Here is a 57,671-nt window from a genome sequence, read left to right as displayed (position 1 = left end):
CAATCTAAACAAATAGAAGTGATAACTGTATATGGCAAGTAAAAGGACAATTTTAATGTGCAACCATCCCGACATTTTAAACCAGGTGGCGCCATAGCTAACAATCAGTGCAATACCAAAGGCAAGGGTGAGAAAGGCAAACGGCGTGACAAAATACCAAAGTCGACGTTCCATAACCTTAAATTCGTCTTTCACCACTTGAGACGTTGCCCCAGCGTGATAGACAAAAAGTCGAGGCAGGTAAAATAACCCCGCCATCCACGCCAGCATAAAAAAGATATGAAGTGCTTTAAACCATAAAATATACATGAATTAGTACTGTGCCTTCTGTAAAAAGCTTTGCAAGGTATTCCAAGTAATTACGCCGACAATATCGTTAAGCTCAAGATCGTAAATATACACGGCGCCTGAGCGAGCATTTTTCAAGTGTTCATAAACTTCATGCAGCGTACATTGTACGCTTAAGCCTTCCATTTCGTAATAACTTAACGCATTAGCATCATGCTCTAAACTCACATTATATTGGACCAGCCGATACTGCACATCTATTTCAAATTTTGACTGCTGAATAACAATTTTCGTCGGATTACTCGAAAGATAATCTAATAGGGCTTTATCAGGTGCGTCTACAAAGAGTTTATAGTCTGTGCTCATTGCGGCCAAAACGCCTGTTTTCTCTAACGATTCACGTATTGACGATATGGCATAGGGTAAATTCTGATACTCCAATTGGCGAATAAAAATAGACCGGTTACCGAAAAATTGGGTAGAAGTGACATATGCCGGCACAATGACAAGCATTGCAGGGAGAATGATTTGCGGGCTATAGGATAATTCCATTACCGCCGATAACGCCGCAAGGGGGGCGTGAAGTACCGCGGTAAGCATACCGGCGATCCCCAGTAGAGCAAAGCTACTGGTGAATTCTGGGATCTCAATAAAATAAGAAAGCGGCACGAGTAAAACCGCCCCCGCTAACATACCAATGACCATTACGGGGCCGATAATACCCCCGGGTACACCTAAACCAATGGCACATACCGCCAATATTACCTTAGCTATCAAAATAGCGCAGAGTAATAAGGTGCCTGGATCACGTTCAAATAGTTGTTCTACATCGATAAAATTAGCGCCTAAGGCTTCCGGTAAGAACATACCTACGCTACCGGTAATAAGTGCCGCTAAAACTAAGCGCCAAACCATAGAAACGGGTCTGAAAAAAGTCATAACCCGCATAAGCTGGTTATTAAAAAAGGTGGCAAGCATACCTAGCAATACGCCCAATACGATAAGATAGATATACATCCATTGACTGAACGCGGTAAATGACAAGAAGGACAATTCGTTTATCTCGCCAAATACAATACGGGTAAGTACAGAACCACAGGCAGCGGCAAGCATAACAGGTACGAAAATATGAATACGATATTCTCGCAGCACTACTTCCATTACAAAAATAACTGCGGCGAAAGGGGTATTAAATGACGCTGAAATTCCAGCGGCGATACCACAGCCAGCCATAATTCTTACACTATTATCTGGCAACCGTAGCCATCGACCTAAAAACGTACTGCTTGAAGCACCTAAATGGACAGATGGACCTTCTCGGCCCACAACAAAGCCGCCAGCCAGTGCTAACATGCCGCCGAAGAATTGGTTTATGGTGGTACGAAAAGGAATATGGCCGTAGTAATATTTTACCCGATGGATAACGAATGGAATGCCCATTCGATAATGTTTGAACCCGGTAATATAGGCAATAAGTAGGATAAGACCCACACTGATTAGCGGCATAAGTAAGAATACCGGCCACTCGTGGTTAAACCAGCTTTTAAGACTGCCGAACCCTGAGGTTTGTATCCATTCCACACACAGTCGAAATAGAATGATAAGCATGGCTGCACACCCGCCACCTATAATGCCTAATAAGCAAAGTTGAATTGAGGTACGTGGATGAGCGACTTCTTGTCGTAAGGCCTGCAAGCGCATGATGTGTTATGGTAAAGACAACATAACATCAAGCTTACCACAAACACTTTCAATTCATAATGTTAAGAAAGACAACAGAGTACTGATAAGTTAGCAGTAAAAATAACAATGACGACAGACGAATTAAAAAAACAACTCGGTGATCACAAATGGTCGCTGCTTATTGGCCTTGCTATGCTCGCCATGGTTGCCCTTGGCTACAATATCGCACGCAAGATTGACGAAGGTGACGGTAGAAAGGTCGCTGCCCAAAGAGCCACTATTGCCTTGTTAACTGATGAAAATAATCAGCTGACCACACGCGTAAATCAGTTGGAGATTGCACTCGAGTTGGCGAAAATGGAAAAGCAGGATATTACCGCAGCGTTAGCGCAAGAGCGTAGCGACACGGTTAAGCTAATGGAAAAAGTGGCGTTTTATGAGCGGGTGATGGCGCCGGAAAAAACGCAAGAAGGCTTTGTAGTAGAGGGGGTTAAAGTAACCCCCGGCAATAGCCAACAGCTATACCATGTAAGTATGGTGCTGCTGCAGCAAAGTACCAGCAAGCGCGTACTACGAGGAAAGCTTAATATCGCTTTTGTGGGAGAACAAAATGGAGAAACTGTTACCTTAAGTACGTCGGATGATAAGTTGACTTCTGATGATATAGCGTATCGCTTCAAATTTTTCCAAGCCGTTAATACCAGCGTAACTTTGCCTGAAGGCTTTACTCCACAGGAAATAGTGTTAACTACCACGGTCTATCAATACAATACGCGAAAAGGAAATTATACCCTTAGTGTTCCCTGGAACGTGGCAGTAGATGACCAAAATGAAGAAGAAAAGGAGATGCAGGGCCACCAATGATGGGAGAATTACACATGAGTGGTGAGGCTTAAGGGCGACTTCATAAACAGAAACGGCGAGCGCCGTTTCTGTTATATAATAAAGCGCAATGTAAGGTTAGCTACCGAAAGTAACCGTTCCTTTCATAAGGCTTATATGGCCAGGGAAGGAGCAGAAAAACATATATTCGCCTTCTTTATCTAGTTCGGCTACCGAGAAGGTCGTTGACGTTTCTTGACCACCGCCAATCACCTCGGTTGCGCCGATAACTCTCTCGTCGTTGGGCTTAAGATAATTGTTATCAAGACCCGCACTTACCCCATCTGATGCCACCGCTTGCGCATCTGCTTTCTTTGTCATTACCCAATTATGTCCCATAGACTGCTTAGGCAGGGCCCCGGTATGTTTCAAGGTTACAGTGAACTCATCACAGGAAGCGGGAATAGTTACCTTGCTAGTGTTAAATTGCATAGCATCATTACTTTCTACCGTAGTGGCACATTCATTAGCAAACGCAAACGTTGATGCAAATAACGCGGTAAAGCCGATGATATATTTCTTCATCATAAACGTATCCCTTATGGTTAACCATATCGATAGTGACATGGTCTTAGGTTTGAACTCTTCGCTCGTGATTACGCGATAGACGTTAAGCTGGATCACGTAGGTTATGTAGGTAGGAGGGGCATGACGTTGCGCGGAGGATGTGGTGTGTACACCCAGCGGCTTGTGTAGGAAAAGCAGTTGGCAGAGTGGGCCCTGCAAGCATACGAATATTAGCAGAAACGATGAATGACTGGATCCAACTTCAGCCATACTTAGTAGTGTCTAGTAGACTCGAATTTCATACGCTATAACGCGCTTACTATTTATAAGCCGGCAATGCGCTAACCATATTAAAGGATAAGGTTATGACAAAGACACGCACTGAAAAAGACAGTCTTGGGGAGTTGGAAGTCCCGATGAATGCACGCTACGGCGCCCAAACACAACGCGCTATTGAGAACTTTCCGATAAGTGGCGATAGAATGCCTGAGGCATTTTTACGCGCACTTGTGATGTTGAAAAAGGCAGCGGCGCAGGCGAATATGAAGTTGGAGGCCCTAGATAAATCGCAGGGCGATGCGATTGTTAGCGCATGCAACCTGCTATTAGATGAGCAAGACATTCGTAGTCATTTTCCCGTGGATATTTTTCAAACGGGTTCTGGCACCAGTACCAATATGAACGCTAATGAGGTGATTGCAACTATCGCCAAAGAAAAAGCTAATTGCGATATTCACGCCAATGATCATGTTAATTATGGACAAAGCTCCAACGACGTTATACCTACCACTATTCATGTAAGTGCCAGTATTGAAATAACCCAGAAACTCATTCCAGCACTGGAAGGCTTAATTGCTACCATTGAACGCAAGGCGAAGGAAGTCTCAAAATATTGTAAGACGGGGCGAACCCATCTTATGGATGCAATGCCAATAAGGATGGATCAGAGTCTTTCTGGATGGGCGTCACAGCTAAAACACCAAGTAAACGGGTTAAAGGTGTTGCTTCCTCAGTTACAAAAATTAGCGCAAGGGGGAACCGCGGTAGGCACCGGGGTAAATGCCCATCCGAAGTTTGCCGAGACCATAGCCGAAGAGCTTACGTTGTTAACGGGTATTGAATTTTCAAAAGCAGACAATTTTTTTGCAGTAATAGGCTCGCAAGATGTAGCGGTATCTGTGTCAGGAAGTTTGAAATCGTTGGCCGTTAGCATGATGAAAATTGCCAATGATTTGCGGTGGATGAACTCGGGCCCGTTGGCTGGATTAGCTGAAATCTCGTTACCCACGTTACAGCCAGGCTCATCCATTATGCCTGGCAAAGTAAACCCGGTTATCCCTGAAGCCGTGGCGATGGCGAGTGCACAGGTTATTGGCAACGATACAGCCATCACCGTAGGCGGCCAAGCCGGTAACTTCGAATTAAATGTGATGCTACCAATGATAGCCAGTAACCTGCTTAGTAGTATTAAGTTAATGACAAATTGTGCTGTGCAACTTGGCGATAAAGCTATTGCAGGCTTTACCGTAAACCAAGATAAGTTAACCGAAGCATTAGATAGAAACCCCATCTTAGTTACCGCACTTAACCCTATTATTGGCTACAGCCGTGCAGCCGAGATTGCCAAAGTCGCTTATAAAGAGAAGAAGCCCGTGATAGAAGTCGCTGAGGCCATGACAGATTTGTCTAAGGACGAACTCGCTCGCTTACTTGACCCAATGAAACTTACCAACAATCAAGACTAACCGATGGTGAGTGGTTAGGGGCGTTAATTGCCCGTTTAATGGCGAAACGCCCCTAATTTTGACATTCAAATTCTCAGCTGATAAATAATAGCTAAATACAGGTTGTTTATTGAGCACTTGGCCGATTCCTAGGCACTTGGCTATTGCCGTTAAGGGGGAATTTGATAGAGTGCTTATTCGCTTTAAGCCCCTTTACATGGGCGCTTGCGCAATAAGAATACTCAGGAAGAATTAATGACAGATACCTGCTTTCGAATGAAAGGCACTACGCTTACCAGTATAGTGTTGGAAGTCATCGGGTTTGAACCGGATAAGTTTGAATCTCAACTGGCTGACAAAGTGGCCAGCGCTCCACAATTTTTTACGCGTTCATCACTGATTTTACATTTAGCAACCGGCCTGTCTGCAACCGAATTTGAGTTGCTGGTGGCGTTGTGTCGGAAATTCAACTTACAGCCTATGGCGGTAAGAGGGGAAACCGAAGGGTTAAAAAACACGATAAACGATTTAGGGTTGGCCGATGTCAGCCAAAGCAAATTTACCGAAAGTACACTTAAATCGCCGAGTTCTTCAGAAACTGAAGAGGCAGTCGCCGCGCAGAAAACGCCAGTAAGTAAGCCGCCCAGCGCAGCGCAATTAAAGCCTGCGAAAGTGGTTAGCCGACCTGTACGCTCAGGACAACAAGTGTATGCTGAGGGCAGCGATCTGGTGATAACCGCAGCGGTGAGTGAGGGCGCAGAAGTGCTCGCCGATGGCAATATTCATATTTACGGTACACTGCGAGGAAGAGCGTTAGCGGGGGTAAAAGGGAATGCGCAAGCACGGGTTTTCTGTCAGTCGTTAGATGCTGAACTCGTTTCAATTGCTGGGCAATTTATTATGCATGACAAAGTAAAAGCCGCATGCTGGAAACAGCCCGCACAAATCTATTTGGAAGAGGACACGTTACGTATTGAGCCTATTGCTTAGCGATAACGTTTTCATCGAGGAATAAAAATGGCAAAAATAATAGTAGTAACATCAGGCAAGGGCGGTGTTGGTAAAACTACATCAAGCGCAGCAATTAGTACCGGGCTTGCGCTAAGCGGGCATAAAACCGTGGTTATCGATTTCGATGTGGGCCTTCGAAATCTCGATCTAATTATGGGCTGCGAGCGTCGCGTAGTTTACGATTTTGTTAACGTTATCAATAAAGAAGCTTCACTTACGCAGGCACTAATAAAAGATAAGCGTACCAAAAACCTATTTATCTTACCGGCCTCGCAAACCCGCGACAAAGATGCACTTACCATTGATGGGGTGCAGGCTGTACTTGATGAGCTGAAAAAAGAATTTGAATTTATTATATGTGACTCGCCAGCGGGTATTGAGCAAGGAGCTCAAATGGCCCTTTATTTTGCTGATGAGGCAATTGTAGTTACCAACCCTGAAGTGTCTTCGGTACGCGACTCAGACCGTATTTTAGGTATCCTACAAAGTAAGTCTATGCGCGCTGAGCAGGGTAAGTCAGTTAAAGAACACTTGCTTCTAACCCGCTACAATCCAACGCGCGTAGAAAGCGCCGAGATGCTAAGTGTGGCAGACGTGGAAGAAATACTGGCCATTCCATTGCTTGGTGTAATTCCAGAGTCAGAGTCTGTGTTAAAAGCGTCAAACCAAGGTCAGCCAGTTATTCTCGATGAAGAAGCGAATGCGGGCCAAGCATATGCAGATGCAGTAAAGAGATTATTAGGAGAAACGGTAGAGCATCGTTTTCTTGAAGCGGAGAAAAAGGGATTCTTCCAACGTCTACTAGGAGGGAAGTAATGGGTATTTTCGATTTGCTTAAAAAGAAGCAAAAACCGAGTACTGCCGCCGTTGCTAAAGAGCGGCTACAGATTATTGTAGCCCACGAGCGTAAAAAGCGAACAGAGCCGGATTATCTTCCAATGATGCAACAGGAAATTATTCAGGTGATCCGCAAGTACGTCACCATCGCAGATGATCAGGTGTCGGTGCAACTTGATAACAATGATGATTGCAGTATTTTAGAACTCAACGTTACGTTGCCAGACAGTTAATAATTATCATCGTATGGCACCTTCGTCGATATCCAATTGTGAAGCGGCCATTTTTATAAGTGATTCATCAAGCGGGGGCGGGGCTATCTCCACCCCTTCACTAAGCATAGATGTGATGTATTCAAGTGTATCTACTCGCGCTTGCCATTTATGTTCACCCTCAATCACTTTCCAAGGTGCAATAGCTGTGTGCGTGTTGTGCAGCATATCGTTTATTGCAGTCATATATTCACGTCGCTTTGCCCTATTATGTAGGTCTTCCTTTGCGAGCTTCCAGCGTTTATAGGGGTTGTGTAATCGCTCTTCAAATCGACGGCGCTGTTCCTCTTTTGATATATGCATAAATATTTTGATGATGCGCACGCCATCATCAGTTAACGTACGCTCGAATTCATTAATTTCTTGGTATGCTCTTTGCCATTCTTTTTGTGTGGCTAAGTTATCGATACGCTCGACTAAAACCCGTCCGTAGTGTGAACGGTCAAAGATTGCAAACGTGCCAGGGGAAGGTATTTTACGCCAAAACCGATATAAGAAATGCTTACTTTGTTCCTCGTGAGAAGGCGCTGCAATTGGATAGACAGTGACGCCCCGCGGGTCTAACCGTTCAGTAAGCCGACGAATTGCTCCTCCTTTCCCGCCCGCATCCCATCCTTCAAATACAATGAGAGCCCGCCTATTTTGATGATAATAAGCTTGTTGAACATGAAATAATGCCTGCTGACACTGCTTGAGCGCGTCTTTATATTGATCTTTTTGGTCAAAACGCGAGGGCGGAAATACGTCTGTTAACTGGGGGAAGGTAGGGGAAGACGCTCGTTTATCCATAAAATCCTCACTATTGTTATCGTCTTTGACGCAAAATTACGAAAAATGAAATCGCCATATCTATTTTGTATGTGGGTACTTCCCAACGTTGGGTAATATTCCGCCTTAAAACTATACCACTGCCGTGTGTTTATTGTTATTACGCGGGTTACCTATTACGCATTTAACCCATTGCTTGTTAAATTAAGTTTCACCCCAATAGTTGATAGCACTACGCAAGTATAAGATAATTGTGGTCAACAAATGCGTGCATGGGCACGATGTGAATTAAGAGGTGGGTATGACTGTACAAACGGCATTGCCAATTGAGTTTTCTGATGCAGCGGCTCATAAAGTAAAAGCACTTATTACAGAAGAAGAAAATCCGGATTTAAAACTTCGTGTGTATGTAACAGGAGGCGGCTGTTCAGGTTTCCAATATGGCTTTACTTTCGATGAGAAAGTAAATGAAGGGGATATGACCATTGAAAAAGACAATGTGACATTGGTGGTTGATCCTATGAGCTTACAGTACTTAGTTGGTGGGGTAGTTGATTATGTTGATGGCTTAGAAGGTTCACGCTTCTTAGTTGAAAATCCTAACGCCACCACAACCTGTGGGTGTGGTGCAAGTTTTAGCGTTTAGCGCATCACCTCGCTTTATGGCATACGTCGCAATTTAACGTATGCCTGTCTTTCCTTTCCCGTAATTTGCTTTTCTTACAGGCTGAAAGTTGTCTACACTAAATGATAGACAAATCACAAGCCTAGAGTAATAAATCATGAAATTATACGGTTCAACAACGTCGCCTTATGTTAGACGTATTCGAGTTATCTTATCGTCTGTTTCCCATGAGTTTATTGACTTGCAAATTTTCTCTGGAGAAGACCGAGAACTTCTCGCTTCCCGCAATCCTACGCTGAAAGTTCCCTGCCTTGAAGATGACGGCGAAATGATCTTCGATTCGCGCGCAATATATGGTTATTTGGCGGAAAAACTAAATTATGAGCCGTTAACGTGGGAAGAGGAAAACCAACTTACGCTTGTTGATGCGGCAAACGACTCATTTGTTCAGCTTATGTTACTTAAACGCTCCGACATAGATATTAGCGAGAACAAACTCTATTTCAGGTTACAGAAAGAACGTATTGAAGCGGTACTCTACTCGCTAAGTCAACAGTTAGAAGAGGGGGGCTTCAAAGGGTGGTCTTACCCTGAGATTTGCCTATATACAATGGTCGACTGGGTGCTATTTCGTCAACTACATGACATGAAAGACTACCCTCAACTTCTCGATTTTCACGAAAAACACAGAGATAAAATTGAACTCACTGCTACCGACCCTCGTGGGTAACGCCTCTACAGGCTAAGTACAGGGTGTTTAACCCTAGGGGCATCTGTTTGCTTTAGTACCCTTTGCTAAAATCAAACTGGTAGCGCAAAGGCAGCCCGTTTTTTAAACGTATAAAATTATCGACAAACACTTGCGCTACGTCATAAGGGGTAGATTCAGCGGCGGTATGAGACGTAACGGCGATATTTGGGTGATGCCAAAAAGGATGATTACTCGGTAGCGGCTCTTGCCTAAAAACGTCAAGTACCGCGAAAGCCGGTCTGCCATCATTCATACTTGTAAGTAGGTCATCATCTTTTACCGCATTACCTCGCCCAGCGTTAATAAACACACTATGGCGGGGGAGAGCGGCAAAAAAATCTCTGTCGAGAAGGCCTGTAGTTTCTTCTGTGTCTGGCATTAGATTAACGATGTGGTCGCAGCGTTTAGCGAACGTAATACGTTGTTCAGGCGTAAAAACGTGCTCTACGCCTTCAATCGCTTGCCCGCTTCGTGATAACCCAATTACGCGCATACCAAAACTAAGCGCTACAGGGATCAAAGCCTGGCCAATTGAACCTATGCCAGCGATGCCTAATACCTTGCCATTTAACGGTAAGCGTGGACTCGCTTCCCAAATAGGGGGCTGACTTGCTTGATGTTTAGCGAAAGTTTGAACGTTGCGGGCATATTGAAGTAAGTAAGCAAATACATATTCACGCATTAAGCTGCCAAATATGCCTTTTACGCCTGTTAAGAGGTAATCCTGTTTGTTCAGGGCGAGCAACCGGCGGTTTCCTGCCCACGTAGACTGGCACCATTTAAGCTGGCGACACTCAGGCACAACACGGGCAGCAAGATCGGGGGCGGCGAGCAGTAATGAAATATCCTCAGTACACACTTCATCGACGTGGCTTGCTACCTGTACTATGCGTAAGTCATCCCGTACCTCGCTGGCGTTTAACTGCGCGTCTATTTCATTCGTAAGTGCTGTCGCATCTTGGCTTAGAATTGTTAGTTCATATGTAGAGTTAGCCATCGTTTTTACTGTCATACATATACCTGAGTAAAGTTTTCTTTCCTTAATTTTGCCAGTTATCTTTCTGACTTGTGTTTTAAATTTGTTATTTAAGTTTTACATTTTTGTAAAAATAAACATTGAGCGAATTATGCAATCATCTTCACAGCACAATAAACCTAACCATGTAGATTCGACCACCTTACAACACGCTAAGGTTCTATCGCCTCGGCGTAATAGTACCGAAGCAGGCTCAATTGACGCCTTAGTGAATGAACAATTAGCTCACTTCGGTATTGATCCCCACTCGAATTACGGACAGGCTTTGTCAGAGACTGCGCGTCATCTTTATCATGCACAAGCCAATGTAATGCAGCTTTGGGATATTACCAGTTCCACACTGAGCTCATTGAACAAAGAAGACAGAGTGGCGTATTTTAATGCTAAAAAGTTTCTCTCGTTCCAGATCGCTAAAATTCTAGATACCTTGCAAAATCCGTTTCGAGCTACCTACCAAAGCTTAGCGGGCGGGGAGGGGGCACAAAGCCACTATCCCTTGTTTGATAATGTAACCGCACTTTTCTCCGCGACCCCGGTAGTTGTTCGCACAGCCACTTATGTATATGCATGCACCGAATGGGTGGACGACGCCTTTCAAGGAAAAGAGTTTACCCACCAAATCTATTCTCGTTTGCTAAACCCTACGAATATATCGTTGGCGAATGCCATAGTAGATTTAGAGGCAGGACCACATGCATCACACTATCTTGCGTGGAACTTCAATTCCGGTATGGCGGCAATCGATGCGGTGCTTTCTAACGTATTATCTCACGGTGATGTGCTTATAGTATCTCGCAATGTGTATGGCGGTGTGTACCAATTACTGCATGACTATTTTGCCCGTGCTAACCGTATGGATATTCAAATCGCGTGGTTTGACGGGTATGACAAAGAGAGTTTTGCAGAATTTTTAGCGACAACCCAGAATAAATATAGGGGGCGTTTAGATAAGGGGGCCAACTTGCACGTGTACCTTGAATCGCCTTGCAACCCGCACGGCTATGTTCTCGATGTACCTGAAATTTGTAAGCAGGCTCATGCAAATAACGCATTGGTGATGTTAGATTCGACCTTAGCAACGCCTGTATTGCACCAACCCTTGCAACACAAGGAAGAAAACGCTCGCCCCGATTACGTAATTCACAGTTACACTAAAGATCTGTGTGGCAGCGGCGCCACCACAGCGGGGGTGGTAATTGGCGCCGCACATAGAATGTTTCAACCGAAAGGAAGTAGCATAAATGGGGTGGATTGGTCACAAACCTTGTTCTGGGATGTTTACTACATTAAAGGGGCATTTTTAGATTCTGAAAAAGCCTTCGACGTACTAAATGGAATGAAGACGTTAGAACAAAGAATGCTTACAAAGGTGATTAATACCAAGGTATTTACCGCGTTTCTTAACGTCCACCCCAAAATACGCGTGAATTGTCATGGGTTACCTACCCATGCAAACGCTGGTTTACGAGAAAAGCAGCATAAAAATGGATGGCCATGTACGCTGTTCACTGTTGATATGGCCCCTGCAAACCTTCCTAAAGACGTATTTACCCGCTTTTTTGACGCACTAGAGCCAGCCTTCAGTCATCAGGTATCTATCGGTCAAAGCAATACCATTATTCTTTGCCCCGCCTTAACCTCTCATTCAGAACTTAGCAGTGACGAACAAAAAAAAGCGGGTATCGATTTAACGACTATGCGTATTGCAATGGGCACCGATAACGTCAAACAACAGATCGCGCATTTTATGCTGGCAGCCAAGCATTTCATTGCCCCCCATACCCCCGATTTTTGTGAGCACTTTATGAGCTATGCTGATATTGATGCACTGTATACGGCTATAAGTGCTGAGGTATGCGCTCAGCATTTTGCTAATACTCCTTCTATGGCTAAGCTCATGGGGGGGCTTGACTAACTTTGTTACTCTTAAAAATATAGAGCGGCCTTTTGCAGGGCAAATAACGATCCTAAAGAATCGGTAACTAGTAGCTAATAATACTCTTGAAAGCCTGTGCTAACAGGCTTTGGTATTTGATAGGCGCTACTTATGCATCAATTTACACTTGAAACAACCATCCACGCTCCGCTGCCACTGGTATTTACATGCTTTTATGAACCCGAATATCTTAGTGAATGGTTTGCGCCTGGCGATAGCGTGGTTTCGCAAGTTATGAGTGACTTTAAAGAAGGCGGAAAATACCGGATTAAAATACAAACCCCTAGCGGAGAAGAAACCACCTTAGAGGGCGAGTACATTCAGATACTGACAAATGAAAGACTCGTGTATTCCTGGGCGCAGGAAAATAGTACCGAGTCGGCTTTAATGAGCACAGTTACTGTTATATTTGAAGGGCTTACGAGTAAAGACGTAGAGATCACTCTTGAGCAAATAGGTTTTACTAACCAAGATTCCTGTCGACACCACCAACAGGCTTGGCTGTCTTGCTTTGAAAAGCTAGCGATTTTCGCCCAACGTTATAGCAATACACATTCCCGTTAGCAGGATAAAACACAGGCGCTAAATACCAACAATAAAATGGGCGCGTAAAAACGCGCCGATTAGATTGGTTAGGTTAGGGAAGAAAGGGCGTCTTTACCTGTTTTTTCACGATAAGTCGGGAAGTCGGTATATCCTTCTTCGCCACCCCCGTACCATTGCGAAGGATCGTCAAACGCGGCTAGTGGGTAATCGTGTTTGAACCGCGTGGGCAAGTCGGGGTTTGTGATCCAAGGGCGACCAAACGCAATCATATCGGCGTCACCATCCTCAATTCGTTTCTCTGCGTCTGTTTTGGTGTAACCACAATTGCCTATTAGCATGCCGTCATAAAGGGCACGGAACTCCGCTAATGTCATAGGCTCTCCCCGCTCGTGAAAACCAAAGGCAAGGCCATCCATCACGTGCAAGTAGCCCAATTTTAACTTATTAAGCTGCTGAGCTACGTAGGTAAAGGTTGCTCGAAAATCATCAGCACCCATATCATTGAATGCACCGTTTGGCGATAAACGGACACCCACATTTTCAGCAGGCCATACTTCTAATACAGCCTCCATTATTTGATCTAAAAATCGATAGCGGTTTTCAAGGCTACCGCCGTAAGTATCATCTCGCTGATTGCTGCGGCTGTCTAAAAATTGATTGATCAAATACCCATTTGCAGCGTGAACTTCAACGCCATCAAACCCCGCAGCCTTCGCGTTAACCGCAGCCTTTTGATAGTCACTAATGGTGCGCTGAATATCATCAACGGTCATGGCTTTGGGGACTTCGTAAGCTTTCTTTCCTTTTGGCGTGTGTATTTCGTCCCCTTGTATAGCGATAGCCGAGGCCGACAGTGGAAGTGCTCCGTCATGAAAATCACTGTGAGAGGCACGCCCCGTGTGCCATAGTTGAAGGACAATTTTGCCCCCAGCTTCATGCACTCGTTCGACAATAGAACGCCAACCTTCAACCATTTGCTCAGTATAAATACCTGGCGAGTCTACCCATCCGTTGCCTTCTTCAGAAATGGCAGTGGCCTCGGTAATAATTAAACCGGCGTCTGCGCGCTGCACATAGTGATCGCCCATTATTTTATTAGGAACGCGATCACTACCCGCTCGGCCTCGGGTCATTGGCGCTAACACCATTCTATTGTCGAGAGATTTTTGTGCCCATGTTAGGGGCTTAAAAAGCGCTGAGTCTGTCATTATGTAATCCTGTTGAATTGATTTTATTTATCTAGTAGTGATTACATAAATGGTTGTTATATGGATTGATTCAAGCGGGTGGTTGAGTGCAAAAAATTCTTTTATAGTGTCAAAGCGAATAATACAAGAGGATATCGCGGGGGAGAAAAATATAATTAAAAGCACCGCGATGTCGCCGCAAATAGAGTCTAGATGGGAAAAGCTACCCATTCGTTAGCGCCCTATTGTGCCTATTGTAGGCGTAGGGTGAGTACTTAACTGGCTATTAGGCTACCCCCTGCAGTGAGTATAGCCGCGCTCTCTTAAGTGCATATTGCATATAACTGATTTTTTCCCTCTTATAGCGCAGAACGCCTGCTATCGACGTGGTATCAAACGTATAATTCGCTCCCTTACAATTTGGGAGTAATAAAACGTATGTTGGACTATGTGCTCATTGGCATAGCAATAATGGCCTTATTATGTGTGGTATTTGAAGAAGTACTACATGTCAATAAAGCCAAAACCACACTTTTTTTTGGCACATTCGCATGGATCCTTCTTTTCATAGATGCGAACAGGGGCCCTCATTTAGCCGAACTCAATGAACACTTAATTGAAAATATAAGTGAAATATCCACCCTCTGGCTGTTTCTTGTCGCAGCAATGACCTTTGTTGCCTACTTAAACCGCAAAGGCATGATTGAAAATATGTTAAATATCATCATGCCGCAAAAAATAACCCTTAAAAAACTGATCTTCTTTACCGCTATTTTTAGTTTTTGTTTCTCATCATTAGCCGACAACATCACCGCGACATTAGTATCTATAGCAATGGTACTATCGCTGGGACTGCCTTTTAACCAAACTATGCGATTCGCCGTGCTGGTGGTTTTTGCCGTGAACTCGGGAGGCGTCTCGTTAATTACAGGCGATGTCACCACTTTAATGATTTTCTTAGACGGCAAAGTCACCATTACCCAACTGCTCTTGCTCATAGTTCCTTCGCTTCTCGCAGTTTTACTTTTGGCATCCCTGTTGAGTATCGGCATGAAGGGAGCGGTGAAAATTAATAAGCATCGTCACGAACTACGCCATGTAGATTATGTTATAGCAGGGATTTTTCTTGCGACAATTATTCTCACGTTGGTTGCTAATGTGTTGTTTGCCATTCCGCCGATGCTGTCATTTTTAGCAGGTATGGCGGTAATGTTTTTGGTGGCTACCTTTATGGGTGAAGAGAAGTACGATGATCCTATTTTAGATTATATCCGCCTCATAGAATTCGATACCTTATTGTTCTTCCTTGGTGTATTGCTATTGGTAGGTATGCTCGATCACATCGACGCACTCGGTGCGTTGCTACTTGTATACAGCGTACTTCCTTCTACAGGCGCAAATTTTGTCATGGGGGTGCTATCCTCAATGATTGATAATGTTCCGCTAACAGCAGCGTTATTAAAGGCTGACATTGAAATGACTACCGCGCAGTGGATGGCGTTTACTTATGCCGTAGGTGTGGGAGGTTCGTTACTAATTATTGGCTCTTCTGCTGGTATTGTGACTATGAGCAAAGTGAAAGGGCTTACGTTTGCCAAATACGGTAAGTTTATATTACTGCTTTTAGCTGCATACAGTGCAGGTTACGCCATGGTATTGGTAATGGCAGAGTTGTTTTTAGGGGTTGGGTCTTAAGCCAGGACATAGGCACTTAACGCTCAGGAAAGGGCGGTACCCTATAGCAAAGGTATCGCCGTATTAGGCGCTTTTATACAAGGCGCCTAAAACTGCGGGTTTTGAGGCGCCGGTAACGGCGGGGACATTACCAGGTATATCGTTGATGTAAGCATAAGCTAACCAAGCAAACGCTGCGCCTTCAACCTGTTGGGGATGTATTCCAAGGGTGTGGCTATCAGATACATGATATCCCTCCAGCGCCTCCGATATATATGACATCAAGGTGTTATTTAACGCTCCTCCACCACAAGTAATAACTTCACTTATCTGATTATGGTTGTTTTTAATAGGTACATGACGTTGTATCTCATTGGCAATGGTACTGCCGGTTAACGCTAATAAGGTGGCTTGCACATCTTCTGGTGCTAGGTTGTTTTCGGTCTCCTTATCAAGGAGATGCGCACTACACTCGAAGCGATCCGCAAGGGTATTGCTTAACCAATCAATATTAAAATATTCCCGTCCAGAACTCTTTGGTGCGGGTAAGTGAAAATATTCATCCAGCATCAACTGTTGTAGAAGCCCTTGGTCAGGATGCCCTTTCTTTGCCCAGGCCCCGTTGTTATCGAAAGCGTGGTTTAAATGAAGGTTAATCCACTGATCCATTAATGTATTGCCAGGTCCTATATCAAACCCTTGGGGCGGCAATTGCTCGCATTTTGGGTAAAGGATAGAAATATTTGCAATACCACCAATATTAACAAGTGCGCGATAGTGTTGCTCTGACGCAAACACCGCATTGTGAAAAGCGGGAACCAATGGAGCACCTTGCCCTCCAAGCGCTATATCCTTGCGCCTGAAATCGGCAATAACGTTAATGCCAGTTAACGCTGCAATGGTATTGGGATCGCCAATTTGACACGTAAACCCGCGAATGGATGAGGCGGCAAAGTAGGCGGATAAAACATCTCGATTTGGATGGTGTCGCACAGTTTGCCCGTGGGAACCAATAGCGGTGATCTCGCAAGGGGAAAGGGAGGTTTTTTCAAGAAGTCCCAGTGTGGCTTGAGCAAAGGTTTCTGCCACCAGTCTATCGGCAATGCCTACACTGTTTAATTCGTCGGGCCCTTCGCTACAAAGCGAATTAAGGGCCCCGAGCAATTCACCGCTATAAGCAACAGAATGCGCAGCGAGCGTAGTGCATTCACAGGGCGAAATTTCACATAGGACGGCGTCTACGCCATCCATGCTAGTGCCTGACATTAGGCCAATGTATTTCGCCATAGGAGGTTGAGTTACTTATTTCATTGCTAACATTATGCGTTTATTATTTTCCAGTTGTGCCTTACGCACACTGGCAATTTCTAAAAACCTTTCACGTTCGTCTTCGGCAATAGGCTGCGACTTTGGTAATTCCACCGTGCGCGGGTTTCTATGTACTCCATCAACTAAGAATTCATAGTGTAGGTGCGCCCCAGTAACCATGCCTGTGCTGCCTAGATAACCCACTGTCTGGCCTTGTTTAACAGTGTCACCCACTTTTACCGCACGCTTTTTAAAGTGCAAATACTTAGTTGTATACTTTTCGCCATGCTGGATAAAAACGTGGTGCCCATTGTATTTGTCGTAGCCCGACTTTATTACTTTACCGTCGCCCGCGGCCATTATGGGGGTGCCAACCGCAGCGACATAGTCGGTGCCTCGGTGGGCTTTCCAACGTTTTTGGACGGGATGAAAGCGCGCTTTAGTGAAATTAGAGCTTACATACCTAAAGTTAACTGGCGCGCGTAAGAAGCTCTTACGCATGCTGCGCCCTTCGGGGGTATAGTAGTTGCCATCTTCATGCAAAATCGCACTAAAATGCTCACCTTGGTTGGTAAATTCGGCTGCCACTATATCGCCATACCCTACGAACTCGCCGTTTACATATTGCTCTTCAAACACCACATTAAAGGTATCGCCTGACCGGATTTCCATTGCAAAATCGATATCCCAACCAAAAATGCCGGCTAGGTTCATTATTTGATTGCTTGTAAGCCCTGAGCGAGATGCCGCATTCCAGAAGCTAGAGTGAATCTCACCTTGGGCGAAGTTATAGCGAATATCTACTGCCCGCTTTTCAAGCGCAGCAGTGAGTAGCCCTTCTTCATCACCCTGCGACGGACGAACAACCAGGGTTTCAGTGGCAGATAATTTATATTTAAGTTCACCAAAGCTACCGTCACTTTTTGCCTTAAAGGAAAGCTCATCCCCTGGAAGTAGGGTAACTAAGGTTTTAGTAAGCTCACCCGCTTGCGTAACGTTATAAACATCCCGTGCGGTAAAGCCGGCGCGTTTAAAGAGTTTAGCGAGTGTATCACCACTTCTAACTTTATATGTTTGCCAGCTAGACTCGTCTTCGTTAGTAAACACGTTTGTTGAGGGTGTTACGTGTAAATCTACCGGGTAGCGAACGCCCGTATCAAGCACGAAGGCTTCTTGGTGACGGCTAGCTTCTACCGGTTCGGAAGGCAAAAGGATTAATGCGCCAAGGAACATCGTCGCCACGGCTAGGCCGGTGCGATGTTGCTTAGGCAATTTATTGTAAAATTTTAGCGCCTTTGAAGAGGCTATTTTCTTTCTCATACTACGGTCCACCTGAGAAATGTTATGTGCACGACTCTATTTCACATACGTTGCTTAAAAATGCAACTTTTCTCATTATATTGTTAGCGCAAATTCTTAGTGGCTGTTTCAGCCTATTCTTCTCTATCGCTTAACCTAGGTACCTACCAAGGTAAGATAGGGTAAGTTTCTCAAGTAGATAACTGAAAATATGGATTTCATTATGCAACTTGACTGTTTGTAATTCGTTTTTTGACGCGCAAAGCTTTTAATGGTTCCCTTGTACGCGTAAAATGCCGCCAAACATTGAATTACTGTTATCAAAGAGTGTGATTAACTAATGAAAGATTGGCAAACAGCGCTAGCTGAGATTAAACGGGGCGTAGATGAAATTCTCCCCGAAGAGGATTTAATCGAGAAATTAAAATCCGGCAAAACCCTAACAATAAAAGCGGGTTTTGATCCAACTGCGCCTGACTTGCACCTTGGTCACACTGTTTTGATCAATAAGCTGCGTACATTTCAGCAGCTAGGCCATAATGTTGTTTTTCTTATTGGTGATTTTACTGGCCTTATTGGCGATCCTACAGGTAAAAATGTCACACGCAAGCCCTTAAGTAAAGAACAGGTATTAGAAAACGCAGAAACGTATCAGCAACAGGTGTTTAAAATTCTCGACGAAGACAAAACGGAGATTCGTTTTAACTCTGAGTGGATGGATAAGCTTGGTGCCGCAGGTATGATAAAATTGGCGGCGAGCCAAACGGTTGCTCGCATGCTAGAACGTGACGATTTTAAAAAGCGTTACAACAATGGTCAACCTATAGCCATCCACGAGTTTTTGTATCCGCTGGTACAAGGATGGGACTCTGTAGCGCTAAAAGCCGACGTTGAGCTTGGCGGGACCGATCAGCGTTTTAATCTGCTCATGGGGCGTGAACTACAAAAAGAACAAGGGTTGCAACAGCAATCTATTGTAATGGTTCCTTTGCTTGAAGGCCTTGATGGCGTTCAAAAAATGTCTAAGTCGCTGAACAACTATATCGGGATAACCGACGCGCCAAACGAAATGTTCGGAAAAGTTATGTCGATATCTGACGACCTTATGTGGCGTTATTACGACTTACTTAGTTTCCGTCCATTAGAAGAGATTGCGGAACTGAAAACACGGGTTGCTAATGGGGAAAACCCCCGCGATATTAAGATTTTGTTAGCAAAAGAAATTATTGCCCGTTTCCATGATGAAGCGGCGGCAGAAGGTGCGCATCAAGACTTTATCCAGCGTTTCCAAAAAAATGCCATTCCTGATGATATGCCCGAATTTGAAATTGCCCTAGGCGATGAAGGTATTGCCATTGGAAACCTGTTAAAGCAGGCCAGTTTGGTAGGGTCAACATCCGATGCCATTCGGATGATTAAACAAGGCGCGGTGAAAATTAACGGCGATAAAGTTGAAGATACCCGTCTCATTCTTAGCGAACCAGGCGAAAATGTTTATCAAGTAGGCAAGCGTAAGTTTGCCCGGATTACATTGGCGTAAGTAAACGGATTGGTTTTGCCACTTTATAAGCCCGCGAATATGACCTTCGCGGGCTTTTTTATTGCTGTGGCTATAGCTCAAGGATGGGAACAAACCCGCCGTAAATAAGTCTTTTCCCATCAAATGGCATAGGGTTTTCATCAGGATGCATACGCGGGTCTTCCATTACGTTACGCCATGCTTCGTCCCGCACCTCTTTTGAGGGCCAAAACGCGATAGAAAACACCACGGTTTCATCCGCACTTGCTTTCACCGCCATAGGAAAGGAAGTTACTTCACCGTCAGGCACATCATCTCCCCATGCTTCAATAACTTTCAATGCACCATATTCTTTGAATATTTCACCCGCTATTTTGGCATGTTTAAGATAATTTTCTTTGTTGCTATTGGCAACAGCAACCACAAACCCATCGATATATGACATGGCGTGACTCTCCGGTTCTCTAAAATACTAACCATAGACTATATTGGCGGCGGTTGATGGAAAATTACTGACTAAGCTTGCGCTATTTTCGCCCATTTATACAAGCCGCGTAACGCAAGCCGTCGACATGCGGCAAAGGGGTAACGGGGCAACGGCGATTGGTACAAGGGAAGCGAGGTATCTACACTATCACTATCAAGCATGCGTTTGACGAGTTGTTGTCCAGCATAGGCGGCGAAGGCGACGCCCGAACCACAATAGCCCATTGCGTAACCTAATCGGCCTTCATCATGGGTAAAAATACGTGGCATACTGTCTAGTGACACACTCACCCAACCACTCCAAAAATAGTCTATGCCAAGGGGTTTAAGGGCAGGGAACATGGTAGCCATTGCGTGATACAGGCGCTGTTGGTTCGTCTTACTATTGGCATTCTCTCCCCTCACCGCCCCGCGTCCTCCAAATAGCAACCAGCCATCGGGTAAAACACGGTAATAGTACTTCATCATTCTGGTATCCATAAAGCTCATGGGGGAGGTTAGCCCGGTAAGCTTTTGTTGCTCAGGCGTGAGGGGAGGGGTAACCAGAATACTTGATTGAACGGGAAACTGCCTATTATCTACGGCTTTGTGAAAGATTTTTGGGGTATAGGCATTAGACGCGATAATTACATTTTGCGCAAAAACAGTACCCTTAGTTGTCGCTATTTTATAGCCATCGTGGTGTTTAACAATGGCACTTACCGGTGTGTTGCAATAGAGCGAGGCGCCTAATTGAGTGCTTATTCGCGCGTATTCATCGGCGAGCTTAAGAGGATGGAGACAGGCACCTTGCGTTTCTACTGCGCCAAATATGCCCCGTATATCTAGGCGGGCGTCTATATCGCTTTTAGATAACAACTGAATTGAAGAGCCAAAGTGAAGATTCTGCCTGATGGCGTTTTGACGCAAATTATTTGCTTGCGCTTTATTATGGGCAAGTTTTATATAGGGGCCCTTGGTGAGATCTACATTCATCGCATATTGGCTAATACGTTGATGTAGCAAGGCTACGCTATCGTCAAACTCTCGCTGCATACCTAGCGCTATACGCTTGGAGAAGTTTTTTTCAATGGCGGCTAGCGACAGCCGTCCACTGCCAGATAAAACAAAGCCGGCATTTCGCCCAGCACAACCAAAACCTATATTGTTGGCATCAAGTAAAGTAACGTTTTTTTTTGCTTCAGCTAGTGCTATGGCCGCGGATAACCCAGTATACCCGCCGCCGATAATAAGGTATTCAGTGTCAATATTTAAGGACAATGAAGGGAAGCTTTCGCTTTGATGGGTTGCATGCCAATAACTGGCAGGTGATTTATCGGTGGGCGTTACTGAAGTGGAAATAAGAGGGGCGTACATGAAAACCTTATTATAAATCACTTATGTGTCGAAGGTTAGTATCATTTCGGCACCCTCACATTCGCAGTATGTGGGGCATACAGGGCAATCATAGCCCTCATAAAGAGACGCATGGCGCCATTTATTGGGGTGTTTTTGAACTAACACTCCCCCATTTTTGGTAAAGTATTTAAACGCACTATTGCCTGGGCTTGCTAACCAAATGTGGGCAAGGCCTGCTTTCGCACCTTGCTTTTTCGCTTGTGCTACTGAGCGTGCGAGTAAGGCACTCCCGATACCTGAACCTTGCATATCTGGTGACACGGTATTGCATTTAAAGTAGCAAACTTTATCTTCAGATACTGGCCATAAATTAGGTGTACACCATTGATCACGCTGCCATTTGTCATGCGCGTAGGTAAGTCTGAAACCTACGATAGTGCTTTTGTAGATAGCCACTAAACTTGCATTAATACCCTTGTGCCAGCTTTTATCGTAAATGGCTTGCAACGAGGTGGCACTAAGGTAATTGTCGCCCTGCACGTTATTCCCTAACCTAATCACTTGGTCGAAGTGCTGGGGGGCTAAGGTTTGATAAATTATCTGATCAGGATACATCTTTGTCTTTGGGTTGGTTTATTCCTTCAAGATGAACGTCTAACGCTTCCACCGAGATGAGGATTTCGCGTACTGACATCCACAGTGAATAAAGTAGCGACACTAGGCTGGCGGCGAACACCCAATTACCTGCTTGCTGGTAGGTTAGATAGATGGCAAGCATAGATACCACACATAAGAAGAAGCTGCCTACGCCGGCTATTTGCATACGTTTGATTAGCTGAATGCGAAGACGAAGATTTTTTATCTGAGCCTGCGTATTATCGTCTCGTTCCTCTTTTGAAAAGTTGCGAATAATGGTCGCTAGCGTAAGAAAGCGATTCGTATAGGCAAGAAGCAATAGGGATATAGCCGGAAACAACATGGCTGGTGTTGCAATATCTATTTTCATGGATGTCTGATTACGTGAGTGAATGATGCCAGTGTAGCAAAAATATAACGCATGTGTTGTGATACCCACTACCTTCAATTAACCGTGGGTTTTATTCACATTCTATCGATAGGCATAGCGGCTTCGCTCCAACCTAGCATGTCTCCCTCTAGATGCAATACCTCGGAAAAATCGTGTTCTTCCAATATTTTCATGGCCATTTTTGCTCTGCGCCCCGAACGACAGTAAATAATAATAGGCTTTTCTTTATAATCGTCGAGTTCGTTTAAGTAACTACCAATACTTTCATGAGGAACGTTTACAGCACCTGGGATATGTCCGTCACTAAATTCTTCTGGCGAGCGTACATCGATAAGTAGCCAATCGTTATTTTTAACCCGCTCCATGAGAAAAGGTGACGCCGCAACACTCTCACTTTTAGGGCGCGCTTTTGCCGTACATTGCAGTGATGCAAATAACGTTACAAATACCAATGTGGTTACAACAAAGACAACAATTCGCATGAGCTACCTTCTTTCATCCTGTTAGCCGAAAGTATAACTATTACGTTGGTTATTTTATACCCTTACATAGACTTTTAAGTTCAGTTAATAGGCGTAAAGAGAATCGGCTCGTAACATCAGGGTCTACTTGAATGAGTGGCGCCGTTAAATACGCCCTATGGGGGCGCCAAAATTTTTCTAATTGCGCCAACGACTGTTGGCTTGCTGCAACTAAACGTTGTGGCTGGCGGGTTAGTACTTCTTGCACGGAAACTTGGGGGTAGTCTACAGGGCTATCGGCAAATAAGGTGGTTGCCCCACATACATTGAGAAGTTTATTAGGCCAAGCGTCTTCACCTATCGTCATTAACGGCGCCGTCCATGAGTAGTAAAACACCGGCTTATAGGGCGGGTTTTGGTATTGTTGCTTTAGTGCGTTTAACTCAAGCAGAAAGGTTTTGGTTAGCTGCCTTGCTTTTTCCTCGGTATCGGTAAGTGCCCCGAGGGCTTGGATATTTTTAGCAATATCCTCTATCTCTGTTACTTTCGCTTTAAATACGCGAAAGCCTAGGCCTTCAAGGCGCTGTATATCTTGAGGTTTGTTACCGCCGTCCCATGCGAGTATTAATGTTGGGTCTAGGGCCACTATGGCAGCAAGATCGGCGCCTTGAAAATCGGCCACTTGAGGCAAACTTTTTGCCTGATTGGGGTAGTTACTATACGCGCTTACCGCCACTAAATTATCGCCTAACCCTAAGCTATATACCCATTCGGTGAGATGAGGCGCTAGGGTTATGATACGTAGTGCTTTAGACGCTGCCGAAGGTGGTAACTCTGTAGTGTCAGCATGGTTAGAGGTAGGAAAGAAGCACAGCAACAGTATTATCAATAAGGAAAATAGGCGCATACTAGATAAACTCGTTTATGTTTTGGGTAGAAACTGCAACCAATAACAAGCCTATGCTGGCTAACGCTACCACGATACACATGGCACTTATAATGGTGCGTCTGGCACGGATAATATCTGAGTATTTCACTTGTTTGGTCGTTCCTACTCGGGGATAACGGTATTTTTTATGATGGTAAATGGCGGGGCCGCCTAGCTGAATATCGTTTACACCGCCTAATAAAGCCAATAGTAATGAGGTTTTATCTTTCGCTGAGCTTTTCTTCATCGCATTTACCCCTCTTATTGGGTGAGATACCATTAACGTCGCGAGTGCGCCAACGATGGCTGGAGGAAGTACAAGAAGACTCACCAGTTTTCTTATTGGCGCGGCAAAATGGCGCATGGCAGGGGTGCGATAATGCCATTGCCAGCTCATCAGTAGCAAAAGCCGATAAATAAGCGCGCCCACAGGCCCGGTAATAACAAAGTAGAAAATAACCCCGCAATACAGGTAGAGAAATTTAAGCCATAAACTTTCAATTGCCGCCTTGGCCACACCCACGTCGGTTAACCTCGAGCAGTCTCGTGCAACTATGGTGGATAGCGTTTCTCTGGTTCGTACTTTTTTGTTTTTACCTATAATGGTTAGGAGTTTTGAAAACTGCCTGCGCTGAAAACCAAAGTCTATTACCACTATCATGATAACGGCTTCAAAAAAGACTGGGTATTCTGCCATGTAAACCAAAATGGCTACGCAGGTGACAATAGGTGAAAGCAATACCACGGCAGCGAGGGTGCCAGAAATATAATGTTGACCTTTTGGGTAATGCATTTCTGGCAATACTTTTTCGCCCATTTGTTTAACAATGTAACGCATTAAGGTAAGTGGGTGGCTACTTATAGGCCATTGCCACAACGCGTCAGCCGCTACCGCCAACCACAACACCAGAAGTGTTTGATAAGCGGAGTCGGTAAAGAAAGCTTCCATAGTTAACCGAGCGCTTTAACCATCGCCATAACAAGTTGCGCTGAATTTTTAGCCGCGGTGTCTAGGTACTCTTTGAAGCTTACCGACGACGTTTTTCCGGCAATATCTGACAACGAGCGAATAACTAAGAAAGGCACGTCCAGCATATAACACGTTTGGCCAATAGCGGCGCCTTCCATTTCTACAGCCTTCATAGCCGGAAAGCTTTTTCTTAATTCTGCTACAGCTTCGTCGCTACCGATAAACGCATCACCAGTACAGATAAGGCCTTGCGTAAACTGTATGCCTGAGAGAGTGGCAGCAGCCTGTTGAGCCGCTTCAATAAGTCGCTTGTCACTCACGTAATCCTCAGGCATCTGCGCACATTGGCCTAGCGCGTAGCCAAAATGCGTGAGATCGACATCGTGATGGATCACGTTTTGTGCAATTACCACATCGCCAATATTTAGTTTGGTATCAAAACCACCGGCCGATCCTGTGTTAACTACAGCGTCAGGGGAAAACTTCTCTATTAGGATTGTCGTCGCAAGGGCGGCTGCCACTTTACCGATGCCGCACTTTACTAACACAACTTGCATGTTATGTAGCTGGCCTTGGTAAAAGGTTAAGTGCTTCCATTTAGTTTCTGTAACGTCAGATAAAGATGCTTTAAGTAACGCAACTTCTTCATCCATTGCGCCTAAAATACCGATTTTTTTCATAGCCATACCAATTAATCAATAAACCTAATGCGCGTTCGCGCAGACAATGCCAGCAATTGTATAAGGAAAGAGAAAGAACTGATAGGAAAAAGCCTTTGTCACCCTTATAGAGAGCAACAAAGGCTAGGGGAAAAGTTGGTGCTATGCAGCAGCCCGGCTAGAACGCAATGGGCGGGTGGGGCGCTTGTTGGGTTCAGGGTTGTGGGCTGGTGTTTGGGCCATTTTCTTTTGAATGCGACGGTAAGGGAGCAATTTATTCTCTAGACACTCACGAATATCTTCGACTTTATAGCCAGATTTAACTTTAATTCTCGCTAAGGGGACACCGGCAGCGTCTAATGCGCCTGAAACAAACCAGTCTTTTTGCGTTTTATAGCCTTCTTTGCCCTGATTGTGTACAAGGTCGATGGCAAGTACAGGTGACATGCTTTGCTTGTCTACCAATACAAAATCAAGTTGTCGTGATGAGGCGCGAGATATAGCCTGACTGGCAACTTTTTTATTGGTCGATTGATGCACAGCAAGTACGTCACTTAGTTTTACGCGACACATAATTCTAAATTCACGGCCTACGGCTTGCTCAATTAAATTTAAAAATGAGTGTTCGACAGGGGTAAAAAGTTGTGGCTTACGTTTAAATGGGAAGGCAACGCCGCCATCCGACAATTTAATGGCACCTAATGCCACCACAATAAGTAACATCATCAATATAATTGCCAGTTCCATTGTAATCCTCGCATATCAATCTATCAGTGGCGTCAGAAAAATGACGATTTGTTGTGCCCCTAGTGGGGTTACTGATAGAAATTGCAAAGGCAGTGCCACAATGAACAAGGATGGTTTTTAGCGGAAAATTAATTCTAGGGTAGGCTATGTGGTTTATTAACAATAAGCACATCAACCTGCGTGCCCGTCTTATCGGGGGATACCACAATACGCACCGAATCATTTGTTGCTACAAGCATAGTGCGTTGGTTAACCGTAGATTGTGTTACTAATTGCGGATAGGCATTTTGATAGAAGGTAATAACCTCTTTGGGCGTGTGCTTAGTGAAATATACCAAGCTGGCAGGCAAGCTATCGTCGAATTGCTGGCATTGACGAGCGTTGGCAACCAGCGAGACCTCAAAAAAGGAAGCTGGGCAAGATTGGGTTACAGGAGCATTCAGTGCATGGTTTGCCGCCACGGTATCGGCGAGCGCGTGGCTTACCATTACGAGTCCGGTGAGTAAAAATATATTGGTGCTTTTACGCAAACCGCTTGTCATTATTTTCGCTAATCTGTCATCACTCTTTGAATTGATAATAGGGGGCTGACTATGTAAGTGCAATAGATAAATAGTGGCACAAAGTATGTTCGTAACATGATGGGTATAGGCGGGAAAACTATTTATCGTTCGGGGGCTTTGCTCCTTTATGGGAATACTGAAAAGCCGCATTGAAGGGCTTTCAAATACCAAAGCGATTTTGAAGGCGGCGTCAGGAGAAGGGGAACACTTACCTTGCACGTTCCGCGGTGTAATTTCACCACAATGAATGCCTGCCACAAAAAAGCTCGCCTAAGCGAGCTTTTAAATAGATTAGGTGCAATCAGGTATGGCTAACGTATGGTCATTCCACGTCGATTAAACGCCAATGTAATCCAAAATACCTTCAGCGGCTTTTCGGCCTTCATCGATAGCGGTGACCACAAGATCACTACCGCGAACCATATCGCCCCCAGCAAAAATTTGCGGGTTTGATGTTTGGTAAGCAAACTTACCGGCTGAAGGTGCACGTACCCGGCCTTTCTCATCTAGCATAATACCGAATTCGGCAAACCAAGGTGATGGACTAGGCTGGAAGCCAAACGCAATAATTACCGCATCGGCTTCAAGTACGTGTTCAGAACCTTCAACTTCAACAGGGCGACGACGACCATTAATATCTGGTGGGCCCATTTCAGTTTTTACCAACTTAACGCCACATGCTTTACCATTTTCATCCACGGCAATGTCTAAGGGTTGTAGGTTAAATTTAAATTCAACCCCTTCCTCTTTGGCATTTACCACTTCTTTACGTGAACCTGGCATGCTTTCTTCATCGCGGCGATAGGCACAGATAACACTGTCAGCCCCCTGACGGATTGATGTGCGTACACAGTCCATGGTGGTATCACCACCGCCCAGTACAACAACCCGTTTGCCTTTCATATCAATGAAATCAGCTTCGTCTCTTTCTAACCCCATAACCCGATTGGTATTGGCAATCAAGAAAGGCAGAGCTTCGTGAACACCTTCAACGTGTTCATTTTCAAAGCCGCCTTGCATAGATTTATAGGTACCCATACCAAGGAAAACAGCATCATAATCATCAAGCAGTTTTTGAAATTCTACGTCTTTACCTATTTCGGTATTCAGTACAAATTCAACACCCATTTCAGTAAATATTTGACGACGCAATTTAATGACATCTTTTTCCAACTTGAATGAAGGAATACCAAAAGTGAGCAAGCCGCCAATTTCTTCGTACTTGTCGTAAACCACGGGTTTCACGCCATTACGTACTAAGATGTCTGCGCACGCAAGACCCGCAGGCCCCGCGCCGACAATTGCTACTTTTTTGTCTGTCCACACTACGTCAGACATATCAGGGCGCCAGCCCATTTGAAAGGCTGTGTCTGTGATGTACTTCTCAATACTACCAATGGTAACTGCGCCAAAGTCATCATTAAGCGTACAGGCGCCTTCGCATAGCCTATCTTGTGGGCACACGCGACCGCATACTTCAGGTAAGCTGTTGGTCTTATGCGACAACTCGGCCGCTTCAATAATGCGTCCTTGGTTAGCGAGATCTAGCCATTGTGGGATGTAGTTATGTACTGGACATTTCCACTCACAGTATGGGTTACCACAATCTAAACAGCGGTCAGCCTGACCTTCTGTCTGTGACTGACTAAGCGGTTGGTAAATTTCTGCGAACTCGTGTTTACGCACTAAAATCGGCTTTTTAGGCGGATCGATACGTTCAACATCGACAAACTGGTATACGTTCTTTGCCATAAACTTTATATCCTCCTATTGAGCCTGAATGCGTAGTTCTTCACTTGAGCGGCTGATGTGGCCGAGCAAGTTTTTCACGTCGCTGGTTTTTGGCTTAATCAGCTTGAAGCGTTTCAGCGTTGCCGCGAAATCAGTCAGTAACGATAATGAATGGTCGCTACCCGTTTCTTCATAGTGCTGGTTAATAAGCCCGCGTAAATGTTCAACCAAAATAGCTTTGTCTTCTACAGGCATTACATCAACTAAGTCACCGTTAACACGATTATCTAAGTCTTCGTTATCATCCATAAGGTAGGCAAAACCACCGGTCATACCGGCCCCGAAATTGACACCTACAGGGCCAAGCACTGCGATGATACCGCCGGTCATGTATTCGCAACCATTGTCGCCAATACCTTCAACCACTGCGATAGCACCAGAGTTACGTACACCGAAGCGTTCCCCCGCACGACCAGCAGCAAATAATTTTCCGCCAGTAGCACCATACAAGCAAGTGTTACCCATAATGGCGCTTTCGTGTGCTGTGTAGGCAATGCCGCGAGGCGGATGAATAACCAATTTACCGCCGGTCATTCCTTTACCTACATAGTCATTTGCATCGCCTTCTAAGTGCATATGAAGGCCACCTGCGTTCCATACACCGAAGCTTTGACCGGCAGTACCGGTAAGCTCTACGCGAATAGGCGTATCTTCAAAGTCGTGGTTGCCGTGGTGTTTAGCAATTTCACCTGACAATAATGCGCCCACGGAGCGGTCGGTGTTTCTCACTGCATATTTCAAGGTCATAGACTGGCTGTTCGCCACAGCGTCTCTAGCATCACTAAGCATCTGTGCATTCAATTCGCCCTTATCCACCGGTGCGTTGGTGGTTTGCGAACAGAAAAGACGGGTATGTTCACCTTCTTTAGGTTGTGCTAATAGTGGCGATAAATCTAACCGGTTTTGTTTAGCAGTTATGCCGTCGATCACTTTAAGTAACTCAGTACGACCTACTAAGTCATCAAATCGCTTAACCCCTAGCGCGGCCATAATTTCGCGTACTTCTTGAGCGATGAACTTAAAGTAGTTCATTACCATTTCTGGAAGCCCAATAAAGTGGTCGTCGCGCAGTTTTTGGTCTTGGGTTGCTACACCTGTGGCGCAGTTATTCAAATGGCAGATTCGAAGGTATTTACAACCGAGTGCCACCATAGGACCAGTACCAAAACCAAAGCTTTCAGCACCAAGGATCCCGGCTTTTACCACGTCAAGACCGGTTTTTAAGCCGCCATCAGTTTGCACTCTTACCTTATGACGAAGGCCGTTTTCGATAAGCGCTTGCTGGGTTTCAGATAGCCCTAGTTCAAATGGACTACCGGCATATTTTACTGACGTTAACGGGCTTGCCCCAGTACCGCCGTCATAACCCGATATTGTGATAAGGTCGGCATACGCTTTCGCCACGCCCGTTGCAATTGTACCTACGCCCGGCTCAGAGACTAATTTCACTGAAATAAGCGCGGTAGGGTTCACCTGCTTCAAGTCGAATATTAGCTGCGCCAAATCTTCGATAGAGTAGATATCGTGATGCGGCGGTGGCGAAATAAGGGTTACACCAGGTACAGAGAAACGTAGCTGTGCAATATATTTATTCACTTTGTCGCCAGGTAACTGACCACCTTCACCGGGTTTCGCACCCTGTGCAACTTTAATTTGAATAACATTGGCATTAACGAGGTAATGCGGTGTTACACCAAAGCGGCCAGAAGCAACTTGCTTAATTTTCGAGTTCTTTTCAGTACCGAAGCGAGATGGGTGTTCACCACCTTCACCTGAGTTAGACTGTCCGCCCAGTCGGTTCATGGCAATAGCTAATGCTTCATGAGCCTCAGGGCTTAGTGCACCTATCGACATAGCGGCAGTATCAAAACGAGGGAATAAGTTTTCCGGCGCTTCTACTTCGCTTATATCGATTGCCTCGCTATCTGGGTTAAGAGCAAGCAAATCGCGAATATGCGCTGGCGAACGTTCGTTAACCAATTTTGCATACTGTTGATAATCACTGTACTCACCCGACATAACGGCTTTTTGTAGTGTACTAACTACATCGGGGTTATATGCATGGTATTCGCCACCGTGTACGTATTTAAGTAAACCACCGTGTTTTATCGACTTACGCTTAAGCCAAGCCACACGATTAAGGTTAATAATGTCTTGATGAAAGTCGTCAAATCCCGCACCTTGAATACGTGAGGTTACGCCTTTAAAGCACAGCTGCATCACTTCATTGTTAATGCCCACAGCTTCAAATAGTTTCGAACTGCGGTAGCTCGCTACTGTACTTATGCCCATTTTCGACATAATTTTGTACAGGCCTTTATTAATACCTTTACGGTAATTCAAAGTTGCCTGCATAGGGCTAATATTCAGCTCGCCCTTATCACACAGCTGCTCGATGGTTTCGTATGCTAAGAACGGATAAACCGCAGTAGCACCTAAACCAATCAGAACGGCGAAATGATGGGGATCACGAGCACTGGCTGTTTCAACAACCACATTAGCGTCACAGCGAAGCGATTTTTCTACTAAGCGACGTTGTACCGCACCTACTGCCATCGCAGCAGGAATAACTAAACGGTTTTGCTTAATATTGCGATCAGAAAGAATAACGAACGCGGCGCGCTTGTTTTTCACTAGCATTTCAACTTCGTTACATACTCGCTCAATGGCTTTCTTCAACCCTTCTTGCGGCGTGTACTGAAGTTCTACCACCTCTGAATAGTAATATTCAGGGTTGAACTCGCGAAGTTGTTTAAGATCGGTATACACCAAGATAGGAGAGTCGAATAAAACGCGGTTGGCGTAACCAGAAGTTTCGCTAAATACGTTTTGTTCGCGACCGATACAGGTTGCTAGCGACATTACATGGTTTTCACGCAATGGATCGATAGGAGGGTTCGTTACCTGAGCAAACTGCTGACGGAAGTAGTCGTACAGTGTACGTTGGTTTGACGACATAACGGCCATAGGTGTGTCATCACCCATAGAGCCTACCGCCTCTTGGCCGTCCTTCGCCAGAACTTTAATAACTTGCTGAATTTCTTCATAACTGTAGTTATACAGTTTGTGATACACCGCCATGGTGTCGTCGTCAAACACGCGTTTACCAATTAGCGAAGCATCAAGTTGCTCTATAGGCGTTAAATGACTAATGTGCTTGTCGAGCCACTCTTTGTAAGGGTGGCGAGTCTTCAGCTCTTCGTCTATTTCTGTAGAGCGCCAGATTTTACCCGTGTAGGTATCTACTGCCAGCATCTCACCTGGGCCAACACGTCCTTTTTCAACCACATCGGTTTCTTTGTAATCCCAAATGCCAATTTCTGACGCGAGAGTAATAAACCCGTTTTTAGTGATAACGTAACGAGCAGGACGAAGACCGTTACGGTCTAAGTTACAGGCTACATGGCGACCGTTAGTTAGTACGATACCCGCAGGGCCATCCCAGGGCTCCATATGCATGGAATTAAACTCATAGAATGAACGTAAATCGTCATCCATGGTTTTGTTATTTTGATACGCAGGTGGCACTAAAAGGCGCATAGCACGGAATAAATCCATACCGCCGGCAAGGAACAACTCAAGCATATTATCCAACGACGATGAATCAGAACCTTCAGTATTTACAAAAGGTGCTGCATCTTTTAAGTCGGGGATAAGCGGGGTTGAGAATTTAGCTGCTCGCGCCATCGCCCAGTCACGGTTTCCTTTAATGGTGTTAATTTCACCATTGTGAGCAAGGAAGCGAAACGGTTGAGCGAGTGGCCAACGTGGCAACGTATTTGTTGAGAAGCGCTGGTGGAAAACGCAGATTGCGCTTTGCATGCGCTCATCGGCTAAGTCATGATAAAAAGCAGGTAAGTCTTTTGGCATTACCAAGCCTTTATATATGGTGACCAAACCAGATAAACAGGCAACGTAGAAGTCTGGATCGTCTTCGAGACGTTTTTCAACACGTCGACGCACCATATATAGGCGGCGTTCTAAATCGCGTTTACGCCAACCCGCAGGAGCATTCACAAACACTTGTTCTATTTGTGGTACGCCCGTGGCGGCTAATTCACCTAGTACAGAGTGATCTACTGGCACTTCGCGCCAGCCCACTACAGCTAGGGTTTCTTTTTCGAGTTCTTCATTCAATACCTCGCGCGCGGCTTGCGCAAGGTCAGTGTCCTGACTTAAGAAAATCATGCCCACGCCGTATTTTTTGCTGAGTTTCCAGCCATTTTCTGCGGCGATTGCATGGAAGAACGCATCCGGTTTTTGCAGTAGAAGACCACAGCCGTCACCGGTTTTCCCGTCGGCGGCTATACCGCCTCTATGCTGCATACGATCAAGACCGTGTATTGCAGTGGTTACCAATTCATGACTGGCTTCCCCGTGAGTGTGGGCGATTAGACCGAACCCACAGTTATCCCGGGAATCATTGGGATTATATAAACTCATCTCTTAACTCCTTCAACCTTTGACTGGGTAAGGTATGCGTTGCGTGTAGATGCGCCTAGGTTTTGCGTATCACAACAGTGTTCAGACGTCTTCTAGTAGCCGGCAGTATTACCCGCTGTTTGCGCCTTTCTAGTCGTTATTTATTATTAGAGGATTACCAGTCGAATTCCGCATTTTTATGCATTATTGCTGTGCGGGCCGTACAAAATACCCATATTGAAAAATAAAATCAAACGTAAAAAGCAATGGCAGCATAAAGAATTCGTGGTTTGTATTTAATTTACTTCAAAAACAGATGTTTGCATAACTTACATTTGCTTTGTAACAAAAATGTTATAACGCTGTTTAAGAGGTAAAACGCATACTATTTAATGATAATAAGTCTCATTTGCCTTATGTAAATGAATAAAAATTCATCCATTGTCGAGTTTTATGTTTTTAGCGGGCGTTATTTTAAATTTTTATTTAACCGCGCATAAAACCGTCTAAATATTATCTTACTGCTATACTGATTGAAAATTGTACAGCGGTAAAGCGTCAGAGTCAGATATTTTCATTATAAGTAGAAATACTTACTCGCAGTAGGGGCTGATTAACTTCGATAGGGAAAAGCACTATGACGTTTCAACACCATCATGGATCATCGCAACATTTGGCTATCGCCGATCATCTTCTTAAAGGTGAAGATGTCTCCTTCATTCCATCCCCTAACACCTCGGGTGCTTTCCCGTCAGGCCTTCCCGATACAATTGTTATTCATTTTACCGCAGGAAGCAGTCTGTCATCGTCAGTTAATGTGATGACAAATGCTGACAATAAGGTGTCTGCGCACATGGCGATAGGACGTAGTGGTGAAATGGTTCAGATGCTACCGTTTAATAAAATTGCCTGGCATGCTGGGAAAAGCTTTTGGAAAGGGAGAACAGGGTTGAATAAGTACGCCATTGGCATCGAATTGGATAATGCTGGCCAACTAACCGCCAATGATGAAGGCGAGTATATGAGCTGGTTTGGCGGTGTGTATAAAAGTAAGAACGTCTTTAAAGGCGTTCATCGTAACCAACCGAGTCCAAGTTACTGGCACCGTTATACAGAAGCGCAAATAATGCGCACCTTTGCACTATGCCAATTGTTGTGTCAGCACTACAATATTCACACTATTGTGGGCCACGAAGAAATTGCCCCAGAAAGAAAAGTAGACCCTGGCCCAGCGTTTCCCCTCGATAAGCTACGTATGCGTCTACTCGGTAATACAACCTCAGCCAGCGACTTGGCCATGGAAATGGGAAGTGAAAGCACTGCCATGACACACGGTAATCAGAGAAGCGACACGGCCGCTGAAGATATAAGCTTGCAAGAGGAGCAAGAGCAGGGGGCGGTGCAAGCTGTGGTTAGTGCCAATAAATTGAACGTGCGAAGCGGGCCGGGTACACACTTTGCGAAGCAAGGTGCCGCGCTTTACGCGGGCGAAAAGGTAACAGTATTATCGGTGCGAGACGGCTGGGCAAACGTTGCGCGAACCAGCACAGGGTGGGTAAGTGAAAGTTATCTGGCTATGGTAGAAGATGCTAAGGAAAGTAAGTAGCGGTTTCAATGCGTTTCAGATTTCGCCAAACCCTGATAGGATAGGCGAAAATAATCCTGATAATAGACGTTCATGCATTCAGATTCTTCCAATGACTCTTGGGCTATTCGCTTTGCCCAATTTGTGCAGCGTTTTGGCACACTTAAACTAAGTATTCTCTTTGTTGTACTGTCCCTGGTTTTTACACTTGCTGGCTCCTATGTAATTCGAGTGAGTATGGGGAGCGGGGTGCAGCCAGATGACTTTATAAGCGCAGTAATATTAACCATGCTTTCTGCGCCTTGGGTACTGTACTTTTTTAGCGAATTAATTAAACAGTTAGAAAACTCGCGGGCAAACCTTAAAGAGGTAGTTAGTCAGTTAGAGCACTTACGAGAAGAGGATGTTTTCCTCAATCGCGAATTACAAACGAATATTAGGCAACTTAATCATGAAATAGAGCAGCGTAAGCTGGCACAAGATGAGCGAGAAGCTGTATTTAAAGACTTAGAGCGAGAAATACAAGATAAGTCTGAACAAGAAGCTCAGGCCAGACGCCTGTCTACACTACTTCGCTCCATCATCGATGCGTCCCCTGATCTTATCTATTACCGCAATGAAGAAGGGCGTTTCGCCGGCTGTAATCGTATCGCTGAGTTAATGACAGGTAAAACTGAGCAAGAGCTATTAGGGTTAACGCCTACCGATGTCTATGAAGAAGAGCTCGCCCGCCAGATCGTGGCCAGTGATCATGAAGTTTTAGAAACTAACGCAAGCATTACTGAAGAGTTATGGTTGCGCTTTGCTGATGGGCGCAGACGCTACTTTGAAATGAAGCGGGTACCTTTCTTCGATAAAGAAGGGAATCGTTTAGGCTTGCTATCATTTGGTCGTGATATGACCGAACGTAAACAAGCAGAAAATGCAGCGGCTAAAGCCAGTACTGATAAAACCCGTTTCATCGCTACTATTAGTCATGAGTTACGAACGCCACTAAACGGTATTGTGGGGTTAAGTCGTATGTTGCGTGATACCGAGCTAACCGAAGAACAATTCAGTTGGGTAAGCACTATTTATGCGAGTGCCATTACCTTGGGCAACATTTTTAACGATATTATCGATTTAGATAAGCTAGACCGAGATAAGTTAGAGCTTAGTTTGAAAACTATTTCGTTGAAAGATTTCACCGAAGAGCTCAGCAGTATCATTCGATTATTGGCAGCGGATAAGCAGTTAGAGCTTAAAACTAAGCTCCATGAGCCTTTACCTAGATTGGTAGAGATTGATGGCACCCGTTTACGCCAAATATTGTGGAATATTCTGTTTAATGCTGTGAAGTTCACGCAAAAAGGCTATGTAAGCTTATCCGTTTCCTCTACTAAACCTGACAACGACAGAGCCTACGTAACCTTTGTTATTGAAGATACCGGCGTGGGTATTCCAGACAGTGAAATTGATAAAATCTTCGCTATGTACTATCAGGTCGATCATCCTGATCATCAATCGGCTACCGGTACGGGAATAGGTTTGGCCATATGTAAGCAAATGGTCGACTTAATGAAAGGGGAAATACACGTTTCTAGCCGAGTAGGAAAAGGCACGCGCTTTGAAATTGTGCTACCTGTGCAAATATCTAACAGCCCCATGAAAGTGGCCCAACTGCAAGTAACAGGGTTACATATATTACTGGTTGAAGATATTGAACTCAATGTGATGGTAGCCAAAGCCCTCCTTGAAAAACTGGGCCAAAAGGTTGATGTTGCCATGACGGGACAAGAAGCAATCGATAAGGCTCGCGAAACGCAATACGACCTAATCTTATTAGATATTCAGCTACCAGATATGACAGGTTTTGATGTAGCCAATACGCTGCATGAAGAAGACTTAGTTATGCAAACCCCGATAGTGGCGCTGACGGCTAATGTTATTAAAAAACGCGATGAATATTTGGAAAACGGCATGGACGATGTCATTGCTAAACCCATTAAAAAGTCGCGTGTGGTTGAAGTGTTTAATGACCTATTTCATGCCCCCCCTGCGCCGCTAGAGATTGACGGTGAAGTTGAACGTCCTGAGCCAAGTAAAAAACTAAGTAACATCTTGGATATGGATTTACTGCAAATGTTGGTAGATACGATTGGCGATGAAATGGTGCGTGCAAGTGTTAAAGTATTCCAAGAAAAGATGCCTGAGTATATGGAAATTCTGCAACTGAGTTTAAGTGCTGATGAGAAATCTGAAGTTTGTTCTCAGGCCCATAAAATTAAAGGGGCGGCGGGCTCTGTTGGCTTAGCACGCGTTCAGCGAATTGCCAACCAAATACAGCAAGGCGACCACCCAACGTGGTGGGAGAATGTGCATGATTGGGTAGAAGAGCTGCAAATGGCTGTTCAACATGACATGAACGCTCTGCACGATTGGTTAAGCAAACAGCGCGTTGATGATTAACGGCCATGGTAATGTGTGACATTCACCCTTGCTCTGTCATGCTTCAACCAATAACAATAATACGTTGCAAAGGAAGCTAGCTGCTATGGTTGATACAGATACACAAACTGAGCCTTTTTCTAATAGGGTTATTGCACTTGATACACTACCTACGTTTGAGGGGGGAGCGCTTGAAGCAATATCGCCGCGCTACCGGGTTATCAATGTTTCGTTGTCGGTGGCAATAACCCTAATACTTGTTGCTATATTTACCCTAATACGTTGGCAGCCCCTCGTCGATGTGCCCTCGCCATTACTGCTTAGCTATCCGTATGCATGTATGGTTGTGGCAGTGCTCGGCGGGCTGGGGGCGTTGTATCATGTGTTTGCTGACGTGAAAATTAAGTACGCGCTAAGGGAGCAAGACCTTTGTTTGCAAAAAGGGCTTATTTTTAGACAGTTAGCGTGCCAGCCTATTTTGCGGGTTCAACATGTTGAAACTAAGCGAGGCCCATTAACGCGCCTAGCGGGTTTAGCGTCGTTACAGGTGTTCTCTGCGGGAGGTGAATACCATACGTTTGAAATTCCTGGCTTGCCGGTGGCCCGCGCAGAACAGTTGCGACAGTTTATTTTGAACCATAAAGATGTGAGTGCCAAGTAATGAGCATCTCACCCTCTTCAGGTGACAGGTCTGCGCAAGTTCCTCATCAAGACTCGCACTTAGAGCCAAACGACGAAGGTAATCAAAAGCCAAGTGATATTAAGATAGACACAGGAGACAGTTGGCAACGGCTTGCTACCATCGCTATTTTCTATTTTACCGTGCGTAACATAAAAAATATGGCGCAAGGGTTAATTTACGCAGTGCCCGCTTTAGCCATCTCGTTTAATCAAGCCAGCTCAAGTTTCAATACCTACCTGTATGCGGGGGGCGCCGGGTTGGTTATATTGATGGCAGTTTCAGGCCTCATCAGCTTTTTTATGTATCGATTCCGGGTGCATAACCAACACGTTGAAATTCATAGTGGTGTATTTTCCCGAAAGTATACCAATTTGCCTTTTTGGCGTATCCAAAATGTAAAAATTGAATCTCCGTTTTACTACCGACCTTTTGGCTACACGTTGGTCGTCCTTGATACCGCAGGTAGTGCCTCAGAAGAAGCCAATATTGTGGCTGTACCTAAGCAATACGCCCAAGAACTGCGCCGACAAGTGCTAGAGCAGTACAAGAGCGCAGACACTACCGCCTTTGCAGATACCGAAGATGAAGCTTTATGTGAAGAGCATCTAGAAAGTACCAACGATGAAGTTGTACTAAATCGACGCAGTGTGGGAGATATTGTCATACACGGAATTACGAATAACCGGGTATGGATTATATTAGGCGCCGCAGCACCGTTTTATGACGACGTATTTGCTTTCATTTCAGATTGGCTCGCCGATAAAGGCTTACAACTAAATCAGTTGGTTGGTGAGCAAACAGTACTGTGGTGGCAAATGGGGCTGTATGCCTTCGTGATGCTAATGATACTTATGTCGCTGGTTGCGCTACTTAGTGTAGGCGGTGCCTTGCTTACATTTTATGGCTATACCCTGTCACGGCATCAGGATAGGTATATTCGGCGCAGTGGATTACTGAACAAGCAAGAGGTCAGTATGCGCGCCTCGCGTATTCAAATGATTAGCGCCAAGCAAGACTGGCTTGATAAAGTGTTAAAGCGTGTAAATCTGTATTTTGAGCAAAACACCTCTGCGGGTAAACAAGTTCAAGAACTCATGTCCCCTAATAGAATGATCGTTCCTTCGGTGACAGAAGATGAGGCGTTATTATTAAGCCGTGAAGTCATGCCAGGCAGTAACTTAAAACGCAGCGATTATATACCCATTAATAAACGTTTCATGCTGCATTGGACAGCCTTAATTGCAGTATTGCCTTTTATAGTGGTATGTAGTTTGGCTGCGTGGGTGAACGACCCTATGTTAGCACTGATTGCTGGGGGTGTGGCATGCCTGTCTATAGCGTTAGTGACGTTACGTTGGTGGCGTTGGGGCATGGCCTACGATGGGCAGTATTTGTATGTTCGTCGCGGCCGTATTGGCGTAGATTATCTTTGCTTTGAACCCTATAAGCTACAGCAGGTGGTAAAAAAGCAAAGTTGGTTTATGCGTCGAAGGAAACTCGCCAGCGTTAAGTTTGTACTTGCTTCTGGCTCGGTGACCGTGCCATTTCTACCCGAAGCATACGTTAATTCATTGGTCAATAAGGTACTATTTGACGTGGAATCCACACGAAAATCGTGGATGTAGGTAAAGCCGGCATAGCGCTCTTGCTTCCCTCATTGCGATGCAATGGCTTACCAACATAACTTCACCTAACCCGTCTATACCACTTTCATCTTCCTATTTAAGCCTCGATTAACGAGGCTTGAAGTGACAAGCATAAAACACGTGCTTTACCTGGCATGAAAGCAGCCAAGCAATCTAAGGGCTATATTTGTGAAGGTGGCACCCGCACAAAACCCTCCATTAAAATACGCGCGCTGCGGCTCATAATTGCTTTGTCTATTTGCCATTGATTATCAATAAATGAGGCTTTAGCACCTACCCGTAAGATGCCGGATGGGTGGCCAAATATTACGGCCTCACGCTCTTCGCCTCCGGCTGCTATGTTAACTAAAGTACCAGGGATAGCCGCCGCGGCCGCTATCGCCACGGCGGCAGTCCCCATCATGGCATGATGCAGTTTGCCCATTGACATTGCCCGTACCAGCACATCGGTATCACAGGCTAATATATTTTTCCCACTTGATGATATGTATTCCTGCGGTGGGGCAACCATAGCAACTTTTGGGGTATGTTGACGCAGAGCAGCTTCTCCCACTTCCTTAATCAAACCCATTTTTACCGCTCCGTGAGCGCGAATGGCTTCAAACTTCGCGAGGGCGTCAGTATCACTATTAATATCGTCTTGTAATTCTGTACCTGTATAGCCAATATCTTCTGCATTGATAAAAATGGTAGGAATACCGGCGTTTATCATGGTGGCTTGAAGCGAGCCCACGCCTGGAACTTCTATGGTATCAATTAAGCGGCCAGTGGGGAAAATGGCGCCTTCACCATCGGCAGGGTCGACAAATGCGACCTCGACTTCTGCGGCAGGAAAGGTCACCCCATCAAGCTCAAAGTCGCCAGTCTCCTGCACGTCGCCATCAGTAATAGGCACCTTCGCAATAATCGCTTTATTAATATTGGCCTGCCAAATCTTCACCGTGGCAATACCGTTTTGTGGTATTTTGCCGGCATCAACCAGACCATTGCTAATGGCAAAAGCGCCAACGGCCGCGGTTAGGTTACCGCAGTTACCGCTCCAATCTACAAAAGGCTTGTCGATGGCAACTTGGCCAAACAAGTAGTCTACATCGTAACCTTCACGCTCGCTTTTACTTAAAATCACGGTTTTACTGGTGCTAGATGTCGCGCCGCCCATGCCGTCAGTATGCTTACAATAGGGATCGGGGCTGCCTATAACACGCAATAACAATGCATCCCGGGCGGGCCCCGGCTTTTGTGCGGCTTCTGGCAAATCTATAAGGTTAAAAAACACACCTTTACTGGTACCGCCACGCATGTAGGTAGCCGGTACTCGAAGTTGTGGCGCATACTTTGTCATGTTTTTTCCTTGTTGTGGTGAGCGGAAGTTGGTTGCGATTTGAAACACGCTGTGAACACGTCCGTGTGCGCTCCCCAGCCGCATCCATGCGGCTGGAAGGTTTCAAATCGCAACCAACCTCCTGCCCAAAAGTAACAAATCCTGCCAACAGAAGTTAGCTTGTTTAGGGAAAACTGAGTTGGGTGTGGGACCCTCAATTCGCATGGATGCGAATTGGGAGCCTACATGGATGTATTCACGGCGTGTCCTGCAACCGGCTCAGTTCTTCCCAGCTGAATCAGCTAGCTTCTGCTTCTAAGAAGTCTTTGGCGAAGCGTTGTAATACACCGCCTGCGCTGTAAATTGAGACTTCCTCACCTGTATCTAAACGACAGGTTACGGGCACTTCTAGTTGCTCGCCGTTTTTACGGTTTACTACCAGCGTCAGTGTTGCGCCCGGCGAAGGTTCTCCGCTTACGTCGTAGGTTTCTGTACCGTCTAGCTCAAGGGTTTTACGGGTTGTGCCAGGTTTAAACTCAAGCGGCAACACGCCCATACCGATAAGGTTAGTACGGTGGATACGCTCGAAACCCTCTGCGACAATGACTTCAACGCCCGCAAGACGCACGCCTTTTGCTGCCCAGTCTCGCGATGAGCCCTGACCGTAATCAGCGCCCGCTACAATGATCAGCGGCTGTTTGCGGTTCATGTAGGTTTCAATGGCTTCCCACATGCGCACAACTTTGCCTTCGGGCTCAACCCGGGCCAGTGACCCCTGTTTTACTTCACCGTTTTCTAGCGCCATTTCGTTGAACACTTTCGGGTTAGCGAGTGTGGCGCGCTGGGCCGTTAAGTGATCGCCTCTGTGTGTGGCGTAGGAGTTAAAGTCTTCTTCGGGTAGCCCCATTTTCGACAAGTATTCCCCAGCAGCACTGTTTGCCATAATGGCGTTAGAAGGCGATAGGTGATCGGTGGTGATGTTGTCGCCCAAAATGGCCAGTGGACGCATACCTTTCATGGTGCGCTCGGCATCCATTGCGCCTTCCCAATAAGGTGGGCGGCGAATGTAGGTGCTCATTTCTCGCCAATTGTACAAAGGGTTAATATCCTTACCGTAATTCACGCTTAGGTCGAACATTGGTTCGTAAACCTTGCGAAAATGTTCAGGTTTCACACTACTTGCTACAATTGCATCGATTTCTTCATCACTTGGCCAAATATCTTTCAGCGTAACCGGATTACCCTTGGCATCTATACCTAATACATCCTTTTCAATATCAAACCGCACTGTACCGGCAATAGCATAAGCGACTACTAGCGGCGGGGACGCCAGAAACGCTTGCTTCGCATAGGGGTGAATTCGCCCGTCGAAGTTACGGTTACCCGATAACACAGCGGTGGAATACAAATCGCGGTCGATAATTTCCTGTTGAATTTTGGGGTCTAGTGCGCCGCTCATACCATTACATGTGGTGCATGCGAAGGCCACGACACCAAAGCCAAGTTGCTCTAGCTCGCTCATTAAATTGGCTTCTTCAAGGTATAATTTCACTGCCTTAGAGCCCGGAGCTAGCGAGCTTTTCACCCAAGGTTTGCGAGTTAGCCCTCGCGCATTGGCGTTTCTTGCTAATAAACCTGCGGCAATAACGTTGCGCGGGTTAGAGGTATTGGTACAGCTGGTGATTGCAGCGATAATCACCGCGCCATCCGGCATTTTACCGTCTTCCTCTTCCCATTTCGCGGCAATACCGCGGCTTTTTAAATCTGTGGTAGCTAAACGTGCATGCGGGTTAGACGGCCCGGCCATGTTTCTACCTACGGCAGACAAATCAAACGTAAGAACGCGTTCGTATTCGGCGGTTTCTAAGTCATCAGCCCAAAGCCCAGTGTGTTTAGCGTACTGTTCCACTAGCGCAATTTGCTTTTCTTCACGACCGGTTAAACGCAAGTAATCAATGGTTTGTTGGTCAATGGAGAACATGGCTGCTGTGGCGCCATATTCTGGGGTCATGTTCGAGATAGTCGCCCGATCGCCAAGAGTCAAGTGGGTTGCACCTTCGCCATAAAATTCCAGATAGGCCGATACCACACGCTCTTTACGCAAAAACTCAGTAAGGGCTAATACAATGTCGGTAGCGGTAATACCTGGTTGTGGTTTGCCTGTCAGTTCAACACCTACAATGTCGGGCAACCGCATGTATGAAGCGCGCCCGAGCATCACGCTTTCCGCTTCAAGACCGCCTACACCCACGGCAATAACACCGAGTGCATCAACATGCGGGGTATGGCTGTCTGTACCGACCAAGGTATCAGGGAATGCTACGCCGTCGCGGTTTTGAATAACTGGCGACATACGCTCCAAGTTGATTTGATGCATAATGCCGTTACCAGGCGGAATAACATCTACGTTTTTAAACGCGGTTTTTGTCCAGTTGATAAAGTGGAAACGGTCGTCGTTGCGTCTATCTTCAATAGCGCGGTTTTTTTCAAAGGCGTCTTTTTCAAAACCCGCATGCTCAACAGCAAGTGAGTGGTCGACAATTAGCGATGTAGGAACTACAGGGTTAACTTTAGCTGGGTCTCCGCCTTTCGCTGCAATGGCGTCGCGAAGGCCTGCTAAATCAACTAATGCGGTTTGGCCAAGAATATCATGACATACCACACGGGCCGGGAACCACGGAAAATCGAGGTCGCGCTTGCGGTATATAAGCTGTTTGAGTGAATCCTTTAACATGGCTGGGTCGCATTTGCGCACCAAGTTTTCAGCTAACACACGTGACGTGTATGGCAGTTTGGCGTATGCACCTGGCTCTATGGTATCTACCGCTTCACGGGTATCGAAAAAGTCGATACCCGCATTTGGAAGCGGTTTGCGGTAATCAATGTTCATAAATCACCTGTCCTATTTACGTTCGCTGATTGTAGGAACAGGGCGCAATTCTTCACCTGTGTATTCCGCTGATGGGCGAATAATACGGTTGTCAGCGCGCTGTTCCATTACATGCGCAGCCCAGCCGGTAAGGCGAGACATAACGAATATTGGGGTAAATAGCGGCGTCGGAATTCCCATGAAGTTATAGGCTGATGCATGGAAAAAGTCCGCATTACAAAATAGCTTCTTCTCGCGCCACATCACTTCTTCACAGCGCACAGAAACAGGGTAAAGCACCTCATCGCCCACATCGGCCGCGAGCTTTTCAGACCACTTTTTAATAATTTCGTTACGCGGGTCGCATTCGGAATAAATTGCATGACCAAAGCCCATGATTTTCTCTTTGCGCTCTAGCATGCCCATCATTTTTTCTTCTGCGTCATCGGCTGAGGTGAAGCCTTCTATCATTTCCATGGCGGCTTCGTTTGCACCGCCGTGAAGCGGGCCGCGAAGAGAGCCAATCGCGCCGGTCACACATGAATGCATATCAGAAAGGGTAGAGGCACATACGCGGGCTGTGAATGTAGACGCATTGAACTCGTGCTCGGCATAAAGAATGAGGGACACGTGCATCACTTGTTCGTGAAGCTCCCGTGGCTTTTCGCCGTGAAGCATGTGAAGGAAATGACCGCCAATGGAGTCATCATCGGTTTCCACATCAATGCGCACACCATCGTGTGAGAAGCGATACCAGTAACAAATAATGCTTGGGAAGCAGGCTAACATGCGATCCGTTACATCTTGCTGTTGATCAAAGCTGGTTTCCGTTTCAAGGTTGCCTAGCATTGAACAGCCAGTGCGAAGCACATCCATAGGGTGGGCATTTTTAGGAATGCGTTCTAGCACGTTTTTCAGTGCGTCAGGAAGACCGCGCATACCGCGAAGTTTGGTTTTATAGTCATCAAGCTCAGCTTGATTTGGCAAGTGACCTTTTAAGATAAGATAAGCGACTTCTTCAAACTGACACTTTTCTGCTAAATCTTTAACGTCGTAGCCGCGATAGGTTAAACCTGAACCTGATTTACCTACCGTTGATAACGCCGTTTTACCTGCAACTTGGCCGCGTAAACCCGCGCCACTTAACTGTTTAGCCATTTTGTTGTCTCCGGTCTTGTATAATATGTAAGGTACTTATTAAAAATATTTCTGATTAAAACTGTTAAAACTCAACTTAAATTGGGTGCCAGGCTCCGAAATAGCGGGGGCGGGGTACAGGGCGTTACCCCTTTGAGGCATGGATGCCGAAACGGAGCCCCCATGGATGGGTTCACGGCGTGGTAACGCCCTGTGTGCCGCCCCCGTTCCAAGGAGCTTCACCCCTGCATCCTCGTGCTCGCCAACTTCAAGCTGCAATCGTTTATTTATTTAGTTTTTGCCGTTGGCAAATAGCGCATCTAGCTTTTGCTCGTATTCGTGGTAGCCAAGGTAATCGTATAGCTCCATGCGTGTTTGCATGGTGTCGACAACGGCTTTTTGATCGCCATTTTCTAGTATAGATTTGTACACCATTTCTGCTGCTTTATTCATGGCGCGGAACGCACTTAGCGGGTAAAGCACCATGTCTGCGCCCCATTCGCCCAACTCTTCTTTATTCCAAAGCTCGGTTTTGCCGAACTCAGTAATATTGGCGAGAATCGGTACATCTAAGGCTTCAGCAAATGCACGGTAATGTTCTTCAGTTTGAACTGCTTCGGCAAAAATGCCGTCTGCGCCTGCTGCAACGTAAGCTTTAGCGCGCTCAATGGCTTTTTCTAAGCCTTCTTGCGCGAAGGCGTCGGTGCGCGCCATAATGAAAAAGTCGGGGTCGGTTCTGGCATCAATGGCGGCTTTAATGCGATCTGCCATTTCTGCCGTACTCACAATTTCTTTATTAGGGCGGTGACCACAGCGCTTTTGTGCGACTTGGTCTTCCATATGTAAAGCGGCTGCGCCAGCTTTTTCCATGTCGCGAATGGTTTTGGCGATGTTAAAAGCCCCGCCCCAGCCTGTGTCAATATCCACCATAAGTGGTAGGTCACACGCACTGGTGATGCGCTGAACATCGGCAATCACGTCATTAAGTGAGGTCATGCCTAAATCTGGCAAGCCATACGATGCATTCGCTACGCCGCCACCTGAAAGATAAATAGCTTGATGGCCAATGGCCTTCGCCATCATGGCCGTGTAGGCATTAATAGTGCCCACGATTTGAAGAGGTTTGTTGTTTTCTAGGGCGGTTCTAAATTTCTTTCCTGCACTCATGATAATCACTCGCTTAATTGAAAGTAGGGTAGAGGTGTAATAGGTAAGGAGAAGCCTTGTAGGTATTAGTCATTGCTGAGCTTCTTTTCGATATTATTTTTTGAATAAAGAATGTGGCGACGCATTAACATTTCTGCCAATTCTTCGTCGCGATTAGCAATGGCGTTAACAATGTGCTGGTGTTCGTCAAAGGCGGTTGTTACTCGAGGGCCGGCCATGCCTAACTGAACACGGTACATACGTACTAAATGGTAGAGGCCGTTTATTAACACACTAATAAGGTGCTCGTTTTTACTGCCGGTTACGATGCGGTAGTGAAAGTCAACATCGCCCGCTTCTTGATAATAGCGTTCGTCGTCTTTAACTTCGTTAAAATGGCTGTCTAATAACGCCTGCATTCCCGCTATTTCTTCATCACTCATATTGCGCGCCGCTAACCTGGCCGCCATACCTTCAAGTGCTTCACGTACTTGATAAAGTTGAACAAGACCTTTTGCGGATAAAGCGACCACGCGGGCACCTACATTCGCCTTGCGCTCAACAAGATGACACGTGGCCAAGCGATTTATGGCTTCACGAATAACCGCGCGGCTGACATCGTATTTTGTCGACAACTCCATTTCACTAAGCTTGCTCGCGGCAGGAATAACACCTTCTACAATATCGTCTCTTAGCTTAATAAAGGTTTTATCTGCTGTGGTTACAGCGGCTACTTGGTTCATTCACATCGTTTCACTTTTGCAATAATTGTCGACAATATAGGTGGTTTGGTTGGTTTTATCAAGGGTGTCTTGTTATTTTGTCGACAATGTTTGAGATGTAACGCGATGGCTTCTGGAACCACACAACCATGGTTGCGGATATGGCAGTGCAATCAGGTGAAAAAACGCGGCTAAGGTACAGTTTAATTTAAGGCCCTAAATTGATTGAATAATGAACGTTGTAACCATGATTTGTAATTTTTTAAGAGGAAAAATATATGCAAACCTTGACGTTAAACGAAATTACAAAGGTAAGTGGCGGCGAACTTGATAGAGAGACACAGCAATCGATTGTAGGCACCCTTGTAGGAGGGATAAGTGGGGGAAATATTTTTGCAGTTGCGTTATCGCAATGGGCGATGGGGCAATATTATGACTTCCAGCATCATATAAATATTAGCGCCTCAGGCCCTGCGACAAATTATTTGGCCACGCGTCAGCTCCGGACCATGCGTAGGGAGTAGCCGATGGATAAATTATTCACTCGCATCAATATTGATATTGTTTGTACAGTGACAATGTGCTTCATCTTGATTTATCTTTATTTTTACCCCTCTTGGTTTGTTGAATCATCTGGGCTGAGATTAATACTGGTATTCGGTGGTGGTGTTGCACCGTTAAGGTATTTACACGAGTTGAAAAAAGTAGCGAAAGCAAATTGAGATGATTAAAAAGTGAACGACCGCTCAAGGGAAAGAAGGAGGGGGTTTAATTTTTCTTAAAATAATTTCCTTATATTTTAACCAATTAGTCTAGTTTTTGTGCAAAATGTGACGGTTTCGTAATAAATATCTATGCTAATTAGTACCTTGTCAGTATTATAGCTTTCCAGTCTTCAGGCTCAAAGATTACTTAAGAGTAGATGAAGGCTGGTATTTTTGTTCATAAAGCAGGGACGTGGTGATATTTAGCTTTAAGAACATGGAGTATTTGTCAGCCTCTTAGCCAGTTCGGCAAGCCATTAGTCGTAATGGCGTTCTATTCTTGAGTTTATTGGGTTTTAAGGTTCCATAGAAGAATCTGAAGCAGCCTAAAAATACAATAATTTTACACCTAACACTCACGTAAAGAGGTTATACATGATCACCAATACTGATGTGTCTAAGACACTTGCCAGTAGGCTCTCCCCTGTGGCACTAGCAGTAGCCCTCACTGTTCCCGTTTTCTCAAACCCTGTTATTGCTCAAGACGCTGACGCAGCTGAAGAACAAAAGTTTGAAGCTATTACCGTTACTGCGACTAAACGCCCGCAAGTTATCTATGAAGTTCCCATTGCTATTAGTGCATTTGATGGCGATAAACTTGCTGAACAAGGCATTAGCGACCTTACCGATGTAGGTAAATTTGTACCTAACTTGAATGTAACAGGCTTTTCTGCCGGTCATACTTCTTCTGTTAACCCGTTTATTCGTGGTATTGGTCTGCAAGACCACCTTATCACCACAGACCCAGGTGTAAGCGTGTATGTTGATGGCGTTTACCTAGGCCGCCAAGTTGGCCAAAACTGGAGTTTAAATAATATAGAGCGTATTGAAGTGCTTCGTGGTCCCCAGGGGACTTTGTACGGACGTAACTCTATTGGTGGTGCTATCAACATTATTACCAAAGAGCCAGATCAAGGTGATTTAACGAAAGTTAACATTGAATTTGGTACGCGAGGCCGCGTTAAAGCAGATTTGTTTGTTAATCATGGTTTAACAGACACGCTGTCTTTCAATATGAATATGGCGTTTAATAAACGTGATGGCTTAGGCGAGTTTATTAATGTGCCTGACGCTGAGTATGATGTGGGCGAAACCGAAGATGTGTCGGGTCGTTTATCCGTTAAATGGGAACCATCGAATGACTTTCGTATGGTACTGACTGCCGATGGCAATAATGGTGACGGTGGCCTGCGCCCTTACACTGTGCTAATTGATGAATTGCAATCTGAGCGTTATTACGGCGGGGATAACCCGTTAGGTGTTGCGCTGCAAAATACGGATGTGACGCCAGAAGGCTACGACATTTACGACAACGCAACCAGTGAAGAAGCCGTTACCGGCGTGTCTAACGAAGCTCGCGGTTTAGCACTTACCACAGAATGGGACATGAACGATGACTATACGCTGAAGTTAGTTGCAAGCACCCGTTCTTCAAAATATAAAGCGGGTTTAGATGACGATGGCACTATTTACAGCCTGGATCACTATCCTGAGCGTGGTGAAGCAGATCAAACCTCTATAGAGCTTCAGTTAAATGGTTACATTAATGAATACACCGACTTTGTTGCCGGTTTGTATTATTTTAATGAAGAAGGCAAAAATCGTCAGGGCGAGGATTCTAGCTACAATACATGGTCCAATTTATTGGAACTTGACCAGGAAACGACATCAAAAGCGGTGTATGTGAATGTGCGCCGAGACTTGACTGACGAGCTTAGCCTATCTGGTGGCCTGCGTTATACCGAAGATGAGAAAGATGCGTCAGCCAGTGTTTCAGAAGCAATAGGTACGGTTTATTCAAGCGATAACTGGGATGAAGTTACGTGGGAAATTGCCTCTAATTACACCTTTGAAAATGGCATGACAGGTTACGCGACAATTCAGTCAGGCTACCAGTCTGGTCAGTATCCTGCGAGACCTTACTGTTTGTTTGGTGACATTGAATGTTTCGTTGCCTCAGACAATATCACTGCGGTTAACTACGAAGTCGGGATTAAAGGACGAGTAAATGAATATTTTGACGTCAGCGTAGCAGTATTCAATACAGACTTTGATGACTTACCGTATCAGGTGAGTAAAGTGACCGAAAATGGGTTTGAAACCGATAACCAAATTGTTACGCAAACCTCTCGTGGTATTGAGCTAGACACTACCTTTAACTACGGTAACTTTAGCATGATGGCGAGTATTGGCTATATGGATGTGGATGTAGAGGAGCAGGAAGGCTACAAGCCAGTGGCGCCTCTAACGCCTGACCTAACGCTTGCTATCGGTCCATCTTACACCTTCGACCTTGAAGGCGGCGATTCTATCCGCGTACGCGCGGATTACTCTTACCGTTCAGACATGTATGGTGAGCCATCATCGTTGTCAAGCCGTCAGACAGAGCTAGATAGTCGTGAGCTAGTGAATGTAGATATTGCCTACACGCCGGCAGATGACGCTTATACGGTGGCACTCTATGGCCGCAATATTTTTGACGAGCGTTATGATAATGCCCGCTTAAATACCGGTGACTACATTATTCAAGTGCTTAGCAATGATGCTAGCGAATTTGGCGTGAGATTTACCACTGAATTTTAGATAGAGATGGCGCTACGTTAATTCAATTACCTATAAGCCGGTCACATTGACCGGCTTTTTTACAAACGTAAATAGCAAACAGGAAATCAAACGCTTTAGCTTTTACGTGCAATAACGAGTTTACGGTTTGAGAACGCAACCCCTAATAACGCAAGTGCAAATAAACTTACCGTTGTTGGTGTCGAAACCGCCACACTATTGTCGACTGCGGCCAACTGTGAGTAAGAGTGACCTAAGGTAATATCGCCTGCTAACGTCCCAGATAGTAACCCATTTGTTGGTAAGCCAAAGCTACTAATATCTACAGCATCAAAGCTTAGTCTAAGCGCATTTACCGTTAAGTCACATAGCGTGTTAGTACAACTCCCTGTTTGCTCGTTAAGGATTAGGTTTAAGCCTACAATACCACCCACGTTGAGGGCTTCAAAATTGGGTGACGTGCTTAGTCCACCGTTAACATCGGTTATAAGACCAAAGTCACTAGGGCCAAGTATAATTAACGGTGTGCCAAATAAAGTAATGGCCAAATCTGCGATATAGGAGCTTCCAGTACTAGATAGGCTGCCGTAGTCTCCAGAGACTGTTGAGGTTGAGTTTAGCGCAGAGGCAGAAATGCTTACAGCGGTACCTGGCATAGCAATGCCTATAGGCGGTGCTAGCAACGTATTAAGTATATCTAACGTGAGTCCGGTAGCGGTGCTGTTACCCGATGCGTCGCGAGACCCTGTTGTGCCATCAACATTGCTAGAGGCGGTTGCTTCCAGTACCGCTGCGTCTGACGGGGAAGCGAGACTTACCGATAATGTCGGCGCCACGGTGACTTGAGTACCTAGCCCAAGATCACTGCCTAGTATTGAGTTTGTGTTGTTAAACGGGGAAGGCGCTATACCAGAGGCACCGGTAGGTGCTAAAACATCTACAGATAGGTTAACTCCAGGTATATCTAAACTTAGGTCAATACCCAAAGCATAGGCATCTGCTTCGCTAGAGACTACAGTGGCATTCGCTGTAGTCGCCGTAAGTAGTATTGAGGTGAGTAACACACTCGCGAAAGGGCGAGCACTAAATAAATTGGCGTTGGCTTGTTTTTTATTCATACAAATAACCTAATAATAATTTTCCGCCCTCAGTGCTACTTAGCGTGGCAGAAGTGGGGTTTTGTTTTTTCTTTGGTGTAATACCATCACTGAAATAGCACCTACCATGCCAAAATTGTTAAATTATTGTTTATAGAGAGGATAGTTGGAGCGGTGAAAAAGCATTTATTGGGAGATGTAAAAGGCGTAGACAGAGAAGGGCGTTATTTTTAAACCCTTCGGATAATATACTTTAGTGAAGTTAGTGTTTACTATCAATGTTGTCCATATACTAAAGGATATTGGACTAAAGTTTATATTTTTAAAACAAGGTAATGGTGAACGCGTAACGGTGGTGAAGCATTAACGTACAGCGTTGAAATAACCAAGCTAGGCTTCTTTTTTTGCCTGTTTTCTAAGGCGCTTATTAAGCACTGCATCACCATCTTTTTTTGACAACATAAGACTATCGGCAATACTCACCAGCGCTAATAAAGCCATAAATAGCAAGGCAATAGTGAAGGTGTTTAGCGATGGCGATTCAGCCGGCGTGCCCAATATAAGTGAGGCGCCGGCTATAGCTAGTGCTGATAGGGTAATACCAAGGCCTCTGTTCATTTGCATTAATATGGCGCTTAACGTATTGGCATCGCGCATTTTATGGGTAGGGACATCGGCGAATGCGATAGTGTTTAAGAGAGTAAGGTGCATTGAGCGAGTAACGCCGTTTATAAACAAAAGGCTAGCTACTGCGACTCTTGAAGTATCAGGGTTAACAAAGGCTAATGCTACAAAGCCCAAAGAAATTAATATGCCGTTAACTACCAGTACCCGCTTGAACCCAAATGCGTTCATTATCCACGTGGTAGCGGGTTTTATGGCTAAGTTACCTGCAAATAGCCACAACAACAACGACCCTGCTTCTACCGGAGTGTATCCCATACCCAGTTGTAACATTAGCGGCACGAGAAATGGTGCGCTACCTAGGGCAATACGTACTACAGAGCCACCGTAAACGCCTAACCGAAAGGTGCGGTGCTGCATCGCGTCGAAGGAAAATAGCGGGTTTGGCGCTTTGAGTACATGAAGAACGGCAAAAATCATTAATAATAGCCCGAGACCAATGATCCCTAAGCTGGTGGCCACGGCATCGGTGTTACCGGCTAAATATTCAATACCTGCCATAAAGCTGGCAAAGCCAATGCCGGTAAGTAGAAAGCCTTTCACATCAAATTTGCCCACCGGTGCTTTGGTATTTTTAAGTAATCGCATAGAGGCTACAACCGCTATTAGGCCCAGCGGAACATTCATAAAAAATATCCATTGCCAACTAAAATGGGTGGCAATGTAACCGCCGAGTACAGGCCCAAGCAAAGGCGCGCTTAATGCCGGCCAGGTAATAATGGCAACAGTTTTAACGAGCTTTTCTTTTGGTAAGTCGCGCAATACCACTAACCGGCCTACCGGGACCATCATAGCGCCGCCCACTCCTTGCAGTATGCGGGCTAACGTAAACTCTATAAGGCTAGTACTTATACCGCAAAGCACAGAGGCGAAGGTGAAAATGATAATTGCGCTTATAAAGATAGTTTGCGCACCAAACTTATCAGCAATGAACCCACTTAAGGGAATAAATAGGGTAACTGCAACCAGGTAAGCTGAAACACCAATAGAAAGGTGAGCAGCAGGCACGCTAAAATCACGGGCAATAACAGGGATTGCCGTGGTGATAACAGTAGCATCCAGTATTTCCATGAACAGCGCCCCTGCAACTAACAGGGCGGTGGCCACGTCGCGGCTAAATGATTTCAAACGCACGCACCACACGAGCCACGCCTGTAATATTGCGAGCAATATCAACGGCAGTAGTGGCTTCAAGGTTAGTGAGTTGGCCCATTAAGAATACTTCTGAGTCTTGTACTATCACTTTAATTTGAAGTGCAGGCACTCTCTCATCAGCAATAATTTTCGCGCGTACTTTTGACGCAAGCCAAATATCATTGGCTTGCGTGCCCGCCCCAATGGGCTCAGCAATACGAATTTGATTGTGAATTTTTTTAATATAGCTAACACTTTGAGCGCGCTCTACGGCTTCATCAATTAGCGCCTGCGAAGGCGCCTGACCGGTAAGTAGCAATACACGGTTATAGACATCTGCCTGTAGATTAGTTTGCGCTTTTAACGCATCACTTTTCGCCCATTGGTAGGCCACTGCTCTGCCCGCATTCTGATCGTCGAGCTGAGTTCCCACAGTGCGCCGGTCATTAGCTACCTTCGCTGCCATTGCGCCGGCGGCGCCAAAGGCAGCAACACACCCTTGAAGTTGCATAACCACAAGGAGCGAAACAATACATACACTTAGTTTTTTAAACACAGTCATGCTCTGGCTATCTAGTCTTCACCGTGGTCGGCTGGAAATAAACTATCATCAATGCATTCACACAGGTTGTGAATAACCAATAAATGAACTTCCTGAATTCGGGCGGTACGATTAGAGGGAACGCGAATTTCAACGTCGTGCTCGCTAAGAAAACCGGCCATTTCGCCGCCATCTTTCCCCGTCAACGCAACGATAGTCATGTCGCGCGATAACGCTGCTTCCATGGCCGCGGTGACATTACGTGAATTCCCACTGGTTGAAATTGCCAATAGGATATCGCCGGGTTGACCGAGGGCGCGCACCTGCTTTGCGAAAATTTCATCATAGCTGTAGTCATTAGCGATAGAGGTAATCGTTGAAGTATCAGTGCTTAGAGCGATAGCAGGCAGGCTAGGGCGATCCCGTTCATAGCGGTTTAACATTTCTGAGGAGAAATGTTGGGCATCACCAGCAGAGCCGCCATTTCCACAACTCAAAATCTTGTTGCCTCTAATAAGCGCTTCCACCATCATTCCCGCGGCTTTCTCTATCGACTCAGGCAAAATCTCGGACGCAGCAATTTTGGTTTGAATACTTTCGGTAAAATTCGCTTTAATTTGTTCAATCATACTTCTTTTTTCTCTTATTAAATTGCCCTATGACAAAGGTGTAAATTACCTTGCTCTGCGGCAATTAGAACGGATGGCGCTTATACATCACTTTGTTCTATGGGTGGTATTCATTTCAATGGTTCCCGTGTACTTAACCTCGCTAAACGGTGGCAAGGTTAACCAATGTTTTTTAACCATTGAATCGTGCTTCCATCAATCGCGACAACATCGATGCGTAGAGATGTCGACGCGGGGTTAAGGTTATTATCTAACAAATAAACACTAAACGCAGCTTGAATTCGCTGTAGTTTTTTGGCGGTAACAAATTCTACAGCGTGGCCAAACTGTCGCGATTTTCTATACTTTACTTCAACACAAACCAGGGTTTGGCCATCTTCCATTACTATATCTAATTCGCCCCGACGGGTTCGGTAATTTCGACAACAAAGAGATAAGCCTTGTTCCTCTAAATATTCAACAGCCCTTTCTTCAGCAGCGTTTCCCTGGTTAGTCGACATCGAAGCTTTACTCCGTGAGCATTTGCACTCGTTCGTTTCTGATCACCGCCTGTGGTAAATGGCGGGTGACCTCACCTTTTTCAGATAGGCGTAAATCGCCTGTAAGGCCATGAAATTCTAGGTAAGGTAGTACCGTGAGTATGCCTAATTGAGGCAGAAGGTTGTATGCATCCACGCCGAATGCGAACAACCGATTCTGCATCGTTGTGCGGGTTGGCCAGACCGCTTTCGTTTCTTCGGCTAAACGAGGCCACTGATGGCTAGGCATCATCCAAGGCATGTCAATAAACCGCACGTTTTGCAAATCTCGCCACTGGTTTTTGCCACTATCGTAGTCCATAGAGCGTGAAGTAGCGTACACAGGAACCTGTTTGCCATCGTAAGGGTTTAAACTGGCTTCGATAATAGGGTTAAGGAGTTCGGTGTCCTGAGGCGAAGCAAACCCAACGATAGCATCGATGTCTCTACGGCTGCGGGGCATGTTATACACATCCTCATTCACCATGTATTCAATTTGATTTATACGCTGGTTACTTTGCGCAACATCTAGTGCTTGGGTTATGCCTTCCCGTAGCGATGCACTATCGTTAAACGTTACCGTAGTGACATGGGCCTTGGTGCCACGTTGTCTATGTAATTGATACCAACGATCTTTAAAGGCATCGTGCATTCGAGTATAAAGACTACTTTGTGAGGCTACGACAATAGGTGCACGCAGTCCTTTCTCGAAAATGAACTGGGCCAGTTGCTCAGCTTCATCTTCGGGAGCTAATGCAAAATAACGTACTTCGGTAAGGGCGGTGGTTTCAAGTTCAGACACAACCGCCTTTGAGGCTCCCTTTAGCGGGGAATTTACTTGAACGGAAGATGAAGCAATCTCTTCCTCCACTCTGTTTAACGCCAGCATGTTTACGCCTGTTGGCAATAGCGGAACCAAGTCTTCCACTGTTTCTTTTAATAAAGGACCCACCATAAATTTGGCTTCACCTAATGCTTCAATTAACGCTTCAGGCGATTTGCCCACTGTATCTATAAAGCGCAACGCCGGTAAGCTATCAGTGTCTTGTTGTGTACTTAGTTGCTGGTAATAGGCCGACATCATGCCATCTTTCACGGCTTCGCCAGTGCTTGCTAAACGCCCGCTTAAGGGAAGGAGCACAGCCACTTCTTTTAATGCGGGCGCGCTAATTTGCTTGGCTTTCTCTATGTCTTCAGGTAAATAGGTGGCAAGCATATGGCCTGGGTAAGACAGCTGAAACTGGCGTATACCTTGGCGCAGTTGAGCAGCAGATTCGGCATATTGTTTAGTTAAGTTTCTTAATGCAATAAACGGGCGTAACGCAGGGAACTGTTTGTCCGCCTTCAATAACGCCTGATCGTCAAGTTGCTTTATCCAACTCCATGCTTGGTCAACTTTGTCTTTTTCACTCTGCGTAGTGTTAAGTACACTGTTAGCGGCATCTGCCCACATCCCCTGCTTTGCAAATAGGCGGGTTTGAATTTCCGCTTGCTTAGCCGTTGAGGTACTAAGGCCTTCTAATAATGCATGCAACTTTACTGGGTCGGCATTATCGTTATTGATATAAGCCTCAGCGAGTAACAGTGCGAAGCGATCGTGTAACCTAGGCTCAATTCCGTCTTGTTTAAGCTCGAGTAAAACCTGTTGCGCAAGCAAGATGTCATCCTGATCAAGGTAAAGCGCAGTGGCATCAAGTAACAAAGTATCTCTTGATAGTTTATCTCTACGTTGTTGCCATACTTTTTTCGCCTCAAGCAATTTATGCTCTGGCGTCACCTGCGTTTCCATTTGCTTTTTAATGGGAGGACGATTTTCTTGCGTAGATTGCGCCACTTTTTCAGGCGTACTTGAGCAGCCCGCTATGAGTAGAGCACTGCCTAAAGCAAGGGGGATAAATCGTTTATTCAGGTGTCCAATGTGACGCACAGTTTCATTCCTTTTACGACGTTAAGACACAAGTTTATCTTAACCACTATTAAAATCTACGTTTGCACGCAAAAACTGGCCCATTGGCGTGGTACAATTTGTCTATTAGACGATACCTATGTGAATTTATGACCGATATTGCAACCTTGTATATAGTGCCAACACCTATTGGCAACTTGGATGATATTAGCGCTAGAGCTATCGAGGTGTTAACACGCGTAGCCTGGATTGCTGCTGAAGATACTCGTCACAGTGCGCGACTGTTGCAACACTTCAGTATCAGCACGCGCACCTTGTCGTTACATGATCATAACGAAGACAAGCGTACCACCATGCTTTGCCATCGATTGAAAGGTGGCGAGTCGGTGGCACTAATAAGCGACGCGGGCACGCCCCTTATCAGCGATCCTGGGTTTGTCTTAGTACGAAAATGCCGTGAAGAAGGCATTCCGGTTATTGCTTTACCGGGGCCCTGTGCCGCCATTACTGCGCTTAGCGCATCGGGGTTACCTACCGATAGGTTTATATTCGAAGGTTTTCTTCCGGTAAAAACCCAGGCGCGGGACAATCAACTTACTCTGCTGAAATCTCGTACCTGCACTAGCGTGTTTTATGAAGCACCGCGAAGAATAGTAAATACGGTGAAAGACATAGCGCGAGTATTAGGTGAACGCCATATTGTGATCGCAAAAGAGTTAACCAAAACGTTCGAAACCTATGTGAGTGGCACGCCAAGTAAAGTGTTGGCCTACTTTGAAGAAGATCCCGCCCATCAAAAAGGCGAGTTTGTGGTGATGGTTTCACCTGCGCAAATTGATGTAACTGCTATCCCGCCTCAAGCACTTTCGTTATTAAGCAGTTTGTGTGAACACATGCCGCTGAAGAAAGCGGCAGCGGTGGTGGCGGAACATTATCAACTGAAAAAAAATGCGCTTTATCAAGCCGGACTCGATGCAAAGAGTTAGAGAGCTTGCACAATATTTACTCTAACAGCATTATATGTGCTTTTAATGCCCTCCTTAGTTGTATAAAAGG

The 57,671-nt window shown here is 45.4% G+C and carries 49 protein-coding genes (1 of these 49 running past the window's edge); 18 read left to right on the top strand and 31 right to left on the bottom strand.

Annotated elements, in window-relative coordinates; all coding sequences use genetic code 11:
• Positions 1-309 carry the 5' portion of a protoporphyrinogen oxidase HemJ gene (gene hemJ / locus GTH32_RS03745; protein ID WP_163083900.1) on the bottom strand. It extends 120 nt beyond the left edge of the window, so only the first 309 of its 429 coding nucleotides appear in the window; its start codon is at positions 307-309; its stop codon lies beyond the left edge, outside the window.
• 3 nt (positions 310-312) lie between these two features.
• The gene (locus GTH32_RS03740; RefSeq protein ID WP_163083899.1) at positions 313-1,989 is read right to left on the bottom strand and encodes a chloride channel protein; all 1,677 of its coding nucleotides are present in this window, start codon (positions 1,987-1,989) and stop codon (positions 313-315) included.
• A 108-nt stretch (positions 1,990-2,097) separates the two neighbouring features.
• On the opposite strand from GTH32_RS03740, the gene GTH32_RS03735 reads away from it, so the two are divergent.
• The gene (locus GTH32_RS03735; protein ID WP_163083898.1) at positions 2,098-2,835 is read left to right on the top strand and encodes a DUF6776 family protein; all 738 of its coding nucleotides are present in this window, start codon (positions 2,098-2,100) and stop codon (positions 2,833-2,835) included.
• A 96-nt stretch (positions 2,836-2,931) separates the two neighbouring features.
• Here GTH32_RS03735 and azu read toward each other — a convergent pair whose 3' ends face one another.
• Positions 2,932-3,381 (bottom strand): azurin, encoded by a 450-nt coding sequence (gene azu, locus GTH32_RS03730; protein ID WP_203565343.1) that lies wholly within the window; start codon positions 3,379-3,381, stop codon positions 2,932-2,934.
• 344 nt (positions 3,382-3,725) lie between these two features.
• On the opposite strand from azu, the gene GTH32_RS03725 reads away from it, so the two are divergent.
• From GTH32_RS03725 to minE, 4 genes are all read left to right on the top strand, one after another.
• A complete protein-coding gene (locus GTH32_RS03725) occupies positions 3,726-5,105 on the top strand; it encodes a class II fumarate hydratase (RefSeq protein ID WP_163083897.1) in 1,380 nt (459 codons plus the stop codon).
• A 234-nt stretch (positions 5,106-5,339) separates the two neighbouring features.
• A complete protein-coding gene (gene minC, locus GTH32_RS03720; protein WP_163083896.1) occupies positions 5,340-6,074 on the top strand; it encodes a septum site-determining protein MinC in 735 nt (244 codons plus the stop codon).
• 27 nt (positions 6,075-6,101) lie between these two features.
• Positions 6,102-6,911 carry a septum site-determining protein MinD gene (gene minD, locus GTH32_RS03715; protein ID WP_163083895.1) on the top strand — a complete coding sequence of 270 codons (810 nt, stop codon included), beginning with the start codon at positions 6,102-6,104 and terminating at the stop codon, positions 6,909-6,911.
• Positions 6,911-7,165 (top strand): cell division topological specificity factor MinE, encoded by a 255-nt coding sequence (gene minE / locus GTH32_RS03710; RefSeq protein WP_163083894.1) that lies wholly within the window; start codon positions 6,911-6,913, stop codon positions 7,163-7,165. Before minD ends, minE begins: the two co-directional genes overlap by 1 nt.
• 6 nt (positions 7,166-7,171) lie before the next feature.
• Here minE and GTH32_RS03705 read toward each other — a convergent pair whose 3' ends face one another.
• Positions 7,172-7,993, bottom strand: coding sequence for a polyphosphate kinase 2 family protein (locus GTH32_RS03705; protein WP_163083893.1), 822 nt, complete (start codon positions 7,991-7,993; stop codon positions 7,172-7,174).
• Between the two features lie 280 nt (positions 7,994-8,273).
• Here GTH32_RS03705 and erpA point away from each other — a divergent pair, with 280 nt between their 5' ends.
• Together erpA and GTH32_RS03695 are read left to right on the top strand one after the other, a co-directional pair.
• Positions 8,274-8,618: an iron-sulfur cluster insertion protein ErpA gene (gene erpA / locus GTH32_RS03700; protein ID WP_163083892.1), complete on the top strand. Its 345-nt coding sequence runs from the start codon at positions 8,274-8,276 to the stop codon at positions 8,616-8,618.
• A 136-nt stretch (positions 8,619-8,754) separates the two neighbouring features.
• A complete protein-coding gene (locus GTH32_RS03695; protein WP_163083891.1) occupies positions 8,755-9,327 on the top strand; it encodes a glutathione S-transferase family protein in 573 nt (190 codons plus the stop codon).
• A 52-nt stretch (positions 9,328-9,379) separates the two neighbouring features.
• On the opposite strand, the gene GTH32_RS03690 is transcribed toward GTH32_RS03695, so the two are convergent.
• Positions 9,380-10,360, bottom strand: a complete 981-nt coding sequence (locus tag GTH32_RS03690; RefSeq protein ID WP_163083890.1) for a D-2-hydroxyacid dehydrogenase — start codon at positions 10,358-10,360, stop codon at positions 9,380-9,382.
• A 115-nt stretch (positions 10,361-10,475) separates the two neighbouring features.
• Between GTH32_RS03690 and GTH32_RS03685 the strand changes: the two genes are divergently transcribed.
• Both GTH32_RS03685 and GTH32_RS03680 read left to right on the top strand, forming a co-directional pair.
• A complete protein-coding gene (locus GTH32_RS03685; protein WP_163083889.1) occupies positions 10,476-12,299 on the top strand; it encodes a trans-sulfuration enzyme family protein in 1,824 nt (607 codons plus the stop codon).
• A 132-nt stretch (positions 12,300-12,431) separates the two neighbouring features.
• Positions 12,432-12,884, top strand: coding sequence for an SRPBCC family protein (locus GTH32_RS03680; RefSeq protein ID WP_163083888.1), 453 nt, complete (start codon positions 12,432-12,434; stop codon positions 12,882-12,884).
• Positions 12,885-12,952: 68 nt separating this feature from the next.
• On the opposite strand, the gene GTH32_RS03675 is transcribed toward GTH32_RS03680, so the two are convergent.
• A complete protein-coding gene (locus GTH32_RS03675; protein WP_163083887.1) occupies positions 12,953-14,074 on the bottom strand; it encodes an alkene reductase in 1,122 nt (373 codons plus the stop codon).
• A gap of 417 nt (positions 14,075-14,491) precedes the next feature.
• On the opposite strand from GTH32_RS03675, the gene nhaD reads away from it, so the two are divergent.
• On the top strand, positions 14,492-15,748 hold the full coding sequence (gene nhaD / locus GTH32_RS03670; protein WP_163083886.1) for a sodium:proton antiporter NhaD: 1,257 nt from the start codon (positions 14,492-14,494) through the stop codon (positions 15,746-15,748).
• Positions 15,749-15,811: 63 nt separating this feature from the next.
• Here nhaD and GTH32_RS03665 read toward each other — a convergent pair whose 3' ends face one another.
• Together GTH32_RS03665 and GTH32_RS03660 are read right to left on the bottom strand one after the other, a co-directional pair.
• Positions 15,812-17,014 carry an anhydro-N-acetylmuramic acid kinase gene (locus GTH32_RS03665; RefSeq protein ID WP_163083885.1) on the bottom strand — a complete coding sequence of 401 codons (1,203 nt, stop codon included), beginning with the start codon at positions 17,012-17,014 and terminating at the stop codon, positions 15,812-15,814.
• Between the two features lie 15 nt (positions 17,015-17,029).
• Entirely contained in the window at positions 17,030-18,355 is a 1,326-nt protein-coding gene (locus GTH32_RS03660; protein WP_163083884.1) for an OapA family protein, read from the bottom strand.
• A 319-nt stretch (positions 18,356-18,674) separates the two neighbouring features.
• On the opposite strand from GTH32_RS03660, the gene tyrS reads away from it, so the two are divergent.
• Positions 18,675-19,874: a tyrosine--tRNA ligase gene (tyrS, locus tag GTH32_RS03655; RefSeq protein WP_163083883.1), complete on the top strand. Its 1,200-nt coding sequence runs from the start codon at positions 18,675-18,677 to the stop codon at positions 19,872-19,874.
• A 70-nt stretch (positions 19,875-19,944) separates the two neighbouring features.
• Here the strand turns inward: tyrS and GTH32_RS03650 are convergent, their stop codons facing one another.
• The 12 genes from GTH32_RS03650 to gltB form a co-directional block, all read right to left on the bottom strand.
• On the bottom strand, positions 19,945-20,298 hold the full coding sequence (locus tag GTH32_RS03650) for a DUF1428 domain-containing protein (protein ID WP_163083882.1): 354 nt from the start codon (positions 20,296-20,298) through the stop codon (positions 19,945-19,947).
• A 71-nt stretch (positions 20,299-20,369) separates the two neighbouring features.
• The gene (locus GTH32_RS03645) at positions 20,370-21,695 is read right to left on the bottom strand and encodes an NAD(P)/FAD-dependent oxidoreductase (RefSeq protein WP_163083881.1); all 1,326 of its coding nucleotides are present in this window, start codon (positions 21,693-21,695) and stop codon (positions 20,370-20,372) included.
• Positions 21,696-21,716: 21 nt separating this feature from the next.
• Complete coding sequence (locus GTH32_RS03640; RefSeq protein WP_163083880.1) at positions 21,717-22,292, bottom strand: GNAT family N-acetyltransferase; 576 nt, start codon at positions 22,290-22,292, stop codon at positions 21,717-21,719.
• Positions 22,282-22,683: a DUF2721 domain-containing protein gene (locus tag GTH32_RS03635; RefSeq protein ID WP_163083879.1), complete on the bottom strand. Its 402-nt coding sequence runs from the start codon at positions 22,681-22,683 to the stop codon at positions 22,282-22,284. Before GTH32_RS03635 ends, GTH32_RS03640 begins: the two co-directional genes overlap by 11 nt.
• 95 nt (positions 22,684-22,778) lie before the next feature.
• Positions 22,779-23,186, bottom strand: a complete 408-nt coding sequence (locus GTH32_RS03630; RefSeq protein WP_163083878.1) for a rhodanese-like domain-containing protein — start codon at positions 23,184-23,186, stop codon at positions 22,779-22,781.
• Positions 23,187-23,235: 49 nt separating this feature from the next.
• Positions 23,236-24,072: a helical backbone metal receptor gene (locus GTH32_RS03625; RefSeq protein ID WP_163083877.1), complete on the bottom strand. Its 837-nt coding sequence runs from the start codon at positions 24,070-24,072 to the stop codon at positions 23,236-23,238.
• Position 24,073: 1 nt separating this feature from the next.
• Positions 24,074-25,042 carry a cobalamin biosynthesis protein CobD/CbiB gene (locus GTH32_RS03620; RefSeq protein ID WP_163083876.1) on the bottom strand — a complete coding sequence of 323 codons (969 nt, stop codon included), beginning with the start codon at positions 25,040-25,042 and terminating at the stop codon, positions 24,074-24,076.
• A gap of 2 nt (positions 25,043-25,044) precedes the next feature.
• Positions 25,045-25,743, bottom strand: a complete 699-nt coding sequence (locus tag GTH32_RS03615; protein ID WP_163083875.1) for a 5'-methylthioadenosine/adenosylhomocysteine nucleosidase — start codon at positions 25,741-25,743, stop codon at positions 25,045-25,047.
• A gap of 141 nt (positions 25,744-25,884) precedes the next feature.
• On the bottom strand, positions 25,885-26,469 hold the full coding sequence (locus GTH32_RS03610; RefSeq protein WP_163083874.1) for a DUF2726 domain-containing protein: 585 nt from the start codon (positions 26,467-26,469) through the stop codon (positions 25,885-25,887).
• Between the two features lie 134 nt (positions 26,470-26,603).
• On the bottom strand, positions 26,604-27,290 hold the full coding sequence (locus GTH32_RS03605; RefSeq protein WP_163083873.1) for a hypothetical protein: 687 nt from the start codon (positions 27,288-27,290) through the stop codon (positions 26,604-26,606).
• Between the two features lie 78 nt (positions 27,291-27,368).
• The gene (locus tag GTH32_RS03600; protein ID WP_163083872.1) at positions 27,369-28,784 is read right to left on the bottom strand and encodes an FAD-dependent oxidoreductase; all 1,416 of its coding nucleotides are present in this window, start codon (positions 28,782-28,784) and stop codon (positions 27,369-27,371) included.
• 15 nt (positions 28,785-28,799) lie between these two features.
• Positions 28,800-33,266 (bottom strand): glutamate synthase large subunit, encoded by a 4,467-nt coding sequence (gltB, locus tag GTH32_RS03595; RefSeq protein ID WP_163083871.1) that lies wholly within the window; start codon positions 33,264-33,266, stop codon positions 28,800-28,802.
• A 616-nt stretch (positions 33,267-33,882) separates the two neighbouring features.
• Between gltB and GTH32_RS03590 the strand changes: the two genes are divergently transcribed.
• The 4 genes from GTH32_RS03590 to GTH32_RS03575 all read left to right on the top strand — a co-directional run bounded on the left by GTH32_RS03590 (position 33,883) and on the right by GTH32_RS03575 (position 39,564).
• On the top strand, positions 33,883-34,851 hold the full coding sequence (locus GTH32_RS03590; protein WP_163083870.1) for an N-acetylmuramoyl-L-alanine amidase: 969 nt from the start codon (positions 33,883-33,885) through the stop codon (positions 34,849-34,851).
• A gap of 72 nt (positions 34,852-34,923) precedes the next feature.
• Positions 34,924-37,278, top strand: a complete 2,355-nt coding sequence (gene arcB / locus GTH32_RS03585) for an aerobic respiration two-component sensor histidine kinase ArcB (RefSeq protein WP_163083869.1) — start codon at positions 34,924-34,926, stop codon at positions 37,276-37,278.
• An 85-nt stretch (positions 37,279-37,363) separates the two neighbouring features.
• Positions 37,364-37,918, top strand: coding sequence for a PH domain-containing protein (locus tag GTH32_RS03580; protein WP_163083868.1), 555 nt, complete (start codon positions 37,364-37,366; stop codon positions 37,916-37,918).
• The gene (locus GTH32_RS03575; RefSeq protein ID WP_163083867.1) at positions 37,918-39,564 is read left to right on the top strand and encodes a PH domain-containing protein; all 1,647 of its coding nucleotides are present in this window, start codon (positions 37,918-37,920) and stop codon (positions 39,562-39,564) included. Before GTH32_RS03580 ends, GTH32_RS03575 begins: the two co-directional genes overlap by 1 nt.
• A 181-nt stretch (positions 39,565-39,745) precedes the next feature.
• Here the strand turns inward: GTH32_RS03575 and prpF are convergent, their stop codons facing one another.
• From prpF to GTH32_RS03550, 5 genes are all read right to left on the bottom strand, one after another.
• Positions 39,746-40,927 carry a 2-methylaconitate cis-trans isomerase PrpF gene (gene prpF / locus GTH32_RS03570; RefSeq protein ID WP_163083866.1) on the bottom strand — a complete coding sequence of 394 codons (1,182 nt, stop codon included), beginning with the start codon at positions 40,925-40,927 and terminating at the stop codon, positions 39,746-39,748.
• A gap of 277 nt (positions 40,928-41,204) precedes the next feature.
• Positions 41,205-43,796 carry a Fe/S-dependent 2-methylisocitrate dehydratase AcnD gene (gene acnD, locus GTH32_RS03565; RefSeq protein WP_163083865.1) on the bottom strand — a complete coding sequence of 864 codons (2,592 nt, stop codon included), beginning with the start codon at positions 43,794-43,796 and terminating at the stop codon, positions 41,205-41,207.
• 12 nt (positions 43,797-43,808) lie between these two features.
• Positions 43,809-44,933, bottom strand: a complete 1,125-nt coding sequence (prpC, locus tag GTH32_RS03560; RefSeq protein ID WP_163083864.1) for a bifunctional 2-methylcitrate synthase/citrate synthase — start codon at positions 44,931-44,933, stop codon at positions 43,809-43,811.
• A 270-nt stretch (positions 44,934-45,203) separates the two neighbouring features.
• Positions 45,204-46,079 (bottom strand): methylisocitrate lyase, encoded by an 876-nt coding sequence (gene prpB, locus GTH32_RS03555; protein WP_163083863.1) that lies wholly within the window; start codon positions 46,077-46,079, stop codon positions 45,204-45,206.
• A 65-nt stretch (positions 46,080-46,144) separates the two neighbouring features.
• Positions 46,145-46,801 (bottom strand): GntR family transcriptional regulator, encoded by a 657-nt coding sequence (locus tag GTH32_RS03550; RefSeq protein ID WP_163083862.1) that lies wholly within the window; start codon positions 46,799-46,801, stop codon positions 46,145-46,147.
• Positions 46,802-47,058: 257 nt separating this feature from the next.
• Between GTH32_RS03550 and GTH32_RS03545 the strand changes: the two genes are divergently transcribed.
• Positions 47,059-47,304 (top strand): hypothetical protein, encoded by a 246-nt coding sequence (locus GTH32_RS03545; RefSeq protein ID WP_163083861.1) that lies wholly within the window; start codon positions 47,059-47,061, stop codon positions 47,302-47,304.
• Positions 47,305-47,919: 615 nt separating this feature from the next.
• On the top strand, positions 47,920-50,127 hold the full coding sequence (locus tag GTH32_RS03540) for a TonB-dependent receptor (RefSeq protein WP_163083860.1): 2,208 nt from the start codon (positions 47,920-47,922) through the stop codon (positions 50,125-50,127).
• Positions 50,128-50,222: 95 nt separating this feature from the next.
• On the opposite strand, the gene GTH32_RS03535 is transcribed toward GTH32_RS03540, so the two are convergent.
• The 6 genes from GTH32_RS03535 to GTH32_RS03510 all read right to left on the bottom strand — a co-directional run bounded on the left by GTH32_RS03535 (position 50,223) and on the right by GTH32_RS03510 (position 56,636).
• Positions 50,223-51,224 (bottom strand): hypothetical protein, encoded by a 1,002-nt coding sequence (locus GTH32_RS03535; RefSeq protein ID WP_163083859.1) that lies wholly within the window; start codon positions 51,222-51,224, stop codon positions 50,223-50,225.
• Positions 51,225-51,593: 369 nt separating this feature from the next.
• Positions 51,594-53,015: an MFS transporter gene (locus GTH32_RS03530; protein WP_246223128.1), complete on the bottom strand. Its 1,422-nt coding sequence runs from the start codon at positions 53,013-53,015 to the stop codon at positions 51,594-51,596.
• A complete protein-coding gene (locus GTH32_RS03525) occupies positions 53,002-53,583 on the bottom strand; it encodes a BON domain-containing protein (protein WP_163083858.1) in 582 nt (193 codons plus the stop codon). Before GTH32_RS03525 ends, GTH32_RS03530 begins: the two co-directional genes overlap by 14 nt.
• Before the next feature lie 11 nt (positions 53,584-53,594).
• Positions 53,595-54,191 carry a phosphoheptose isomerase gene (locus GTH32_RS03520; protein WP_163083857.1) on the bottom strand — a complete coding sequence of 199 codons (597 nt, stop codon included), beginning with the start codon at positions 54,189-54,191 and terminating at the stop codon, positions 53,595-53,597.
• A gap of 158 nt (positions 54,192-54,349) precedes the next feature.
• Entirely contained in the window at positions 54,350-54,691 is a 342-nt protein-coding gene (locus GTH32_RS03515; protein ID WP_163083856.1) for a YraN family protein, read from the bottom strand.
• A gap of 7 nt (positions 54,692-54,698) precedes the next feature.
• Positions 54,699-56,636 (bottom strand): penicillin-binding protein activator, encoded by a 1,938-nt coding sequence (locus tag GTH32_RS03510; protein ID WP_163083855.1) that lies wholly within the window; start codon positions 56,634-56,636, stop codon positions 54,699-54,701.
• 128 nt (positions 56,637-56,764) lie between these two features.
• On the opposite strand from GTH32_RS03510, the gene rsmI reads away from it, so the two are divergent.
• Positions 56,765-57,601, top strand: coding sequence for a 16S rRNA (cytidine(1402)-2'-O)-methyltransferase (gene rsmI / locus GTH32_RS03505; protein WP_163083854.1), 837 nt, complete (start codon positions 56,765-56,767; stop codon positions 57,599-57,601).
• Positions 57,602-57,671: the final 70 nt, after the last annotated feature.

This window comes from Alteromonas profundi (assembly GCF_010500865.1).
In the GTDB taxonomy this organism is placed as follows: domain Bacteria; phylum Pseudomonadota; class Gammaproteobacteria; order Enterobacterales; family Alteromonadaceae; genus Alteromonas; species Alteromonas profundi.
Note: the sequence above shows the minus strand (reverse complement) of the source record. Positions and strands in the feature narration are given on the sequence as shown.

Coding starts and splice junctions, on each gene's coding strand:
- GTH32_RS03740 (WP_163083899.1), bottom strand. CDS start 1,989: ATGCGCTTGCAGGCCTTACGACAAGAAGTCGCTCATCCACGTACCTCA.
- GTH32_RS03735 (WP_163083898.1), top strand. CDS start 2,098: ATGACGACAGACGAATTAAAAAAACAACTCGGTGATCACAAATGGTCG.
- azu (WP_203565343.1), bottom strand. CDS start 3,381: ATGATGAAGAAATATATCATCGGCTTTACCGCGTTATTTGCATCAACG.
- GTH32_RS03725 (WP_163083897.1), top strand. CDS start 3,726: ATGACAAAGACACGCACTGAAAAAGACAGTCTTGGGGAGTTGGAAGTC.
- minC (WP_163083896.1), top strand. CDS start 5,340: ATGACAGATACCTGCTTTCGAATGAAAGGCACTACGCTTACCAGTATA.
- minD (WP_163083895.1), top strand. CDS start 6,102: ATGGCAAAAATAATAGTAGTAACATCAGGCAAGGGCGGTGTTGGTAAA.
- minE (WP_163083894.1), top strand. CDS start 6,911: ATGGGTATTTTCGATTTGCTTAAAAAGAAGCAAAAACCGAGTACTGCC.
- GTH32_RS03705 (WP_163083893.1), bottom strand. CDS start 7,993: ATGGATAAACGAGCGTCTTCCCCTACCTTCCCCCAGTTAACAGACGTA.
- erpA (WP_163083892.1), top strand. CDS start 8,274: ATGACTGTACAAACGGCATTGCCAATTGAGTTTTCTGATGCAGCGGCT.
- GTH32_RS03695 (WP_163083891.1), top strand. CDS start 8,755: ATGAAATTATACGGTTCAACAACGTCGCCTTATGTTAGACGTATTCGA.
- GTH32_RS03690 (WP_163083890.1), bottom strand. CDS start 10,360: ATGACAGTAAAAACGATGGCTAACTCTACATATGAACTAACAATTCTA.
- GTH32_RS03685 (WP_163083889.1), top strand. CDS start 10,476: ATGCAATCATCTTCACAGCACAATAAACCTAACCATGTAGATTCGACC.
- GTH32_RS03680 (WP_163083888.1), top strand. CDS start 12,432: ATGCATCAATTTACACTTGAAACAACCATCCACGCTCCGCTGCCACTG.
- GTH32_RS03675 (WP_163083887.1), bottom strand. CDS start 14,074: ATGACAGACTCAGCGCTTTTTAAGCCCCTAACATGGGCACAAAAATCT.
- nhaD (WP_163083886.1), top strand. CDS start 14,492: ATGTTGGACTATGTGCTCATTGGCATAGCAATAATGGCCTTATTATGT.
- GTH32_RS03665 (WP_163083885.1), bottom strand. CDS start 17,014: ATGGCGAAATACATTGGCCTAATGTCAGGCACTAGCATGGATGGCGTA.
- GTH32_RS03660 (WP_163083884.1), bottom strand. CDS start 18,355: ATGAGAAAGAAAATAGCCTCTTCAAAGGCGCTAAAATTTTACAATAAA.
- tyrS (WP_163083883.1), top strand. CDS start 18,675: ATGAAAGATTGGCAAACAGCGCTAGCTGAGATTAAACGGGGCGTAGAT.
- GTH32_RS03650 (WP_163083882.1), bottom strand. CDS start 20,298: ATGTCATATATCGATGGGTTTGTGGTTGCTGTTGCCAATAGCAACAAA.
- GTH32_RS03645 (WP_163083881.1), bottom strand. CDS start 21,695: ATGTACGCCCCTCTTATTTCCACTTCAGTAACGCCCACCGATAAATCA.
- GTH32_RS03640 (WP_163083880.1), bottom strand. CDS start 22,292: ATGTATCCTGATCAGATAATTTATCAAACCTTAGCCCCCCAGCACTTC.
- GTH32_RS03635 (WP_163083879.1), bottom strand. CDS start 22,683: ATGAAAATAGATATTGCAACACCAGCCATGTTGTTTCCGGCTATATCC.
- GTH32_RS03630 (WP_163083878.1), bottom strand. CDS start 23,186: ATGCGAATTGTTGTCTTTGTTGTAACCACATTGGTATTTGTAACGTTA.
- GTH32_RS03625 (WP_163083877.1), bottom strand. CDS start 24,072: ATGCGCCTATTTTCCTTATTGATAATACTGTTGCTGTGCTTCTTTCCT.
- GTH32_RS03620 (WP_163083876.1), bottom strand. CDS start 25,042: ATGGAAGCTTTCTTTACCGACTCCGCTTATCAAACACTTCTGGTGTTG.
- GTH32_RS03615 (WP_163083875.1), bottom strand. CDS start 25,743: ATGAAAAAAATCGGTATTTTAGGCGCAATGGATGAAGAAGTTGCGTTA.
- GTH32_RS03610 (WP_163083874.1), bottom strand. CDS start 26,469: ATGGAACTGGCAATTATATTGATGATGTTACTTATTGTGGTGGCATTA.
- GTH32_RS03600 (WP_163083872.1), bottom strand. CDS start 28,784: ATGGCAAAGAACGTATACCAGTTTGTCGATGTTGAACGTATCGATCCG.
- gltB (WP_163083871.1), bottom strand. CDS start 33,266: ATGAGTTTATATAATCCCAATGATTCCCGGGATAACTGTGGGTTCGGT.
- GTH32_RS03590 (WP_163083870.1), top strand. CDS start 33,883: ATGACGTTTCAACACCATCATGGATCATCGCAACATTTGGCTATCGCC.
- arcB (WP_163083869.1), top strand. CDS start 34,924: ATGCATTCAGATTCTTCCAATGACTCTTGGGCTATTCGCTTTGCCCAA.
- GTH32_RS03580 (WP_163083868.1), top strand. CDS start 37,364: ATGGTTGATACAGATACACAAACTGAGCCTTTTTCTAATAGGGTTATT.
- GTH32_RS03575 (WP_163083867.1), top strand. CDS start 37,918: ATGAGCATCTCACCCTCTTCAGGTGACAGGTCTGCGCAAGTTCCTCAT.
- prpF (WP_163083866.1), bottom strand. CDS start 40,927: ATGACAAAGTATGCGCCACAACTTCGAGTACCGGCTACCTACATGCGT.
- acnD (WP_163083865.1), bottom strand. CDS start 43,796: ATGAACATTGATTACCGCAAACCGCTTCCAAATGCGGGTATCGACTTT.
- prpC (WP_163083864.1), bottom strand. CDS start 44,933: ATGGCTAAACAGTTAAGTGGCGCGGGTTTACGCGGCCAAGTTGCAGGT.
- prpB (WP_163083863.1), bottom strand. CDS start 46,079: ATGAGTGCAGGAAAGAAATTTAGAACCGCCCTAGAAAACAACAAACCT.
- GTH32_RS03550 (WP_163083862.1), bottom strand. CDS start 46,801: ATGAACCAAGTAGCCGCTGTAACCACAGCAGATAAAACCTTTATTAAG.
- GTH32_RS03545 (WP_163083861.1), top strand. CDS start 47,059: ATGCAAACCTTGACGTTAAACGAAATTACAAAGGTAAGTGGCGGCGAA.
- GTH32_RS03540 (WP_163083860.1), top strand. CDS start 47,920: ATGATCACCAATACTGATGTGTCTAAGACACTTGCCAGTAGGCTCTCC.
- GTH32_RS03535 (WP_163083859.1), bottom strand. CDS start 51,224: ATGAATAAAAAACAAGCCAACGCCAATTTATTTAGTGCTCGCCCTTTC.
- GTH32_RS03525 (WP_163083858.1), bottom strand. CDS start 53,583: ATGACTGTGTTTAAAAAACTAAGTGTATGTATTGTTTCGCTCCTTGTG.
- GTH32_RS03520 (WP_163083857.1), bottom strand. CDS start 54,191: ATGATTGAACAAATTAAAGCGAATTTTACCGAAAGTATTCAAACCAAA.
- GTH32_RS03515 (WP_163083856.1), bottom strand. CDS start 54,691: ATGTCGACTAACCAGGGAAACGCTGCTGAAGAAAGGGCTGTTGAATAT.
- rsmI (WP_163083854.1), top strand. CDS start 56,765: ATGACCGATATTGCAACCTTGTATATAGTGCCAACACCTATTGGCAAC.